The sequence below is a fragment of the Nocardioides sp. 503 genome (assembly GCF_004522095.1).
Taxonomy (GTDB): domain Bacteria; phylum Actinomycetota; class Actinomycetes; order Propionibacteriales; family Nocardioidaceae; genus Nocardioides.
In genome coordinates, this window is sequence record NZ_SPUI01000003.1 from 1,072,976 (window position 1) to 1,130,646 (window position 57,671).

The 57,671-nt window shown below is 73.8% G+C and carries 45 protein-coding genes (2 of these 45 running past the window's edge); 20 read left to right on the forward strand and 25 right to left on the reverse strand.

What is annotated here, in order from left to right; genetic code table 11:
* The 4 genes in view from E4622_RS12295 to E4622_RS12310 are tightly spaced (at most 40 nt apart) and all read right to left on the reverse strand, a layout consistent with a single transcriptional unit that may run on beyond the window.
* A protein-coding gene (locus E4622_RS12295; protein ID WP_134740455.1) for a CaiB/BaiF CoA-transferase family protein crosses the window boundary here: on the reverse strand, positions 1-193 show its start. The gene continues 965 nt to the left of window position 1, outside the view; 193 of the gene's 1,158 nt are visible here — the first part of the coding sequence; the start codon lies at positions 191-193; the stop codon falls past the left edge of the window.
* A 40-nt stretch (positions 194-233) separates the two neighbouring features.
* The gene (locus tag E4622_RS12300) at positions 234-974 is read right to left on the reverse strand and encodes an amino acid ABC transporter ATP-binding protein (RefSeq protein ID WP_134740456.1); all 741 of its coding nucleotides are present in this window, start codon (positions 972-974) and stop codon (positions 234-236) included.
* A gap of 26 nt (positions 975-1,000) precedes the next feature.
* Positions 1,001-1,849: an amino acid ABC transporter permease gene (locus tag E4622_RS12305; protein WP_209021891.1), complete on the reverse strand. Its 849-nt coding sequence runs from the start codon at positions 1,847-1,849 to the stop codon at positions 1,001-1,003.
* Positions 1,846-2,700, reverse strand: a complete 855-nt coding sequence (locus E4622_RS12310) for an ABC transporter substrate-binding protein (RefSeq protein ID WP_134740458.1) — start codon at positions 2,698-2,700, stop codon at positions 1,846-1,848. Before E4622_RS12310 ends, E4622_RS12305 begins: the two co-directional genes overlap by 4 nt.
* A gap of 119 nt (positions 2,701-2,819) precedes the next feature.
* On the opposite strand from E4622_RS12310, the gene E4622_RS12315 reads away from it, so the two are divergent.
* Together E4622_RS12315 and E4622_RS12320 are read left to right on the forward strand one after the other, a co-directional pair.
* Positions 2,820-3,350 (forward strand): PadR family transcriptional regulator, encoded by a 531-nt coding sequence (locus E4622_RS12315; protein WP_134740459.1) that lies wholly within the window; start codon positions 2,820-2,822, stop codon positions 3,348-3,350.
* The gene (locus E4622_RS12320) at positions 3,347-5,365 is read left to right on the forward strand and encodes an NADPH-dependent 2,4-dienoyl-CoA reductase (RefSeq protein ID WP_134740460.1); all 2,019 of its coding nucleotides are present in this window, start codon (positions 3,347-3,349) and stop codon (positions 5,363-5,365) included. Before E4622_RS12315 ends, E4622_RS12320 begins: the two co-directional genes overlap by 4 nt.
* 13 nt (positions 5,366-5,378) lie before the next feature.
* Here the strand turns inward: E4622_RS12320 and E4622_RS12325 are convergent, their stop codons facing one another.
* The gene (locus E4622_RS12325) at positions 5,379-11,000 is read right to left on the reverse strand and encodes a lamin tail domain-containing protein (RefSeq protein WP_209021892.1); all 5,622 of its coding nucleotides are present in this window, start codon (positions 10,998-11,000) and stop codon (positions 5,379-5,381) included.
* Between the two features lie 140 nt (positions 11,001-11,140).
* Between E4622_RS12325 and E4622_RS12330 the strand changes: the two genes are divergently transcribed.
* Positions 11,141-12,301, forward strand: coding sequence for an aminotransferase class I/II-fold pyridoxal phosphate-dependent enzyme (locus tag E4622_RS12330; protein ID WP_134740461.1), 1,161 nt, complete (start codon positions 11,141-11,143; stop codon positions 12,299-12,301).
* Between the two features lie 10 nt (positions 12,302-12,311).
* Entirely contained in the window at positions 12,312-13,625 is a 1,314-nt protein-coding gene (locus E4622_RS12335; protein ID WP_134740462.1) for a UDP-glucose/GDP-mannose dehydrogenase family protein, read from the forward strand.
* A 32-nt stretch (positions 13,626-13,657) separates the two neighbouring features.
* On the opposite strand, the gene E4622_RS12340 is transcribed toward E4622_RS12335, so the two are convergent.
* Complete coding sequence (locus E4622_RS12340) at positions 13,658-15,007, reverse strand: GH1 family beta-glucosidase (RefSeq protein ID WP_134740463.1); 1,350 nt, start codon at positions 15,005-15,007, stop codon at positions 13,658-13,660.
* A 15-nt stretch (positions 15,008-15,022) separates the two neighbouring features.
* Here E4622_RS12340 and E4622_RS12345 point away from each other — a divergent pair, with 15 nt between their 5' ends.
* A complete protein-coding gene (locus E4622_RS12345) occupies positions 15,023-15,721 on the forward strand; it encodes a pirin family protein (protein WP_167736059.1) in 699 nt (232 codons plus the stop codon).
* Positions 15,718-16,050: a hypothetical protein gene (locus E4622_RS12350; protein ID WP_134740465.1), complete on the forward strand. Its 333-nt coding sequence runs from the start codon at positions 15,718-15,720 to the stop codon at positions 16,048-16,050. The genes E4622_RS12345 and E4622_RS12350 overlap by 4 nt, the downstream gene beginning before the upstream one ends.
* Before the next feature lie 185 nt (positions 16,051-16,235).
* Here the strand turns inward: E4622_RS12350 and E4622_RS12355 are convergent, their stop codons facing one another.
* The 7 genes from E4622_RS12355 to E4622_RS12385 all read right to left on the reverse strand — a co-directional run bounded on the left by E4622_RS12355 (position 16,236) and on the right by E4622_RS12385 (position 26,385).
* Complete coding sequence (locus E4622_RS12355; protein WP_134740466.1) at positions 16,236-18,125, reverse strand: glycosyl hydrolase family 18 protein; 1,890 nt, start codon at positions 18,123-18,125, stop codon at positions 16,236-16,238.
* 16 nt (positions 18,126-18,141) lie between these two features.
* Positions 18,142-19,896 (reverse strand): hypothetical protein, encoded by a 1,755-nt coding sequence (locus E4622_RS12360; protein ID WP_134740467.1) that lies wholly within the window; start codon positions 19,894-19,896, stop codon positions 18,142-18,144.
* Positions 19,893-20,618, reverse strand: coding sequence for a hypothetical protein (locus E4622_RS12365; RefSeq protein ID WP_134740468.1), 726 nt, complete (start codon positions 20,616-20,618; stop codon positions 19,893-19,895). The genes E4622_RS12360 and E4622_RS12365 overlap by 4 nt, the downstream gene beginning before the upstream one ends.
* 210 nt (positions 20,619-20,828) lie before the next feature.
* Positions 20,829-21,509 (reverse strand): response regulator transcription factor, encoded by a 681-nt coding sequence (locus E4622_RS12370; protein WP_134740469.1) that lies wholly within the window; start codon positions 21,507-21,509, stop codon positions 20,829-20,831.
* A complete protein-coding gene (locus E4622_RS12375; RefSeq protein ID WP_134740470.1) occupies positions 21,506-23,659 on the reverse strand; it encodes an ATP-binding protein in 2,154 nt (717 codons plus the stop codon). The genes E4622_RS12370 and E4622_RS12375 overlap by 4 nt, the downstream gene beginning before the upstream one ends.
* A 178-nt stretch (positions 23,660-23,837) precedes the next feature.
* Positions 23,838-24,752 (reverse strand): diacylglycerol kinase family protein, encoded by a 915-nt coding sequence (locus E4622_RS12380; protein WP_134740471.1) that lies wholly within the window; start codon positions 24,750-24,752, stop codon positions 23,838-23,840.
* Between the two features lie 52 nt (positions 24,753-24,804).
* Positions 24,805-26,385 (reverse strand): FAD-binding oxidoreductase, encoded by a 1,581-nt coding sequence (locus E4622_RS12385; protein ID WP_245155996.1) that lies wholly within the window; start codon positions 26,383-26,385, stop codon positions 24,805-24,807.
* Positions 26,386-26,402: 17 nt separating this feature from the next.
* On the opposite strand from E4622_RS12385, the gene E4622_RS12390 reads away from it, so the two are divergent.
* The 4 genes from E4622_RS12390 to E4622_RS12410 are packed head-to-tail and all read left to right on the forward strand — an operon-like array spanning position 26,403 to position 31,302.
* The gene (locus E4622_RS12390) at positions 26,403-26,999 is read left to right on the forward strand and encodes a TetR/AcrR family transcriptional regulator (protein ID WP_134740472.1); all 597 of its coding nucleotides are present in this window, start codon (positions 26,403-26,405) and stop codon (positions 26,997-26,999) included.
* On the forward strand, positions 26,996-29,689 hold the full coding sequence (locus tag E4622_RS23160) for an RNA polymerase subunit sigma-70 (RefSeq protein WP_245155997.1): 2,694 nt from the start codon (positions 26,996-26,998) through the stop codon (positions 29,687-29,689). Before E4622_RS12390 ends, E4622_RS23160 begins: the two co-directional genes overlap by 4 nt.
* Positions 29,689-30,297 (forward strand): maleylpyruvate isomerase family mycothiol-dependent enzyme, encoded by a 609-nt coding sequence (locus E4622_RS12405; RefSeq protein ID WP_134740473.1) that lies wholly within the window; start codon positions 29,689-29,691, stop codon positions 30,295-30,297. Before E4622_RS23160 ends, E4622_RS12405 begins: the two co-directional genes overlap by 1 nt.
* A 9-nt stretch (positions 30,298-30,306) precedes the next feature.
* A complete protein-coding gene (locus E4622_RS12410; RefSeq protein ID WP_134740474.1) occupies positions 30,307-31,302 on the forward strand; it encodes a LuxR family transcriptional regulator in 996 nt (331 codons plus the stop codon).
* Positions 31,303-31,321: 19 nt separating this feature from the next.
* Here E4622_RS12410 and E4622_RS12415 read toward each other — a convergent pair whose 3' ends face one another.
* The 8 genes from E4622_RS12415 to E4622_RS12450 form a co-directional block, all read right to left on the reverse strand.
* The gene (locus tag E4622_RS12415) at positions 31,322-32,977 is read right to left on the reverse strand and encodes a glycosyltransferase 61 family protein (protein WP_134740475.1); all 1,656 of its coding nucleotides are present in this window, start codon (positions 32,975-32,977) and stop codon (positions 31,322-31,324) included.
* 136 nt (positions 32,978-33,113) lie between these two features.
* Complete coding sequence (locus E4622_RS12420) at positions 33,114-34,430, reverse strand: MFS transporter (protein ID WP_134740476.1); 1,317 nt, start codon at positions 34,428-34,430, stop codon at positions 33,114-33,116.
* A 153-nt stretch (positions 34,431-34,583) separates the two neighbouring features.
* Positions 34,584-36,041: an NAD-dependent succinate-semialdehyde dehydrogenase gene (locus tag E4622_RS12425; protein WP_134740477.1), complete on the reverse strand. Its 1,458-nt coding sequence runs from the start codon at positions 36,039-36,041 to the stop codon at positions 34,584-34,586.
* A gap of 237 nt (positions 36,042-36,278) precedes the next feature.
* Positions 36,279-38,192 carry a M4 family metallopeptidase gene (locus E4622_RS12430; RefSeq protein WP_209021893.1) on the reverse strand — a complete coding sequence of 638 codons (1,914 nt, stop codon included), beginning with the start codon at positions 38,190-38,192 and terminating at the stop codon, positions 36,279-36,281.
* 241 nt (positions 38,193-38,433) lie between these two features.
* Positions 38,434-41,154, reverse strand: a complete 2,721-nt coding sequence (locus E4622_RS12435) for a LuxR family transcriptional regulator (RefSeq protein WP_134740478.1) — start codon at positions 41,152-41,154, stop codon at positions 38,434-38,436.
* A gap of 148 nt (positions 41,155-41,302) precedes the next feature.
* Positions 41,303-43,183, reverse strand: a complete 1,881-nt coding sequence (locus E4622_RS12440) for a penicillin-binding transpeptidase domain-containing protein (RefSeq protein ID WP_134740479.1) — start codon at positions 43,181-43,183, stop codon at positions 41,303-41,305.
* A gap of 38 nt (positions 43,184-43,221) precedes the next feature.
* Positions 43,222-44,238: an SGNH/GDSL hydrolase family protein gene (locus E4622_RS12445; RefSeq protein ID WP_280633760.1), complete on the reverse strand. Its 1,017-nt coding sequence runs from the start codon at positions 44,236-44,238 to the stop codon at positions 43,222-43,224.
* 59 nt (positions 44,239-44,297) lie between these two features.
* The gene (locus E4622_RS12450; RefSeq protein WP_134740480.1) at positions 44,298-44,738 is read right to left on the reverse strand and encodes a MerR family transcriptional regulator; all 441 of its coding nucleotides are present in this window, start codon (positions 44,736-44,738) and stop codon (positions 44,298-44,300) included.
* Positions 44,739-44,796: 58 nt separating this feature from the next.
* Here E4622_RS12450 and E4622_RS12455 point away from each other — a divergent pair, with 58 nt between their 5' ends.
* From E4622_RS12455 to E4622_RS12465, 3 genes are all read left to right on the forward strand, one after another.
* Positions 44,797-45,747 (forward strand): NAD(P)/FAD-dependent oxidoreductase, encoded by a 951-nt coding sequence (locus tag E4622_RS12455; RefSeq protein ID WP_134740481.1) that lies wholly within the window; start codon positions 44,797-44,799, stop codon positions 45,745-45,747.
* A 61-nt stretch (positions 45,748-45,808) separates the two neighbouring features.
* On the forward strand, positions 45,809-46,276 hold the full coding sequence (locus tag E4622_RS12460; protein WP_167736060.1) for a DIP1984 family protein: 468 nt from the start codon (positions 45,809-45,811) through the stop codon (positions 46,274-46,276).
* 285 nt (positions 46,277-46,561) lie between these two features.
* The gene (locus tag E4622_RS12465; protein ID WP_209021894.1) at positions 46,562-47,440 is read left to right on the forward strand and encodes an aminoglycoside phosphotransferase family protein; all 879 of its coding nucleotides are present in this window, start codon (positions 46,562-46,564) and stop codon (positions 47,438-47,440) included.
* Between the two features lie 16 nt (positions 47,441-47,456).
* Here the strand turns inward: E4622_RS12465 and E4622_RS12470 are convergent, their stop codons facing one another.
* From E4622_RS12470 to E4622_RS12485, 4 genes are all read right to left on the reverse strand, one after another.
* The gene (locus E4622_RS12470; protein WP_134740482.1) at positions 47,457-49,253 is read right to left on the reverse strand and encodes a DEAD/DEAH box helicase; all 1,797 of its coding nucleotides are present in this window, start codon (positions 49,251-49,253) and stop codon (positions 47,457-47,459) included.
* A 78-nt stretch (positions 49,254-49,331) separates the two neighbouring features.
* A complete protein-coding gene (locus tag E4622_RS12475) occupies positions 49,332-49,910 on the reverse strand; it encodes a hypothetical protein (protein WP_134740483.1) in 579 nt (192 codons plus the stop codon).
* 28 nt (positions 49,911-49,938) lie between these two features.
* On the reverse strand, positions 49,939-51,756 hold the full coding sequence (gene glmS / locus E4622_RS12480) for a glutamine--fructose-6-phosphate transaminase (isomerizing) (protein WP_134740484.1): 1,818 nt from the start codon (positions 51,754-51,756) through the stop codon (positions 49,939-49,941).
* Positions 51,757-51,769: 13 nt separating this feature from the next.
* Complete coding sequence (locus E4622_RS12485) at positions 51,770-52,033, reverse strand: hypothetical protein (RefSeq protein WP_209021895.1); 264 nt, start codon at positions 52,031-52,033, stop codon at positions 51,770-51,772.
* A gap of 268 nt (positions 52,034-52,301) precedes the next feature.
* Here E4622_RS12485 and E4622_RS22795 point away from each other — a divergent pair, with 268 nt between their 5' ends.
* The 7 genes from E4622_RS22795 to E4622_RS12515 form a co-directional block, all read left to right on the forward strand.
* Positions 52,302-52,454 carry a hypothetical protein gene (locus E4622_RS22795; protein ID WP_167736061.1) on the forward strand — a complete coding sequence of 51 codons (153 nt, stop codon included), beginning with the start codon at positions 52,302-52,304 and terminating at the stop codon, positions 52,452-52,454.
* A 176-nt stretch (positions 52,455-52,630) separates the two neighbouring features.
* Positions 52,631-53,203, forward strand: a complete 573-nt coding sequence (locus E4622_RS12490; RefSeq protein ID WP_134740486.1) for a YceI family protein — start codon at positions 52,631-52,633, stop codon at positions 53,201-53,203.
* An 87-nt stretch (positions 53,204-53,290) separates the two neighbouring features.
* The gene (locus E4622_RS12495) at positions 53,291-54,229 is read left to right on the forward strand and encodes a GNAT family N-acetyltransferase (protein ID WP_134740487.1); all 939 of its coding nucleotides are present in this window, start codon (positions 53,291-53,293) and stop codon (positions 54,227-54,229) included.
* Positions 54,230-54,261: 32 nt separating this feature from the next.
* Complete coding sequence (locus E4622_RS12500; RefSeq protein WP_134740488.1) at positions 54,262-55,248, forward strand: LLM class flavin-dependent oxidoreductase; 987 nt, start codon at positions 54,262-54,264, stop codon at positions 55,246-55,248.
* Positions 55,249-55,348: 100 nt separating this feature from the next.
* Entirely contained in the window at positions 55,349-56,320 is a 972-nt protein-coding gene (locus E4622_RS12505; RefSeq protein ID WP_134740489.1) for an ABC transporter ATP-binding protein, read from the forward strand.
* Complete coding sequence (locus E4622_RS12510; protein ID WP_134740490.1) at positions 56,317-57,132, forward strand: ABC transporter permease; 816 nt, start codon at positions 56,317-56,319, stop codon at positions 57,130-57,132. Before E4622_RS12505 ends, E4622_RS12510 begins: the two co-directional genes overlap by 4 nt.
* Before the next feature lie 62 nt (positions 57,133-57,194).
* Positions 57,195-57,671, forward strand: the start of a protein-coding gene (locus E4622_RS12515) for a histidine kinase (RefSeq protein ID WP_134740491.1). The gene runs 696 nt beyond the window's last position; the window shows 477 of its 1,173 coding nt (coding positions 1-477); its start codon is at positions 57,195-57,197; its stop codon lies off the right edge, out of view.

The window sequence follows — 57,671 nt, forward strand, 5'->3', positions numbered from 1 at the left end:
TGGGCCGGCCGCGGTTGAGCAGCATCGTGGCGCCGCCCGCGAGCGCCTGGCCGCCGGGGCGCTCGACGCGGATCACGTCGGCACCGAGGTCGGCGAGGATCATGCAGGCGTGCGGCCCGGGGCCGATGCCCGCGATCTCGACGACCTTGAGCCCGCGCAGCGGGCCGGTGCCCTGTCCCAGTTCGTACGTCATGCCGGCGATCATGACAGAACGACTGTCACAGTGACACGGGTCAGCCCGGCAGCACCCGGGTGAGGAACTGGCGGGTGCGCTCCTCGCGCGGGTCGGTGAAGATCTGCGCCGGCGGGCCCTGCTCGAGGATCCGGCCGTCGCTGAGGAAGCACACGGTCGTGGCGACCTCGCGGGCGAAGCCCATCTCGTGGGTGGCCAGCACCATCGTGGTGCCGCGCTCGGCGAGGTCGCGGACGATCCCGAGCACCTCGCCGACCAGCTCGGGGTCGAGCGCCGCGGTGATCTCGTCGAGCAGCAGCAGCGTCGGCTGCGTGCAGAGCGCGCGGACCAGCGCCACCCGCTGCTGCTGGCCGCCGGAGAGCCGGTCGGGGTGCTTGTCGACGTGGTCGGCCAGCCCGAACGTCGCCAGCAGCTCGCGAGCCCGGTCCTCGGCCGCACCGCGGGCCAGCCCCTGCACGCGGCGCGGCGCCAGCGTGCAGTTGTCGAGCACGCTCAGGTGCGGGAAGAGGTTGTAGGCCTGGAAGACCATGCCCATGCGCTGGCGCACCTCGCGGGGGTCGACGCGCGGGTCGGAGATCTCGCGGCCCTCGAAGCGGATCACGCCGTCGTCGACGTCCTCGAGCAGGTTCAGGCAGCGCAGGAGCGTGGACTTGCCGGAGCCGGACGAGCCGATCAGGCAGACGACGTCGTGCGGGTGCACGTCGAGGGTCACGTCGTCGAGGACGACCCGGTCGCCGTAGGACTTGCGGACCTCGAGGGCCTCCAGGAGCGGGGCGGTCATCGGACTCCCTTCATCGAACGCCTGCCTCATCGAACGCCTGCGCGTTCGCGCTCGAGGGCACGCCGGCCCAGCCAGTCGGTGAGGCGCGCCAGGGGGATGGTGATCGCGATGAAGAAGACCGAGACCACGACGTACGGCGTGTAGTTGAAGGTGTAGCCGGTGGTGTCGCGCGCGGCGAACACCGCGTCGAAGACGCCGACGACCGAGACCAGCGCGGTGTCCTTCTGCAGCGACACGAAGTCGTTGAGCAGCGGCGGGGCGACCCGGCGCACGGCCTGCGGCACGACCACGAAGCGCATCGTCTGGCCGCGGGTCAGGGCCAGCGCCTCGGCGCTCATCACCTGCGAGGGGTGGATCGACTCGATCCCGGAGCGGAAGACCTCCGCGACGTAGGCGCCGTAGGACAGCACCAGCGCGACCCCGGCCCAGACGTAGCGGTCGCTGGTGACCCCCTGCAGCTCCAGCGCCGGGACGCCGAAGCCGAGCATCAGGATCAGCAGCACCGTCGGGACGCCGCGGAAGATGTCGACGTAGACGACCGCCAGCAGCCGGAACGGCGCGAGCAGCGGGCTGCGGGCAGTGCGCGCGAGCGCGACGGCGAGGCCCACCGCGAGGATCGCGACCTCGCAGATCAGGAACAGCTTGACGTTGAGCCAGAAGCCGTCGCGGATGTCGGGCAGGGCGTCCTTGGCGTAGCCCCAGTCGAAGAACGTCTCGCGGAAGCGGTCCCAGCCGGGAGCGCTGACCAGGACGGTCACCAGCGCGGCGAGCACCAGTGCGATCGCCCCGGAGGCGACCAGCAGCGAGCGGGTGCGCTGCTGACGTCGTACGCGGCGACGCTCCAGCTCGCGGTCGCTCGGCTGCCGGTCGGTCACTGGAGCTCGGGGACGTCCACCACGTCGGACAGCCACTTCTGCTCGATCTCGGCCAGGGTGCCGTCGTCGGTCAGGGTGGCCAGGGCGTCGTCGACGCAGGGCACCAGCTCGCTGCCCTTCTCGAACAGCATCCCGAACTCCTCCTGGTCACCGGTCTCGGGCTGGAACTGGCCCACGACCTTGCTCCCGGGGATCTCGGCGGCGCTGATGTAGAACGCCGTGGGCAGGTCGGCGAGGATCGCGTCGGTCTGGCCGTTGAGGAGCGCGTTCTTGGCGGCGACGGTGTCCTCGAAGACGGCCGGCTCGTCCTTCGGCTTCACGACGTCGCGGATCGCCTTCAGCGACGTGGTGGCCGTCTGCGCGCCGAGGTTGAAGTCGGCGAGCTCCGCCACGGTGGTGACCTCGGAGACCGGGCTGCCCTCGAGCGCCACGACGGCCTGCGAGGCGGAGTAGTAGCCGTCGGAGAAGTCCACGACCTGCTTGCGCTCGTCGGTGATCGAGATCTGGTTGATGTCGAAGTCGAAGTTCTTCTCACCCGGCGCGAAGGAGGTGTTGAACGGCACGGTCACCCAGGTGACCTCCTCGGCGGTGAAGCCGAGCTCCTTCGCCACCGCGTAGGCCACCGCCGACTCGAAGCCCTCACCGCTGGTGGGGTCCTCGTCCACGAACCACGGGGAGAACGCCGGCGAGTCGGTGCCGATCGTGAGCGTGCCCTCCTGGGTCAGCGGCAGGTCGCCCTTGTCGCAGGACGCGGCGCTCGCGTCGCTGTCCTCCTTCTCGTCGGCCGGCGCGCACGCGATGGCGGCGACGAGCACGGGCAGGACGGCGAGGGCGGTACGACGCAGGCGCATGGGGAAATCGTAGGGCCGGGCGACGCCGCGTCCGACCGGGTCGCCTGCGCTGGACTGGACCGCGTGACCCGCACCACGCACGCTTGCAACTCGTTGCATAGGGCTGGCAGGCTGCCGCCATGGCCCTCGAGCACGCCCTCCTCGTCGCGCTGCGCGAGCAGCCGGCGAGCGGGCTCGACCTCGCCCGGCGCTTCGCCCGCTCGATCGGCTTCTTCTGGAGCGCCACCCACCAGCAGATCTACCGGGTGCTCGCGCGGATGGAGGCCGACGGCTGGCTGGCGGCCACCGAGGTCGCCCAGACCGGGAGGCCCGACAAGAAGGTGTACGACGTGACGCCGGCCGGCGCGGAGGTGCTCGCCGCGTGGCTGGCCGAGCCGACGCCGACCCACGCGCTGCGCAGCGACCTCGCGGTGAAGATGCGCGGCGCCTCGTTCGGCGACCTTGGAGCCGTCTTGGACGTGGTCCGCGCCAACCTGGCCGACCACCACGTCCGGCTGGAGCACTACCGCGCGCTGAGGCAGCGCGACTACCCCCGGCCGGAGACGCTCACCGGCCTCGACCTCGACCACTACCTCGTGCTGCGCGGCGGGATCCTCACCGAGGAGACCTGGGTGACGTGGCTGACCGAGTACCTGGAGGCCCACGCATGACCGCCCCGTCGCCCTACCCGCACCTGCTCTCGCCGATCACGCTCGGCTCGCTCGAGCTGCGCAACCGGGTGGTCATGGGCTCCATGCACACCGGGCTCGAGGACTCCCGGCGCGACCTGCCCGACCTGGCGGCGTACCTCGCCGAGCGGGCCCGCGGAGGCGTCGGCCTGATCGTCACCGGCGGCTACGCCCCTAACAAGCGGGGCTGGCTCAAGCCCCTCGCCGCCGAGATGACCACCCGGCTGCAGGCGATGCGGCACCGCGAGGTGACCGCCGCCGTGCACGAGGAGGGCGGGGCGATCGCGATGCAGGTGCTGCACGCGGGTCGCTACGGCTACCACCCCTTCAGCGTCTCGGCGTCGGCCACGAAGTCGCCGATCACGCCGTTCCGCCCGAGCGCGCTGTCGACGCGGGGCGTCGACCGGACCGCGACGGACTTCGCGCGGTCGGTGGCGCTCGCGGTCAAGGCCGGCTACGACGCCGTCGAGATCATGGGCTCCGAGGGCTACCTCATCAACCAGTTCCTCGCGGCGCGCACCAACGACCGCACGGACGCCTGGGGCGGCTCGGCCGCCAAGCGGATGCGCTTCCCCGTCGAGGTCGTTCGCCGCTCGCGCGAGCTCGTCGGCGCCGACCTGCCGATCGTCTACCGGATCTCGCTGCTGGACCTGGTCGAGGGCGGCCAGAGCTGGGAGGAGGTCGTCGAGCTCGCCGGGCTGCTCGAGGAGGCGGGGGTGACGGTGCTCAACACCGGCATCGGCTGGCACGAGGCACGGGTCCCGACGATCATCACGCAGGTGCCGCGCGGCGCCTGGCGCTCCGCGACGGCCCGGCTCAAGGCGGCGGTGTCCGTGCCGGTGTGCGCCTCCAACCGCATCAACACCCCCGAGCTCGCGGAGTCGATCCTGGCCGCCGGCGAGGCCGACCTGGTGTCGCTGGCCCGGCCACTGCTGGCCGACCCCGAGTTCGTCGCGAAGGCCGCCGCCGGTCGCGCCGACGAGATCAACACCTGCATCGCCTGCAACCAGGCGTGCCTGGACCACGTCTTCGAGAACCGCAAGGCCTCCTGCCTGGTCAACCCGCGCGCCGGCCGCGAGCTGACGCTGACCCTCGGCCCGACCCGCCGGGCGGCCTCGGTCGCCGTCGTGGGGGCGGGGCCCGCGGGTCTGGCGACCGCGGTGTCGGCGGCCGAGCGCGGCTTCGCGGTCACGCTGTTCGAGCGGTCGGCCGAGCTGGGCGGGCAGTTCCGGCTGGCGATGGCCGTGCCCGGCAAGGAGGACTTCGCCGACACGCTGCGCTACTACACCCGGCGCCTGGAGGTGCTGGGCGTCGACGTGCGACTCGGCACCGCCGCCGGCGCGGCCGACCTGGCGGCGTACGACGAGGTCGTGGTGGCGACCGGGGTGCTGCCGCGGGTGCCGTCGTTCCCCGGGGTCGACCACCCGAAGGTGGTGTCCTACGCCGACGTGCTCTCCGGCGCGGTCGTGCCCGGGCGCCGCGTGGCGGTCGTCGGCGCGGGCGGCATCGGCGTCGACGTGAGCGTGTGGCTGACCCACGACCGGTCCGAGGACCTCGACGACTGGATGTCGCACTGGGGCGTCGGCGACCCGAGCCTGCACCCCGGCGGCCTCACCGAGCGCAAGCCGCGCACGGCGCTGCGCGAGGTGACGCTGATCCAGCGCAAGACGACGCCGATCGGCATCGGCCTGGGCAGGACCTCCGGCTGGGCGCACCGCGCCGTGCTCAAGCAGTCCGGCGTCACGCAGGTGTCCGGGGCGACCTACGACCGCGTCGACGACGCCGGCCTGCACCTGGTGGTCGACGGCGTCTCCTCGGTGCTCGACGTCGACCACGTGGTGCTGTGCGCCGGCCAGGAGTCCGTGCGCGACCTGTACGACGAGCTCGTCGCGACGCGCGCGGACTCCGTGCACCTCGTCGGCGGCGCCGACGTCGCCGCCGAGCTCGACGCCAAGCGCGCGATCGAGCAGGGGACGCGCGTGGCGGCGGCGCTCTGAGGCCGGTCGCCCGCTACCGCCGGACCGCCCGGGTGGCCGTGCTCCGCTGGGTGAGCGGGGCGTAGCCGGGCCTGGTGCCGGTGACGCGCACGGTGACCCGCTTGCCCCGGTAAGCCCGCGTCAGTCGGAACGACGTGCCGTCGGCCCCGCGCACGGCCCGCCCGGCGACGTACCACTGGACGCGCAGGCGCACCGGTCGCGGACCCCAGGCGCCGGGCCGGACCGTCAGCCGGCGGCCGACCTTCGCGACGCCGGTGACCACCGGTCGCCGCCCGGTCAGGCGTCCCGCCGCGACGGTCGCGGCCGCGGAGGTCGCGCTGCTCGGCGGCGCGTAGGGACGCGTGCCCGTGACCGTCACCGAGAGCTTGCGGCCGACCAGGGCCGGGGGCACCACGAACGTGCGACCGGTGGCGCCGCGGACGGGCTGCCCGCCGGAGAGCCACTGGTAGGCCAGCGACGTCCCGCTCGGCCAGGTCCCGGGGTCCGCGGTCAGCGTCGCGCCGACGCGCACCACGCCGCGCACCGACGGGGTGCCGGCCTCGGGAGCACCGGGCGCGGCGACCGTGACGTTGCGGACCTCGGAGACGTCGACCCCGCCGTAGGGGTTGGTCGTCTCGACGTACCAGCCGTGCTCGCCCGGCGCGACGTCCCAGTCGACGGTCTGCGTCGAGCCCGACGGCACGCCCCGCAGCACCGCGATGTCGCGGCTGGTGAGGATGTCGGCCCGGAAGCCGTCGGTGCCGAGCGTCTTGGTGGTCGGGTCGATGCCGACGGCGGCGTAGGGGATCTCGAACTCCTGGTGCTGCGGGTCGAGCGAGGGCTCGTCGGAGTCGAAGTCGTCCAGCGAGGGCGAGTACGTGCGGACGATCATCCGCTCGCCCTGGTTGTCGAAGTGCAGCAGCCGCAGGTAGCCCAGGCCGCCCTCGGGCAGGCCCTGGTAGTCGAAGAGCATCGAGTAGACCGTGCGGTCCGCGACGCCGTCGCCGTCGTCGTCGAAGTCGTCGGTGCGGGTGTAGGCGTCGTGGTAGTGCCCCGAGGAGACCGCGAAGACGTTGGGGTTCGGCGCCACGACCTCGTCCATGATCCGCTGCGGGATCGGTCCGAGACCGCCGGTGGTCAGCATGAACTCGTGGAGGTTCACCCACACCTTGCGCTCGGGGTAGCGCGCGATCACCTTGTTCATCCAGGCGATCTCCTCGTCACCCGCGCCCCAGCCCATCGACAGCATCAGGAAGTCCACGCCGTCGGCGCTCACCAGGTCGTAGTGACCGCGGTTGTTCTCGTAGGACTCGCCGTACCAGGGGTTGGCGGCGTAGCGGTCCTCGCCGAACCACTGCCCGAAGGCGCCGTAGTCCTCGTCGTGGTGGCCCACGTCGTGGTTGCCGGCCAGCACGCCGTAGGGCAGACCGGCCGCGTCGAGCTTGTCGTAGGCCGCGTCCGCCTTCTCCCACTGCCGCTGCTGCGAGGACACGTTGACGATGTCGCCGGTGTGGATGACGTACTGCAGGTTGAGCTCGTCGCGCTGGTCGAGGAAGAACTGGTTGATCGCGACCTGGTGCTTGTAGAAGTCGTCGGTCTCGTTGTAGTACTGCGTGTCCGACTCCCAGCCGATGGTGAAGTCGTAGTCCGAGCGGGGCGTGACGCCCTTCGCGGAGTACGGCGCCGGCGTGCTGGCCCGCGTCGAGCGGACCTCCCCGGCGAAGCCCTCCGAGTGCTGCACCAGGACCGTGATCCTGCCCTCGGCCGTGTGGCCCGCGGTCGGCACCGTCGTCTCGAGCGTGAACGGCTCGCTGTCCTCGGTCACCCGCCGAGCGACCTCCTCCCAGCCTCCGCCGACCGCCTTGACGTAGAGCAGCACCTTGGCGCCGGCGTTGGCCGAGCCGGTCCAGCGCAGCCGCGCGGTGGCGTCGGCCCCCGCGTCGGCCGGCACGGCCACGGTGAACAGCTGGTAGGGCAGCTCGGTGTCGGAGGACACCTCGTGCTCGATGCCGTCGGTCGTGGCGACCTGCGCCAGCGCGTCCTCGGAGAGGACCGCCTTGTCGCCGCGGTCGGTGCCCTCGGCGTGCCCGGTCGTGCCGTCGTAGGCGCTGACCTCGGCGTCGGTGGGCACGAACGTGTCGCCCTCGCGGAAGGCCATGGTCAGCGCGTCACCCTCGGGCGACTGCGCCGTGGCGGACAGCTCGACGCTGCCGGCCGTGACGGTCTCACCGTCGCCGGGGCCGCCCAGCTCGGCGTCGGGCCGCTCGTCGGCCGTCGTGAACGTCACCGAGCGGGTCGTCTCGTTGCCGACCCGGTCCTCGGCGGTGAAGACCGCGACGTGCTCGCCCGGGGTGAGGCGCAGCGAGCCCGTGGCGTGCGGGAGGTCGATCGGCTCGCCGTCGAGGGTCGCGGTGACCCCGCCCTCGCCGAGACCGGCACCCGCGTCGGTCGCCGCGGCGTCGATGGTGAACGGACCGCGGAAGCGGGCACCGTCGGTGACCGTGGGCGTGACCACCGGGGAGGTGTTGTCGACGTTGACGGTGCGAGTGATGCCCTGCGCGCCGGCGGCGGTCACGGTGTGCGGCCCGTCGGCGACGGCCGTGGTGTCCCACTCGTGGGCCAGCGAGTCGAAGGCGTCGTCGGGGATCGTGAACGTCGCGGTGAAGTAGACCTGCGTGGCGTCGGCGAAGCCGATGCGGGTCGCGGGGTCGGGGCAGGCACGGACCGTGGGCTCCTGGCCCTCGCCGGCGCCGCCGCAGGTGGTCGGGCGCAGCACGCGGCCGTCCGGCAGCGCGAGGCGGAGGTTGAGCGCGGCGAAGTCGTCGTTGTTCTCGTTCGGGTCGGGCTGCGGGAACGCCTTGGTGCCGGCGTAGATGCCGAGGGTGAGCGGCTGGCCCTTCACCACCTTCTCGACCGGCACCGTGGCGGTGACCGTCTCGACCCGCTCGTAGAAGCCCTCGTCGAAGACGGTCAGCACGTCCTCGCCCATGCGGACGCCGTTGCGGAAGAACGCGTCGGTGTTGGTGGCCTCGAACGCGAAGATCGGGGCGCCCTCGAGCGCCGGGACCGGCGCCGGGACCTGCTGGCCGTCGACGGCGAGACGCAGGGCGGCCGGGTCGTCGGCGGTCGTCGCCGCGAGGCGCGTCGTGCCGGCGACGTACTGGCCGTCGGTGACGTTGAGCCGCACGGGCGCGGGCTCGGCGTCGGCCAGCTCGATGCGCTTGGGGCCGAGGGTGGAGGTGTGGGTGCCGTCGGAGGTGGTGACGGTGTACTCCACCCAGCGCTTGCCGTAGAGGTCGACGGCGGGCACGGAGTAGGCGTAGCGGTCGGGGGCGCCGAACCGCACGAAGCGGGTCACCGGCTCGTCGACGTCGGTGTCGATGGTGAGCGCGACCGTGCGGACCTGCTGGGCGTCGGTCACGCCGAACTCCAGCGCGAGGTCCTCGGTGTCGGGGGTCTCGGTGCCGCCGGTGAGGTCGGTGATCACCGGGGCGACGGCGTCGTCCGGGGTCGCGACGAGACCGGCCGGGACCTGCTCCGGCGCCGCGTAGCCCGGCGTGGCCGTGCCGATGCCGATGCGGGTCTGGAGGGTGCCGGACTCCCAGCGGTACTGCAGCGGCTGGTCGGCCACGGTCTCGGCGTCGGTCAGGTAGTGCGCCCGGCTGACGTCGTACCCGCTGTTGGTCATCACCTGGATGCCGCGCAGGCCGGCGTTGGCCATGCCCGCCGAGGTCATCTCGACGAGGTCCTGGCCCGCGACCAGGCGGGCACCGAAGTGGGCGTTAAAGTCGGCCGCGGTGAGCGCGGCGTTCTGCGGGTTCTTGACCCACAGGACCAGGGTGCGTCCGGGCTGGATCACCGGGTCGGCGGGCACGGCGGGCCACAGCGCGCTGTTGGTCGTGACGCCGCTGGCGTCGATGTAGAGGTAGTTGATGGTGAAGTCGCGGAAGCTCACGGGCTCGTCGGAGCCGTTGTAGACCTCGACGAACTCGTAGCCGTCGGCGCCGCCCACGTTGGCGGTGTCGGGCGCGACCTCGGTGACCTGCAGCAGCGGCGCCTTCAGCGCCGGGTCGGTCGCCGGGGCCGGACCCTGGACCGGCACGCGGGGGCCGGTCGGCTCCTCGGTCGGCGTCTCCGTGGGCTGCTCGGTCGGCGTCTCCGTGGGCTGCTCGGTGGGGGTGCCGACCTGGGCCGGGTCGACGGCACCGGGGGTGGGGGCCTGCTGCTGCCCGTGGACGCTGAGCTGGGTGCTGCCGGCCGTGGCGGGACGGCCGTAGGTCACCGTCTTGTCGGAGGCGATGTCCGCGGCGGTCCAGGTGATGCGGGAGATCTCGGTGCCGCCCCGGGTGAGGTACATCGACGTGCCGGAGTTGCTCAGGCCGTCCTGCCCGGTGAGGTGGCCCAGGGCGTAGTCGCCGGTCACGCCGAGCCCGGTGTAGAAGTCGCGGAACTGCTGGTCGGTGAGGCGCGCGTCGGGCCCGCCGGTGGCGGTGGCGTCGCGGTACTTGCTGTTCTTGGCCCACAGCACCACGGTGCCGTGCGCGGGGACCACGGTCCCGGGGTCGTAGGCGAGGGTCTTCGGCGTCGAGCCGCTGAGGTAGACGACCTGGACGCCGGCGGCGGTCAGGTCGATCGCGGTCCCGGTCGTGTTGTGGAGCTCGACGAACTCCCACGCGTCGGCCGACGTGCCGTCGGCGGCCGGCATGTTGCCGGAGTTGACGTTGACCTCGGTGATCATCAGCGACGGCGCTGCGGCGGGGCCGGCGGGCGGGCTCGTCGTCGGGTCGGTCGGCAGGTCGGTGGGGCTGGGGTTGTCGGTCGGGGACGGCGGGTCCGTGGGCGAGGGCGGGTCGGTCGGCGTCGGGGTGTCCGTGGGCGTGGGGGTGGGCGTCGGGGTCGGCGTCGGCTCCTCGGTCGGGACCGTGGCGCCGGGCGTCAGCTGCTGCGGGGCGGCGGTGCCCGGCGTCGGCACGGCCTTGCGGGCGTAGACGGTCGCGTCGGTGGTGCCGGCCGCCGGGGCGGCGTACTCGGCGGAGGTGCCGGCGCCCTGGTCGGTGGCCGGGAGGTACGAGGATCGGCTGACGAGGGTGCCCGCGCGCTGGATGCTGACGGGCAGCGCGGCGGCGCCGGAGTTGGCCATGCCGTTCTGGCCGGTGAGGTGGATGACCGGCGCGTCGGAGGCGATGCCGTAGTGGGCCCAGAAGTCGGTGTCGGAGAAGAGCAGGGAGTTGGGGCTGCCCGCGCTGTAGCCGTCGGCGCTGCCGACCTGGTAGCGCAGCCACAGCGCGACCGTGCCGTGCGCCGGCACGACGGTCGGGGCCACGGAGTCGGCGGCCACCGTGAGGGCGGCCGCGCGGTAGTGCAGCGTGTAGCCGGCGGTGGCCAGGTCGATGGCGGCGTCGGTGGTGTTGGTGACCTCGAGGTACTCGAAGTTGTCCTGGGTGCTCGGGTGCCCGGCCACCTGGTGGCTGCCGTTGTCGACGACGACCTCGGAGACGAACAAAGGCGGCAGCTCCCCTGCTGCGGCGGCGGCGTTCGCCGGGCCGGTCTGCGGCTGCGAGGCCAGCACCGGGCCGGCGGTGGCCAGCACCCCCAAGGAGAGGGCGACGGCCAGGATGCGGCCGGTGGTGCGCGACCGCGGGGTGTTCGGGAGCATCGGGTTCCACCTTCTGTTCGTGACTGGCGGGCGGAGAGTCTCAGGGCCGGGGTGCCCGGGGTCGAACGTCGTGTGGCCGCGAGGTGGACGGGAGTCGAGCGGTTCGCGGTGGTCGCGACGCGGCGGCTACCGTCGGCCGGGTGATCCGCGACCTGACCGACGAGGAAGCCCGCCGCGCCCTGGTGCTCAAGTGGGGGGAGGTCGAGGCCGACGTCCTGCCCGCCTGGGTGGCGGAGATGGACTACGCGCTGGCGCCGCCGATCGCCGAGGCCCTGCAGCGGGCGGTCGCCGACGGCGTCACCGGCTACCCGTCGACCGGCACCGGCGGCGAGCTCGGCGAGGCGTACGCCGGGTGGGCGCGGCGGCAGTTCGGCGCGGAGGTCGACCCCGAGCTGGTGTCCCCGACCGTGGACGTGACGGCCGGGATGCGCCTGGCGCTGGACGCGCTGTCCGATCCGGGCCCGGTGGTGGTGCCGGTGCCGGCGTACTCCCCGCAGCTCGACCTCGCCCAGGTGACCGGGCGCGAGCGGGTGGACCTCCCGCTCGACCCCGACGCGGCGCGCGCCGAGCTCGACCTCGACCGGCTGGACCGGCTGTTCGCCGACGGCGCGCGCACGCTGCTGCTCACGCAGCCGCACAACCCCTGGGGCCGGGTGTTCACGCGCGCCGAGCTCGAGGGCGTGCGCGACGTGGTGGTGCGCCACGGCGCCCGGGTGATCTCCGACGAGATCCACGCGGGGCTGGTGCTCGAGGGCGCCGAGCACGTCCCCTACCTCTCGGTCGAGGGCACCGCCGACCACGCCGTCGCGCTGGTGGCGGCGTCGAAGGCCTTCAACGTCGCCGGCCTGCGCTGCGCGCAGGTCGTCGCCGCCGACCGGGCGACGTTCGACCGGCTCACCGGCGTGCCCATGGTGCGCAACGACTCCTGGTCACCGCTCGGCGTGGTCGCGGCGGTCGCCGCCTACACCCACGGCGACCCGTGGCTCGACTCGCTGCGCGCCCGGCTGTCGGCGCAGCGCGACCTGCTCGTGCGGCTCCTGGCCCAGCACCTGCCCGAGGCGCGGATGCGCCCGCTCGAGGCGACCTACCTGGCCTGGCTCGACCTGCGTGCCTACGGTCACGAGGACCCCGCCCACGTCGCGCTCGAGCGCGGCCGCGTGCGGCTGGCTGCGGGTCGCGACTACCAGCCGGGGCTGGGTGGGCACGTGCGGCTCAACATCGCCACCTCGCCCGCCAGGTTGACGGAGATCGTTCGCCGCCTGGCCATCTCGATGGAGGCGGGAGACACCTCGCGCTCCTAGCGTCGGCGCCGTGGAGACCACGGTCATCGGCTGCGGGTACCTCGGCGCCACGCACGCCGCCTGCCTCGCAGAGCTCGGCTACGACGTCCTCGGTGTCGAGGTCGACGCCCACAAGCGGGCCCTGCTCGCCTCGGGCCAGGTGCCTTTCTACGAGCCCGGCCTGCAGGACCTCCTCGCCACGCACGTGGCCAGCGGCCGGCTGCGCTTCACCGACTCCTTCGAGGAGGCCGCGGCCTTCGCCGACCTGCACTTCGTGTGCGTGGGCACGCCGCAGCTCCCCGACAGCATGGGCGCCGACACCTCGCAGGTCGAGGCGGCGGTCCGCGCGCTCGCGCCGCACCTGACCCGTCCGTCGTACGTCGTCGGGAAGTCGACCGTGCCCGTCGGCACGGCCGCGCGGATGGCCGCGCTGGTCGCCGAGCTGTCGCCCGTGGGCGGCGAGGCGGAGCTGGCGTGGAACCCGGAGTTCCTGCGCGAGGGCTTCGCCGTCGAGGACACGCTCGCGCCGGACCGGATCGTGCTCGGGGTCGCCACGGAGAAGGCCGAGAAGGTGCTGCGCGAGGTCTACGCGCCGCTGCTCGACGCCGGCACGCCGTTGGTCGTGACCGATTACGCCACCGCCGAGCTGGTCAAGGTCGCGGCCAACGCCTTCCTCGCCACCAAGATCTCCTTCATCAACGCCGTCGCGGAGGTCTGCGAGGCTGCGGGCGCCGACGTGGTGGACCTCGCCGACGCGATCGGGCACGACGCGCGCATCGGCCGCCGCTTCCTCAACGCCGGCATCGGCTTCGGCGGCGGCTGCCTGCCTAAGGACATCCGCGCGTTCGTTCACCGCGCCGGCGAGCTCGGCGTCGACGACGCGCTGACGTTCCTCCGCCAGGTCGACGACGTCAACCAGCGCCAGCGGCAGCGGGTCGCGCGGATCGCCACCGCGATGCTCGGGGGCAGCGTGACCCGGGCCCGGATCTGCGTGTGGGGGGCGGCGTTCAAGCCCGACAGCGACGACGTCCGCGACTCCCCCGCGCTCTCGATCGCCGGGAGGCTGCACGTGCGCGGCGCGAAGGTCACGGTCTACGACCCGCAGGCCACCGAGACCGCGCGGGCGAGGTTCCCGACGCTGGACTACGCCTCCTCCGCCGTGGACGCCGCGCGCGACGCGGACCTGGTCCTGCACCTCACCGAGTGGCCGGAGTTCCGGGCCGTCGACATCGCCGAGGTCTCCACCGTCGTACGGCGACAGCTGCTGCTGGACGGCCGCAACCTGCTCGACCTCCCGGCCTGGCGCGCCGCGGGCTGGACCGCCCGCGGGCTCGGGCGGGGCTGAGCGGGGCCCGTCGCGCGTCGCGCTGAAGCGGGTCAGCCCTGGCCCGCCGGCTGGGCGGCGATCATGGCGGCGTACCACTCGTAGGAGCGCTTGGGGGTGCGCTGCTGGGTCTCGTAGTCGACGTGGACGAGGCCGAAGCGCTGGGTGTAGCCCTCGGACCACTCGAAGTTGTCGAGCAGGGACCAGGCGTAGTAGCCGCGCACGTCGACCCCGCGCTCGACCGCCGCCTGGACGGCCTTGAGGTGGGCGTCGAGGTAGTCGATGCGGGGCTGGTCGTCGACGACGCCGTCGGCGTCGGGCTCCATGTTGTAGGCGCAGCCGGACTCGGTGATCATGATCGGCGGCAGCGCGGCGCGGAAGCGCGCGCGGAACATGATGAGCCACTCGCGCAGGGCCTCGGGCACGACCGGCCAGCCGAAGTCGGTCATCGGGTGACCGAGCAGCTCGCGGAACTCGAAGGGCATCTCCGCGTCCTCGGGCGCGGCGCCGATGCGCATCGGGTTGTAGTAGTTGACGCCGTAGAAGTCGAGGGGCTGGCGGATCGTCGCCATGTCGCCGGACTGGATCACGTCCTCGAGCAGCGGCTGGAGGTCGACGGGGTAGCGCCCGAGCAGCATCGGCTCGAGGTAGAGGCCGTTCCACATGGCGTCGAACAGCTTGGTCGCGCCCACGTCGGCGGGCTCGTCGCTGGCGGGCCACATGGGCGCGTGGTTGTTGGCGCAGCCGACGCTGGTCGCGCCCGCCGCCCGCAGCGCGATCGCCGCGCGACCGTGGCCGAGCAGCAGGTGGTGGGCGACCGGCAGGCTGTCGAACATCAGCGTGCGCGCGGGCGCGTGCATGCCGACGCCGTAGGCCATCATCGTGACGACGTTGGGCTCGTTGACCGGGATCCAGTGCTCGACGCGGTCGGCGTAGCGCTCACCGACGATGGCGGCGTACTCGGCGAAGCGGTCGATCGTCGTGCGGTTGAGCCAGCCGCCGTCGTCCTCGAGCGCCTGCGGCAGGTCCCAGTGGAAGAGCGTGGCCATGGGCTGCTGGCCGTGGGCCAGGAGGGTGTCGATGAGCCGGTCGTAGAAGTCCAGGCCCTTCTCGTTGGGCTTGCCCGAGCCGGTGGGCTGGATGCGCGGCCAGGCGATCGAGAAGCGGTAGCCGCCGGTGCCGAGGCCCTGCATCAGGGCGACGTCCTCCTCGTAGCGGTGGTAGTGGTCGCAGGCCACGTCGCCGGTGGAGCCGTCCTTGATGTGCCCGGGCTCGTGGGTCCAGGTGTCCCACACGCTGGGGCCGCGACCGTCCTCGGTCGCCGCACCCTCGATCTGGTACGACGCGGTGCTGGTCCCGAAGCGGAAACCGGGCGGGAGCTGAGGGTAGGGCTGGTCGGGCACGGCACAATCTTGCCCGTGACCGCCAACATCCGCAGGGCTTCCGCACGCTTCACCGACCGGGCCGCCGGGAGGGCCACCCACCACGCCTTCTCGTTCGGGCAGCACTACGACCCCGAGCACGCCTCCTTCGGTCCGATGGTGTGCCACGACGACCACCTGCTGGGCTCGGGCCAGGGCTTCGAGCAGCACCGCCACGCCGACCTCGAGATCGTCAGCTGGGTGGTCTCGGGCGCGCTCACCCACGGCGACGAGACCGGTGGCTCGGAGACGGTCGTCGACGCCGGGAGCGTCGCGGTGCTCTCCGCCGGCTCCGGGGTGGCGCACGCCGAGCACGCCTCGGCCGACGGGCCGGCCCGGTTCGTCCAGGTGTGGCTGACCCCCGACTCGCCCGGCACGGCACCGTCGTACGACGTGGTGCCGGTGGCCCTGCCCCGCAACGAGCTCGTGCCGGTGGCCGCCGGCGACGGCTCGGCGCCCGCGCGGGTCGGCGTCGCCGGGGCGACGTTCGCGGTGGCCCGCCTCGACGAGGGCACGACGCTGGCGCTGCCGGAGGCCCCGCTGGTGCACGTCTTCGTCGCCACGGGCGCGCTGGTGCGCTCCTCGCTGGCCGAGCCGCTGTCCTCGGGGGACGCGTTGATGCTCACCGACGAGACCGGGCGCTCGGTCACCGCCGCCGTGCCCACCGAGCTGCTCGTGTGGACGTTCGCGGGGTGAGCGAGGAGACGCCGGCGTCCGGGTGGTTCGCCCACGCGCCGTTGGGTGTGGAGGACGGGCTCGACGACGAGGGTCCTCCGGTCGGGGTCATCCGGCTGGGGGGCGACTACGGCGGCGCCGCCCTGTGGGACGAGCGCGGCGGCATCGGCGAGGAGCCCGACTACCTGGGTCGCCACCTGGGGCTGTCCCCGGAGCTGGTGGCCGACACCGCCGAGTGGGGCCAGGACTGGGACGGCGGCCGCGGCCCCGCGCACGACGAGCGTGGGCGGGTGCTGCTGGCGCGGCTTCGGGATGAGTGCCCGGGCCGGGAGTTCGTGCTGCGGCTCTGAGTGACATGCGGATGCGTCAGGAGCCGCCGGTCTCACTCCTCCCGAGGCAGGTCGCGGTGCCTGATCAGCGCGGTGCGGATGCGGGTCTCGGCGGTCCCCAGGAGGCAGGCCGAGGCTCATCGGTCCGCCAGACGGACAGGCCCAGAACGTCAGGGATTCAGCATCTGCTGGTAAGCCAGCCCCCGCTACCCCAGGAACTCCGCTTTCACGGCGTCGAGCAGCGGGTTGGCGTGGAGGTCGTCGGCCCAGCCGTAGTTGACGGTCCACAGGATGGTGCCGCCGACGCCGTGCTCCTCGACCCAGTCGGCCTTGGCCGCGATCGACTGCCCGTCCTCGTAGGAGAGGAAGCCGGCGGGGTTGGCGGCGGGGTCGCTCGCCGGGACGTACCCGCTCTCGGGCGTCCCGTCGCCGTAGGTGCGGTACGTCGACTGGGCCTCGGCGTCCCACATCCGGGTGCCGTGGTCGAAGTAGCCCTTCTCGCGCAGCGTCGCCCAGCCGAGGGCGGTGTCGCTCACCTCGTAGATGTCGTTGCGCTCGTCGTACTGGCGGGGCCCGGTGATCGTGGGGCCGTAGTAGATGCCGTAGAAGCCGATCCCGATACCGATCCGCGCTGCCGGCACCCCGGCGGCGACGTACGCCGCGACGCTGCTGGCGATGTCGACCGGCGTCGAGGGTGACTGGCCGGTCAGCGCGCCGGAGAACCACGACTCCCAGCCCGTCCCGTGCCCCCACCAGGTGGTGCCGACGCCGTAGGCCATCAGGTTGTACTGGTCGACCCGCTGGGCGATGTCGGCCTGCCACGCCGGGGCCCTGCCGCCGGTGTGCACCAGGTCGTTGGTGTTGAGCGCGTAGCCCGGGAAGGTGACCAAGGCCGGCTCCTGGGCGTAGCGCGCCCGGGTGGCGGTCTCGGTGCGGATGTCGGCGATCAGCTCCCGCAGCCGGCGCCGGGCCTCCGCGGCCGGCAGCGGCGCCCGGCCCTCGGCCTCTCCGCAGCCGGCCTCGCCGTGCAGGCAGTTCTCCCAGTCGACGTCGACGCCGTCGTAGTCGTGCACGACGAGGTGGTCGACCACGGCGTCGACGAAGCGCGCGCGTCGGTCGTCCGCTGCGGACAGCATGAAGCCGCGCCCGTCGGCGCCGTCGCCGCCGAGCATCAAGAGCGCCTGGCCGCCCGCGGCGTGGGCCCGGTCGACCAGGTAGTCCTCGACGCTGCGCACGCCGTCGGGCGCCAGCCCCGGGTCGTGAGCGGTGCCGGCCCCGAGGACGACCCGCCCGGGCTCGCCGTCCAGGGAGCCGCCGCCCGGCGCCACCCGACCGAAGACCAGGTGGGTCATGGCGGACATGTCGACGAGGTCGGGTGCGTAGCTCTCCCAGAACCACCCCGCGTAGTAGCCGGTCACCCACGGCGTGTCCCCCACCGGCGCGTCGACCGCCCGGGTCTCCTGCGGCGCCGTCGCCACCGCCGGGGCGCCGCGCCAGGGCTGGGCCACCACCCGGTAGCGGGTGGTGGCGTCGACGGTCACGACGTACGACGTGCGGCCGGCACGGTCCTGCCGCAGCGTCGCGAGCGTCGTCCAGGCGCCGCCGCGCGAGGCCTGGACCGCGACCGGTCGGCCGGGGCGCGCCGGGAGGAAGCGCGCCCCGACCGCCACCCGGGTCCCGGTGCGCACGGTCGGCGGGAGGGGGGACGCCCCGCGCTGGCGCACGGGCCGGAGCGTCGTGACCCGCGACGTGAACGCGCGCAGGTGCCGCGCGCCCACGCGAGTCGGCGGCGCCACGACGCGGTACCGGGTGGTCCTGGCAGGCGCCCGCAGACGCCAGGTGTAGCCGCCCCTGGCGGTGCTCCGCGCCCGGTCCTGGGGCTCCCAGCGTCCGCCGTCTCGAGACTGTAGGACGACCGGACGGCGCACCCGGCCCGGGACGCGACCGGCCACGGTGACCCGCTCCTGCGCGACGACCGGGGTGGTGCCGCGCTCGGCCCGCGCGGGCGGAGACGAGGCGCCGGCCGGAACGGCGAGCGCGGACAGGACGGCGAGGCACGCGACGAGCGCGGCGGGGAAGGGGCGGGGCTGGTACATGAGACGGCTCCTCGGCTCAGCGGATCCGGGTGGACACGGCGACGGCGCGCGAGGCGAGCCCGGGCGCTCCGGCGTACCGCACGCGGTAGGTGACCTTGCCGCGGGGCTGTCGGGTCAGCACGGCGCGCAGCGCACCGCCGCGCAGCACGCCGCGCAGCACTGTCCGGCCGCCGCGGGTGACCACGATGCTGCCACCGGGCGTGACGCCCGGCAGGCGAACGGCCACGACGACCCGGGCCTTCCCGGGGGCACCCGGGGTGAGCCGTGCGGTGACGACGGGCAGGCCGATGGCGACCGGGGCGGAGGCAGCACTGGTCACGACCGCGTCCTCGTGGCCGGGCAGCGAGCCGCGCACGCGCACCGAGATCCGGCGCCCGGAGTCCGCCGGCAGCAGCCGGTACGTCGCCGCGCGGGCGCCGGGGATCGCCGCGCCGTCGCGCAGCCACTGGTAGGACAGCGTCGCCGGGTCGCCGGGGCCGCGCTGCTCGGGCGGCTCCTGGATCCGCGGCACGGTCGCCCGGAGCAGCTCGCCGACCCGCGCGGTCCCGCGGAGGCCCGCCGAGCCGACCACCTGGAGCGGTCGCCCCCGGACGACGTCCGAGGGGTCGGTGAGGATCGTGAGGGTCTCGTAGCCCGGTGCGCTCACCTGGATCCGGGCGCGCAGGCGATGGCCGAGGTCGGCCTGCGTGGGCGAGTACTCACGGCTCGTGGCGCCCTCCACGACCGCGCCGTCGCGCAGCCAGGCGTAGGCGACGGTGACGGCGTCGGGCCCGGTCACGGTCAACCACGTCGTCGTCAGGGTGCGCCCCAGCAGGGCCAGCCCCTCCAGCGCGGGCTGGGTGGTGGGCGTGATCCTGCCCAGCGGCACCGTGACGTGCGAGGACGTCAGCGGTCGCGGCGCGACCCCCTCACGGACGGGGGAGACCCGCACGCGCAGGTGGCTGCCGGCGTCGGCGGCGGTGACGGCGTGGGTGCGGCCGGTGCCGACGACGGTGTTGACCCCGTCGGTCTCGCGCAGCCACTCGTAGGTGTGGCCGGTGGGGGCCGGGCTGACCTGGGGGTCGACGGCGGTCAGGGTCTGCCCGATCGCCGGCGTGCCCGCGACCTGCGGGCTGCGCAGGATCGTGAACTCGTCGTCGACGACGGTGTAGGTCGCCGACCGGGTGACCTCGTTGCCCACCCGGTCCCACGCCCTCACGCTGATCGTCTGCGGACCCAGCACACTGGTGTCCACCGGCGTGCCCGGGGCGAACGTGCCGACGCAGCCGCCGAGGCCGGACTGCTGCTCGGCGCAGTCGAAGGCGAGGGTGGCCGAGGTGCCCTGGACGATCTCCCCGCCGGGCACGGTCCTGCCCCGGAAGGTGACGACGGGTGGCGTGCGGTCGATGCCGATGCTCACCTGGCCGAACGTCGAGTTGTCGTTGCCGTCGACCGCCTCCACGTCGAGCGTGGTCGGCCCGCTGTTCGTGACGCTCACGGTCCCACCCTCGGTGCGCGAGACCATGCCCGTGCCCGTCTGAGCGCCCGAGAGCGCCCAGGAGACGCTGCGCACGCCCGCGGCGTTGAGGTGGTCATCGGTGGCGCGCACGCCGACGGCCACCGGACCGGCGTACCAACCGTCGACCGCGCCCGGCGGCCTGGTGATCGTGAGGACGGGTGGCGTCAGGTCCTCGGGTGGCTCCCCGCCGCCGCCGGCAGCCAGGGCGGGCGACGGGGTGACGACGGAGGCGGCGGCTACGGCGACGAGCGCCCCGAGCAGTGCGGCCCTCACGCCGCGTCCTCGGCCACGATGGGGCTGCGGCCGACGGCGAGCCAGATCCCGACCACGATCAGGCCCAGGGAGGCCGCGAACGGCAGACCCGGCACCCCACTGGCCGCCACCGCCCCGAAGAGCAGCAGCGCGAAGCCGCCGGCGAACGCCCCCAGGCCTCGCGAGACGAGCCGCTCCCGGAACGCCATCCAGGCCAGGCCGCCCAGGGCCACGACGACCGGGACCCAGGCGATGTAGGGGCTGAAATCGTTCATGACGTAGTAGGTGTAGAGCCCGGCGTCGTCGTAGGTGCCCTCCTCCAGGGCGCCGTGGGCGTAGTTGCCCAGCGCGCCCTTCCATCCGTAGGCGAGGCTGAGCGAGGATGCCGCCGCGACGAGGCCGAAAGTCACCACGGGGGCGCCCAGCGACCACACGAAGCGCTGCGCCACCCGGCGGTGCCACACGGCGGCGAGGACCAGCAGCAGGGCGACCGTGACGTAGCCGGTGGTGCCGCCGATGCGGTGCAGCTCGTGGTCGAGCCCGGCCATGTCCGCGGCCGAGACGGTGTAGTCCATGTCGGAGGTGTCCCCGGCACGGGCGTCGGTCACGACCGTGGAGACGAAGCCGAGGGCGCCTGCGGCGGTGGCCCACAGGGGCCAGGCGCGGAAGCCGCGGGAGGCGGGGGCGGGAGGGGGTACGGGGCGGGTACGGGCGGTCGGAGCCGGGCTGGTCGGTGCGGACATGTCGGTGGCCTTCTCGTGCGGGCACGGCCGGGATGCCGTGCCCCCGCAGCCTCCGACGCCCGACGGCACGGGCGGCAGGGACGCGCGTCCTCGGTTGCCCGGGTCGCCGGGGGCGGGTCGTGTGTCGCCGCCGGCGCTCGACAGCCGTCTCGGGCACACGACCCGCCAGCCGGGAGCCGCCAGCCCGGGGCCGCCCGCAGGGGCGCTTCCTCAGCCAGGGTCGCCGCTGCGCTCGACGCCGACGCCGGCGTCGCGGGCCTTGGCGACCAGGGCGGCCCGGTCGCTGACGTCGAGCTTGGTGAAGATGGCGTAGACGTAGTTGCGCACGGTCTTGCTGGTGAGCACGAGCATCCGCGCGATGGTGGCGTTGTCGTGGCCGCGCGCGACCAGCTCCAGGACGTCGCGCTCCCGGTCGGTGAGCTCGGCGAAGACGCCGCCCCGGGCGCTGCGGGCGTTGGTGAGGTAGTCGACCGCGCGCGTCGCGACCTGTGGCCCGAGCATCATGGCGCCGCCGGCGACCGCGCGGATCGCGCGCTCCACCTCGTCCGGGGCGGCGCCCTTGAGCAGGTAGCCCCGTGCGCCGGCCCGGATGGCCCCGAAGAGCGCCTCGTCGTCACCGAACATGGTCACCACCAGCACGCCGGTCGAGGGGCGCGCCCGCAGGATCGCGCGGGTGGCCTCGACACCGGAGCCGCCACCCAGGTCGAGGTCCATGAGGACGACGTCCGGCCGCTGCTCCGCGGTGACCGAGACCGCCTGCTCCTCCGAGGCGGCCTGCCCGACGACGTCGATCCCGGCGATCTCCTCGAGCAGCGCGGTCATCCCGATGCGGAACACCGGGTGGTCGTCGACGACCACGACCCGGATCGGGCTCGCGGGGACCTCGGTCATGGCAGCTCCATCCTCACCCGGGTGCCCGGGCCGTCCGCGCGGGGTCCGACGACCAGGGAGCCGCCGAGCTCGGCGGCGCGCTCGCGCATCGACGTGAGTCCCACACCGGCACCACGGCCGCCGTCGACCCCCCGCCCGTCGTCGAGGACCAGGAGCTCCACGGGCCCATCGGCGGGCGCCCGGACGTCGATGACGACGGTGGTGGCGTGGGCGTGGCGGTAGGCGTTCATCAGTGCCTCGGCGGCCACGTGGTAGACCGCGATCTGGCGCCGCGTGGCGAGCTCGCCGTCGATCGCGACACCGACCTCGACGAGGAGACCGGAGGAGCGGAAGCGCTCCGCCAGCACCCCGAGCGCGCGCGGTAGGTCGCCGTCGTCGAGCTGCGCCGGCAGGAGCGCCCGGGCCAGCAGGCGGACGTCGTCGGTGCGGCGCTCGATCTCCGCCTCGAGCTCGGCCAGCAGGGCCGCCGTGCCGGCCGGGTCGTGGGTGAGCCGCCGCTGAGCCGCGGCCAGGCCGAGGCCCACGCCGGCCAGGGCCGGCCCCATGCCGTCGTGCAGGTCGCGCCGCAGGAGTCGACGCTCCTCGTGGCGGACCTCCAGGAGACGGCCGCTGGTCTGCGCCAGCTGGTCGTTGACGTGGGCCAGCTCGAGCGCGACCGCGAGGACGCTGCCCATCTGCTCGACCAGCCGGTGGGTGCGGGGGTCGATGCGCTGGCCGCGAGGCGGGGCGACGGTGAGCAGACCGACGTACCGGCCCTCCACGACGAGGGGCAGCCGCAGCTCGGCGCGCTCGACCTGTCCCGCCAGGGCGCGGACCGCGCCGTCTGCCGAGCGCACCTCGACACCGCCCAGGCGCAGGCCCTCGCGCAGCGCCTCGACCAGACCCTGGAGGCTGGTGCCCGAGCGGCCGTCGCCGAGGTCGCGTCCGAGCGAGTCCAGGAGATGCCCCGGATCGATGCCGTCGCCGTAGACCAGACGGTCCACGCGGGCCTGCAGCCAGTGCCGCAGGGGCTGGCCGAGCGCGACGACCAGACCGACCGCGACGAAGCCGGCCAGCCCCTCCGAGCGCGGGACGACCTGGCCCACCAGCCAGGCGAGGGCCGCGTAGCCGGAGAGCACCGCGACGGTCAGCAGTGCCCACACCGTGACGCGGCTCAGCACCAGGTCCACGCCCCACAGGTGCTGGCGCAGGACCACCACGAGCAGCGCGACCGGCAGGAACGCCTGGGCGAGGATCAGGCTGACGCCGGAGAGCTCGAAGACCCAGTCCTCGAGGCGTACGAAGAGGACCGGGACGAACGCCGCGGTGAGGAACCCCTGGCCCACCGCAAGCCAGCCGTAGCCGGTCCGGTCGGTGCCGCGCCGCCGCCACCACACGCGGGCCAGGTGGACCACGCCGACGGCGGAGAGCGCGAGGCAGACCCGGTCCGGCCACAGGCCCAGCACCTCGACGCCGCGCCTCCAGGGCGCCCAGGACACGAAGAAGGGGTTGCCCGGGCTGCCGCGGTACTCCGAGGTGAGGGCCACCGCCGTGGCGCCCGCCGCACCGGCCGCGCCGAGGGCGGCGGCGGCGCGCATCCAGGCGCGGGTGACGGCGGTCTCCCCGCGTCGTACCAGCCACGGCAGGACGCCGAGGGAGGCGTAGGTGCCGGGCATCCACGACGCATAGCCGAACAGCATCAGGCCCATGCGGTCCACGCTCGGCGGCTGCGGGTCGACCACCAGCAGCTGGGTCACCAGCCCGGAGAGCCCGCACCCGATCGCGACCAGGAGGATGATCCACACCACCGGGTGGCGCGTGCGCGGGAGCATCAGCAGCGTGGCGGCGCCGTAGACCACGGCCGACAGCACGTCCATCAGCCACTGCGAGACCCCCACCGGCTCGTTGCCGTGCACGGCGTAGAGCACCAGCGCCGCACCGGCCAGCGCCCACGACGTGCCGCACACGGCGACGGCGATCACGCCCCACGCCGTCAGCACGCCGCCCGGCGCGACCACCCCGCGCAGCCCGGTCGGCGGCGGGGTGTCGGGGCGGTCGTCCGGATCGGCGTCGACGCGGTCACCCGTCGTGGCCTCGGGGGCGTGGGCGGCCGGATGTGCGGCCGGGCGCGGGGAGCGCGCGGCCGGACGCACGGGTCGCACGCTGGACACGCCTCGGATTATGGCCGCTCGCACGGCCCGGCGGGCACGGACTGAGAACCTCGGCCGCCTGGGCCGTACCGGTCCCCGCGGGGGGCGCGGCCGGGAGGTTCTGGGCATTTCCCCGCGCTTCTGGGCCGAAGTTCTGGCCCAGAAGCGCAGGTTTTTCAGCAACTGCTGAAAACCCTGCTCAGCAGACCACCGCCAGCGCGGCAGGCAGCACCTCGACGACGGCCGGCGGACCGGAGAGGCCGGGGAGTGCGCCGAGGGGCTCGCCGTCGCCGCCGACGGGCACGGGGCCCCGGCGACCGTCGGCCGCGATCTCGACGCGGCGGCCGGTCAGCACCGTCACCTCGGGGAGCGCGACGTGGCGGCCGTCGTAGACCTTGGGCAGGGAGCGCATGAGCTCGAGCCTCCCGGCGGCCTCGATGACCACCACGTCGAGCACGCCGTCGTCGACGACGGCCGCGGGGGCGATGTGCATGCCCTTGCCGTAGTAGCCGGAGTTGGCGACGACCACGCAGGCCGCGGAGTACTCCCGGGTCTCGCCGTCGACGCTCACCCGGCAGCGCGCCGGCTGGTACGTCGCCAGCGCGCGCAACGCGGCGTAGGGGTACTGCAGCGCCGAGGGCAGCCGGTGCGACCGGTCGACGATCTCGGCGGCGCGGGCGTCCACGCCGGAGTAGACCGAGCCCGCGACGCGGCGTGCGGCGGCGCCCGGCATCGAGAACGACAGCAGGTCGACGCGCCGCACCGTGCCCTCGAGCAGGAGCCGGGCCTGGGCGGCCGGGTCGTCGGGCACCCCGAGCATGCGCGCGAAGTCGTTGCCGCGGCCGGCCGGCAGCAGGCCGAGCGTGCCGCCGCGCAGCGAGACCGCACCCGCGAGGGAGGAGAGCATGCCGTCGCCGCCGACGGACACGACGACGTCGCCGCGCTCGATCGCGGCGTCGACCAGCGCGCCCATGGCCTTGGGGCCTGGCGAGTAGGTGACGTCGACGGTCGCGCCCGCGGTGCGCAGCTGCTGGGCGACCGGGACGACGGCCTCGGGAGCGGCGCCGCCGCCCGAGGCGGGGTTGACCAGGAACGAGAAGGACCGGGCGCTCATCTCGGGGTCCCTGCGGAAGGCGGAGCACAGCGAGCATCTTCACGGGGTGTTCTCACGGAATGAGCACCCCCGGGTTGAGCACGCCGGTCGGGTCGAGGTCGGCCTTGACCGCCCGCAGCACCGAGGCGCCGAGCTCGCCGATCTCGCGCGTCAGCCACGGCCGGTGGTCGGTGCCGACGGCGTGGTGGTGGGTGATCGTCGCGCCGGCCGAGACCATCGCGTCGCTGGCCGCGACCTTCGCGGCGTGCCACTGCGCGAGCGGGTCGTCGCCCTGCTTGGTCGCGACCGTGAAGTAGAGCGAGCAGCCGGTCTCGTAGACGTGCGAGACGTGGCACAGCACCAGCGAGCCCTCCCCCAGCGTCGTCTCGAGGGCGCGCTTGACGTCGGAGTAGAGGCGGTCGCGGTTGGACCAGAACGTCGCGGTCTCCAGCGTCTCCACCAGCACGCCGACGTCGAGCAGCGAGTCGCGGAGGTACGGCGCACCGAAGCGGCCGTGCGCCCAGGCGCGACCCGGCTCCTCGCCCAGGCCCGTGCCGCCGAGGCCCTCCAGCACGGCGGTCACCGCGGCCCGCTTGGCGGCGTTGGCCGAAGGCTCGCCCTCGTAGCCGGTGATCATCAGGCAGCCGCCCGCGGACCCACCGCCGATCTCGTCGGGCCGGGCCAGGTTGATCGCGGTCTCGGCCTCGTCGGAGAGCCGGACGACGGTGGGCAGCAGCCCGCTCTGGGCGAGCGCGCGCATGGCGTCGGCGCCGGCCTCGAACGACGGCCAGTGCCAGCCCTCGTGGACCTTCTCGGCGGGCAGGCGCCGCACCCGCACCGTGACCGACGTGATGACGCCGAACGCGCCCTCCGAGCCCAGGACCAGCTGGCGCAGGTCAGGCCCGGCGGCGTTGGCGGGGGCGCTGCCCAGGACCAGCTCGCCGCGCGGCGTGGCGACCCGGAGCCCCACGACCAGCGCGTCGAAGCGGCCGTAGCCGGCGCTGGACTGGCCGCTGGAGCGGGTGGCGGCGAAGCCGCCGATCGTGGCGTACTCGAACGACTGCGGGTAGTGCCCGAGCGTCAGGCCCTCCTCCGCGAGCAGCGACTCGGCCTCGGGCCCGCGCAGCCCGGGCTCGAGCACGGCGGTCATCGAGACGTGGTCGACGGCCAGCAGCCGCTTCATCCGCACCAGGTCGAGGGAGAGCAGGCCAGCGAAGCCCTCGCGCCGCGCCACGAGGCCGCCGGTGACCGAGGTGCCGCCGCCGAAGGGCACCACCGCGAGGTGGTGCTCGACCGCGAAGGCCAGCACGGCCGCGACCTGCTCGTGACCGTCGGGCCGGACGACGGCGTCGGGGGCGTCGGCGAGGTCGCCGCTGCGGGCGCGCAGCAGGTCGGGCGTCGACTTGCCGCGGGTGCGCAGCCGCCGGGTCGCGTCGTCGGTGAGCACGTGCTCGGCCCCGACCACGGCGCGGAGCCCGTCGAGCAGCTCCGGCGGGAGGCCCGGGGACGGCAGCGCGAACGACGCCGCGGCCGGGTGGTCCTCGATCCCGAACGCCATCTCGATCAGCCCCCGCGCGGCCTCCGGGAGCTCGGTGGCGGCCGCGGGGTCGCCCCAGCGCTGGGGATGCATCTCGGACTGCACGAATGGGGTCACGTGTTACAGTGTGACATGTGACGTCACTTCGTAACAACCCCTCCGACGACGCGAGGGACGCCTACCTGGACGCCGCGCGCGCGTGCATCCTGGACGTCGGCTGGCGGCGTACGACGCTCACCGAGGTCGCCCGCCGGGCCGGCGTCTCGCGGATGACGATCTACCGCAGCTGGTCGGACATGCAGACCCTGCTCGGCGACCTGATGACCCGCGAGTGGACCGGGGTGGTGCAGGCCGCGCTCGCGGACCAGGACCCCGCGCGGTCCGCGGTCGACCGGCTGGTCGCCGGGATCGTCGGCACGGTGCGGGTGCTGCGCGACAACGAGCTGTTCGTGCGGATCATCGAGCTCGACCCCGAGCTGGTCCTGCCCTACGTCCTCCACCGGCGCGGCCGCTCCCAGGACCTGATCCTGGCGCTCACCGACGAGGCGATCCGCGCGGCCCAGGCGTCCGGGGAGGTGCGCGCCGGCAGCTCCGTGGCGATCGCCCGCGGCCTGCTCCTGGCCGCCCACGGCTTCGTGCTGTCCGCGCACACCATGGTCGACGACGAGGTGACCGAGCCCGAGCTCGACGCCGAGCTGGCCGCCCTGCTGACCCGGAGCCTGGCGCCGTGAGCGGGCCGCAGGCCACCCGGATCACCCCCGGGCTGGCCGGCGCCCCCGCCGACGTCGACCTGGTCGTCATCGGCCTCGGCATCACCGGCGTCGGCGTCGCCCTCGACGCCGTGACGCGCGGCCTGACGGTGCTGGCCGTCGACGCCCACGACCTGGCCTTCGGGACCTCCCGGTGGTCCTCCAAGATGGTCCACGGCGGCCTGCGCTACCTCGCCCAGGGCCAGGTCGGCGTCGCCCGGGAGAGCGCCGTCGAGCGCGGCATCCTGATGGAGGTCACCGCTCCCCACCTCACGCACGCGATGCCGATGGTGGTGCCGCTGAGCTCGTCGGTCTCGCGCGTGCAGGAGCGCCTCACCCACGCAGGCCTGCTCGCCGGCGACGGCCTGCGCCGCAGCGCGGGCACGAGCGAGGAGACCCTGCCGCGACCCCGCCGGCTCACGGCCACCGAGCTGATGGCGATGGCGCCGCCGCTGCGCTCCGCCGGGCTGCGCGGCGGGCTGCTCTCCTGGGACGGTCGGCTGGAGGACGACGCCCGCCTGGTCACGACGATCGCCCGCACCGCCGCGTCGTACGGCGCCCACGTGCGCACCCGCGCCCGGGTGCTGTCGGCAACCGGCACCTCCGTCGAGCTGCGCGACGAGCTGACCGGCGCCGCCCACGCGGTGACGGCCCGCGCCGTGGTCAACGCGACCGGGGTGTGGGCCGGCGAGCTGGTCGACGAGGTCCGGCTGCGGCCCAGCCGCGGCACCCACCTGGTGCTGCGCCAGGACACCCTGCCGGGCCTCGCGGTCTCGGTCTTCGCGCCGATCCCCGGCTCGACCAGCCGCTTCGTGCTGGTGCTCCCCCAGCCCGACGGCACCGTCTACGTCGGGCTGACCGACGAGGCCGCGGACGGGCCGGTCCCCGACGTGCCGCAGCCGACGGAGCCGGAGATCGGCTTCCTGCTCGACGTGGTCTCGGCGGCGTTCGAGCGCCAGCTGCGCCGCAACGACGTCGTCGGCGCGTTCGCCGGGCTGCGCCCGCTCCTGGACACCGCCTCCGACGACCCCGACAGCCCGGACGGCCCCGGGTCGACCGCCGACCTGTCGCGTCGCCACGCCGTGCTGACCAGCCGTACGGGCGTCGTGACGGTGGTCGGCGGCAAGCTCACGACGTACCGGCAGATGGCGCAGGACGCCGTCGACGCCGCCGTGGCCACCGCCTCCGGACTGCGGGCCGGGCCGTGCCGCACCCGCGACCTGCCCGTCCTGGGTGCCGCGCCGCGACCGGTGCTGGCCGCGCTCGAGCAGCCGCCGCGGCTGGTGCGCCGCTACGGCACCGAGGCGGAGCTGGTGCTGGAGAGCGGCCGTCGCGTCAGCGGCCTCACGGACGCCGAGCTGCTCGCCCCCGTCGCCGCGACGGTGCCGGTCACGCTGGCCGAGCTGGTCTTCGGGGTGACCCACGAGGGCGCCGCCGACGTCGACGACCTCCTGGACCGCCGCACCCGCGTGGGCCTGGTCCCCGCAGACCGCCCCCTCGCCGTGCCCGCCGCCGAGCGGGCGCTCGCCCTCGCCCGGCGCGCGGTGCCCCAGGAGTGGTCCGCGAGGACCGATGAGTCCGGGCGTCGACGCAGGTCTCCAGAGGAGGCAGACTGGACGACGCGAGGAGCAGCACCCATGACGACCACGATGACATCGGGGACCGAGACCGTGACGACCGACCGAGCGAGCGCGAGCACCACCACTGCGGGCACGGGCACGGGCGAGCTGGCGGACTTCGACGGGCTGACCGAGCGCTACCAGCGCGAGCTGCTGGCCCACTGCTACCGGATGAGCGGCTCGGTGCACGAGGCCGAGGACCTCGTGCAGGAGACGTTCCTGCGGGCGTGGAAGGCCTCCGCCGACTTCCAGGGCCGCTCCTCGGTCCGCACCTGGCTCTACCGGATCGCCACGAACGTGTGCCTGACCAACCTCGAGGGGCGACCGCGCCGGCCGCTGCCCGCCGGGCTCGGCACCCCCGACCAGATGGCCGGCGACGCCCTCGAGCAGGACCACGAGATCGCCTGGCTGGAGCCGGTGCCCGACGCCGCCGTCGTGGTCGCCGAGCGCGACTCGATCCGCCTGGCGTTCGTCGCCGCGCTGCAGCACCTGCCGGCGCGCCAGCGCGCGGTGCTGATCCTGCGCGACGTGCTGCGCTGGTCGGCCGCCGAGGTGGCCGTCGCCCTCGACACCACGACCGCGGCCGTCAACTCCGCCCTCCAGCGCGCGCACGCGCAGATGAAGGAGCGCGGGCTCACCGAGGACAGCGTCGAGCCGGCGCTGACCTCCGCCCAGCAGCAGCTGCTCGAGAAGTACGTCGCAGCGTTCTGGCGCAAGGACGTCGACACCATCGTGGAGCTGCTGACGGCCGAGGCGGTGTGGGAGATGCCGCCGTTCACCGGCTGGTACGTCGGCGCCGACAACATCGGACGGCTCATCGGCACGCAGTGCCCCGGTGGCACCCACGACATGCCGATGCTGCCCACCTCCGCCAACGGCCAGCCCGCCTTCGGCCTCTACATGCGGGCCGCGGACGGCAGCGGGTTCGTGCCGTTCCACCTGCAGGTGCTCGAGCTCGAGGGCGACCGCGTCAAGCACGTCGGCGCCTTCTTCGACGTCGACTTCACGCGGTTCGGGCTGCCGGCCCGTCTGCCCGCCGACCACACGCCCTGATGACCTCGCTCGACGGTGCCGTCGAGCTGCTCGACCGGTCGCTGTCCTACACCCGCGTGGCCCTCGCCGCGGTCGCCGACGCCGACCTGGGGCGGCCGACCCCGTGCGCCGGCTGGGACCTGGCGCGACTGCTCGCGCACATGGAGGACTCCCTGGACGCCTTCGACGAGGGGGCCGCAGGAGAGGTCCGGCTCAGCGGCAGCGTCCGCGCGCGGGTGCGCGTGCGGTCGCTGCAGGAGAAGGCCTGCGCGCTGCTCGGCACCTGGAGCACGGAGCCGCCGACCCGCACCCGGATCGGCCCGCACCTGGTCGACACCTCCGTGCTCGTCCTGGCCGCAGCCCTCGAGATCACCGTGCACGGCTGGGACGTCGCCGCCTCGCTCGGGCTGTCGCACCCCATCCCCGACGAGCTGGCCGGGCGGCTGCTGCCGGCCGCCTCGGCGATGGTCGGCCCGGACGACCGCGGCAGCCGGTTCGGGCCGGTGCTCGCCGCCCGTAGCACGAGCGGCGACGCCGCGCGGCTGCTTGGCTTCCTCGGGCGTCAGCTGACTGGTCCACCTGGTGGAGTTATGGGCAATCCCGACACCGGACCGCGGGTGGCTTCCTAGCCTGGGCGCATGTCCCCGTCCGAGGCGTCGCCTCCCGTCACCGACCTCGCCACCGCCCTCGACGCGGCGTCCGCCCTGGTCAGGGCCGGTGCGATCGGCGCGGCGCTGCGTGACCTGGACGCCCTGGCGACCGCCTCCGGGACCCTCGACGCAGCCGGGCGGGCCCGGCTCCTGGCGCTGCGCTCGGAGTGCCGGCTGGCCCGCGGCGACCTCGCGGAGGCGATGCGCCTGGTCGACGAGCTCACGCCGCACGTCGAGACGACCGGCCTCGCCGGTGCCTTCGCTCACCACGCCAAGGGTGAGCTCGCCGCGGCGCTCGGGGACGCCGAGAACGCCGCCGAGCACCTGCTCGCCGCCGGGCGGGCCGCCGCCGCCGGCCCCGAGGACCCCGAGCGGCTCCCCTGGCGCGCGGGCGCCGCGCTCGCGCTGGTGCTCACCGGCCGACACCACGAGGCGGCCGACCTCGCCGTCGAGCAGCACCGCATCGCCGTGGCCCACGGGTCCTCCTTCGCGATCGCCCAGGCCCTGCGCACCCTCGCCGCCGCCGACCCCGGCGGCCACCGCGTGGAGACCCTGCGCCAGGCCCGCGCGGCCCTGACGGGCGTCACCGCGGGCCGGCTCGCCGCCCAGGTCGACGCCGACCTCGCCGGCCTGCTGCTCCTGCGCCACGACCCCGCAGCCCTGCCCGAGGCGGTGCTGCTGCTGCGCGGGGCGGAGCTCTACGCGGGGCTCGAGGAGCTCTGGCCGCTGCAGAGCCGGATCCGGCGGCTGCTCGACCGCTGCGGGGAGTCGCCGCACCGGGTGCGCTCGGAGGCGCTGGCGGTCCTGACCCCCGCCGAGCTGCGCGTCGCCGGCCTCGTCGCCGCTGGTCTCACGAACCGCCAGGCGGCCGAGCGGCTCGAGGTCTCGGTCAAGGCCGTCGAGTGGCACCTCTCGCGCACCTACCGCAAGCTCGGCATCACCTCGCGCGCCGGCCTCGAGCCGGCGTTCGCCGTGCCGGCCTGACCCGAGGTCGTCGCCGGGCTCACGCGTCGAGGATCCGGCGCAGGAACTCGCCCTCACGCGCGTCGTCGAAGGTGAACGTGGCGTGCAGCTTCTTCTTGATGAGCGTCCCGTCGGGTCGATGCCGGTGCGCGCGGCACCAGGCGACGTTCAGCTGGTGCCCGCGCATGGCCGCGAACAGCCCCTCGTTCTGCGCGAAGTACGTCTCGGCGGACACCAGCGTCACCCGCTTGGGCTCGCGCACGAACGCCATCGAGAACATCGCGCTGCCGGCGAACCCCGCCAGCTCGGTCGCCGAGCGGAACATCTGCACCTGCTCGCCCAGCGGGTAGTCCTCGGGATAGACGATCTCGAACCCTCGCCGGGCGAAGAACTCCTCGACCTCGGCCGGGTTGGTCGCCGAGCGCTTCTCGTGACGGCGGCTGCAGAAGATCCGGTCTGCGTACTCCCGGGACGGCGCGTCGGCCGCGAGGTCGTCCCCGACGCGGTCGTAGACCTCGCGGGCCGCCTCGTGGACGTAGCCGGGCTGCGAGAACGCCGGCGTCACGGCGAGCAGGCGCTCGGGCCGGACCGGTCCGTCCAGCAGCACCAGGTCCTCACGCCGGACGCCGGCCGCCTCGTACAGCCGGTACTCCCACTCGGCGATCGTGGTGTGGGCACCGTTGACCAGCACCAGCGCCCGGAGGTCGGGGTGCGCCGCCTTGGCCTCCTCCCACGCCCAGAGACGCGAGAGCTGCTCGGTCATCGCGTGCCCGAAGTGACCGCGGAACTCCGAGTCGAGGTAGAACCACGTGCCGTCGAGGTCCGCGGGATCCGGTCCCTTCGTCTGGGCGAAGCGCGGCGCCGCCGGCACCGTGAACCGGTTGTTGAGCCGGGCCCGGAAGTTGTGCCGGTAGGTGTCGGGCAGCACGACGTTGTCGGTGCACAGCACCTGCCCCACCCGGCACTCCGCACGGTCGTACTCGCGCACCCGCAGCGGAGGCGCCCGGAAGGTCGTCTTGTAGACCATCGCGCTCTCGGACTCCGAGACCACGACCGGGGCCGGGTTCACGACCACCGAGCCGGGACGGCTCGTGAGCACCCGGCCGACGCGCCCGTCGGTCGCCTCGAGGTAGGCGTCGACCTCCTCCTCGCGCAGCTTCGCCAGGTAGGGCCGCCCGCGCGGGTTGGCGCTCAGCACCAGGTGGTCACCGCGCACGGTCACGGACTCGACCGCGCGGGCGAGGTGCAGGTCGTCGGGGTCGAGCACGTCGTCGGGCAGCAGGCTCGACCGGACGGCGGTGAGCGCGGTCTCCGCGGCCCGGGCACCCTCGGCCCGGGCGTCCATGACGACGAGGAGCCCGCCGCGGCGGAGGTGGAAGAGGATCTGCCGCGACCTCGCCCCCCGCTCGTCCGCCAGGTCGAAGATCGCGTCGAAGGACCCGGCGGCCGCCAGGGCCACGTGCAGGTCGGAGTCCCCGACGGCCGGGTCGAGCACGGTGAGGCGGGCCTGCGGCCACACCTCGAGCAGCGCCCGCGCGATCGGGGGGTCGGCCACATCGGCGACGACGGCCACGGCCGGAGCGGGCCGCTCCCCGAGCCGGAGCAGCAACGGGCACAGCGCGACCGCGAGATCCGCATCCTCGAGCTCCTCCAGCCGGTCGGCGGCGGTCGGCTCCGGACGGGCCAGGCGGGCCATGGCCCCCCTCACACCCGAGCGCACGACATCAGCAGTCACGGATCTCACACCACGTCTACGCCGCGCGACCCTGAGGGGGTTGTCGAGCGCGGCGGACGACGTGCTCCCGACCGTGGGACGGACGTGGCCGGACCGGTCAGTCGCGCAGCGGGTGCGCGATCTCGTCCTGGGGCAGCCGCGCCCAGACCGTTGCGACGACGGCGGCCACGCCCGGCACCACCGCGGCGATGAAGAACGTCGTGCGCAGGCCGATGGCCTCCGAGACCGGTCCGGCCAGCGCCATCGACACCGGCATCAGGCTGATCGACACGAAGAAGTCCAGCGACGCCACCCGCCCCAGCAGGTGGGGCGGGACCCGGCGCTGCAGGAGCGTGCCCCAGATGACCATCGGGGCCGAGAACATCGCACCGAGCACCAGCGCGGCGACGACGACCTGCCACACATCGGTCGCCACGCCCATCACGGCGAGGGGTAGGCAGCCGACGCCCCACATGAGGTTCATGACGGTGAGGTAGCGGCGCGGCATCCGGAAGGACGCCATCGCCAGCGACCCGACCGCACCGCCGATGCCGAAGGCGCCGAGCACCAGCGCGTGGTCGCCCGCTCCGCCGCCCAGCCGGTCCTTGACCAGGAACGGCACCAGCACCTCCAGCGGCCCCATCAGCACCAGGATCATGATCGAGGCGAACAGCAGCGTCGCGAGCAGCCACGGCGTGCGCACCATGTAGTGAAAACCCTCGCGCATGTCGGCGAGGGCGCCGGCCACCGCCGGCCGGTCGTCGTCGTCGGCCTCCGGGTCGCGGCGTACGGCGGTCTTGGGCACGGCGGTCAGCGCCAGCAGCCCGAGCCCGGACGCGGCGGCCGCGACCCCGACCGCGGCGCTGGAGCTGAGCACGCCGACGACGACGCCCGCGACGCCCGGCCCCACGGCCTGTCCGATCGTGGGGCGGACCATGCCCTCGAAGCCGTTGACCGCCATCAGGTCCGACTCGGGCACCAGCGCGGGCAGCCACGCGGAGTAGGCGGGGTAGTAGAACGCCATGCCCATGCCGACCAGGAACGTCACGGCGGCGAGGTGCCAGAGCTCGGTGAGGTCGGCGTAGGACAGCGCGGCCACGGTGGCCATGCCGCACAGCTCGAGCGTGGCGACCCCGATCAGGATCGTCTTCTGCGGCACGCGGTCGGCGACGACACCGGCCAGCAGCGCCGGGAGCAGCACGCCCACGGCGCCCGCGGTGGTGACCGCCGACAGCTGGCCCGGGCCGCCGCCGATGCGGATGACCTCCCAGACCAGCCCGACGGTCCACACGCCGCTGGCGAAGGTGGTGAGGACGAGGGCGACGGCCAGCCGACGGTAGGCCGGGTGGCGGAACGGCGTGAGGGCGCGGGGCAGCTGCCGCCCGGGCGGCGGGTCGGCGACCCCGTCGGGGTCGACCTCGAGCTGGTCGGTCATGGCGTCCTCCGCGTCCCATCGTGACGGGAAGGACCGACAGGCGCGAGCCGACTCATCGGTGGCGCGGCGAGGCCGAGGTCGTGCTGCCCGATCGCGTGCATGACCCCAGTGGACAAGCTCAAGCCCGCTTGAGGTCAAGCGGCGCGCGCCTCCTCAGTCGGCGGGGAGGGCGACGTACGTCGTCTCGAGGTACTCCTCGATGCCCTCGAAGCCGCCCTCGCGGCCGAAGCCGCTGGCCTTCATGCCGCCGAAGGGTGCCGCGGGATTGGACACCAGGCCGGTGTTGACGCCGACCATGCCGAAGTCCAGCGACTCCGCCAGGCGGATGGTGCGAGCCAGGTCGCGGGTGTAGACGTAGGAGGCGAGGCCGTACTCGGTGGCGTTGGCGCGCTCGATCGCCTCGGCCTCGGTCTCGAACGTCGTGATCGGTGCGACCGGGCCGAAGATCTCCTGGGTGTTGATGGCGGAGCCCGGCGGGACGTCGACGAGGACGGTCGGGGAGTAGAAGAAGCCGGGGCCGTCGGGGGCGGAGCCACCCGTGACGACGCGGGCGCCGTCGTCGATGGCGTCCGCGACCAGCCGGGTGACGCCGTCGAGCGCCTTCTCGTCGATGAGCGGGCCGACGTCGACCCCCTCGTCCTGGCCGCGGCCCAGCCTCAGGCCGCCCATGCGCTGGCCGAGCCGCTCCCCGAACTCGGTCGCCACGCTGGCGTGCACCAGGAAGCGGTTGGCCGAGGTGCAGGCCTCGCCCATGTTACGCATCTTGGCGACCATCGCACCCTCGACGGCGGCGTCGAGGTCGGCGTCCTCGAAGACCAGGAACGGCGCGTTGCCGCCGAGCTCCATGCTCAGGCGCTGGAGCTGGTCGGCCGACTGCGCGACGAGCGTGCGGCCGACGGCGGTGGAGCCGGTGAAGCTGACCTTGCGGAGCCGGTCGTCGCTCTGCAGCGCGGTGCTGAGCTCGCCCGTGGACGAGGTCGTGACGACGTTCAGGACGCCGGCGGGGAGGCCGACCTCCTCCAGGATCGCGGCGAGCGCCAGCATCGTCAGCGGCGTCTGCGAGGCCGGCTTGACGACCATCGTGCAGCCGGCCGCGATGGCGGGCCCGATCTTGCGGGTGCCCATCGCGAGCGGGAAGTTCCAGGGGGTGATGAACAGGCACGGGCCGACCGGCTTGCGCACGGTCAGGAGCCGGCTGCCGCCCGCGGGCGCCTGCATCCAGCGGCCGTGGATGCGCACGGCCTCCTCGGAGTACCACCGGAAGAACTCCGAGCCGTAGGCCACCTCGCCCTTGGCCTCGGCGACCGGCTTGCCCATCTCGAGGCTCATCAGGTGCGCGACGTCGTCGGCGCGCGCGGTGAGCAGCTCGAAGGCGCGGCGCAGGATCTCGCCACGCTCGCGCGGCGGCGTACGCGCCCAGTCGGCCTGGGCCGCCACGGCGGCGTCCAGGGCCTCGACGGCCTCCTCGGTGGAGGCGTCGGCCACGTCGGTCAGCACCGAGCCGTCAGCCGGGTCGATCACCTCGATCCGGGCGCCGCTCGCGGCCTCCCGCCAGGTGCCGCCGATGAACAGGTTGCGCTGCTGGGCGCCCAGCAGGTCGAGTCCGGTCATGAAATCACTCTGTCACCTGGGGACAACCGGGGAAACGGATACGGGGTCACGGTCGGGGGCGTAGCATCGAGGAGTCGACTTTCGAGGGAGCACCGAGAAGGCGACGTTGGGCCCCTTGCCGACCCCATGCGGCAAGGGGCTCTCCCCTTTCCGGGGCACGTGCGACCCCCCGGCGGACGCCGACGCGGGGCCCGGCCGACGGCCGGGCCCCGCGTGGGGTGTGCGTTGCGGACGGGCCTACGGCACGTCGTACCTCAGGGTGTAGGAGCCCGAGCCGGAGTAGGCGTAGACCTCCACCCGGTAGGTGCCGGCACCGGCGGTGTAGGCGATCGACTCCGACGAGGACGAGCTCTCGCTGGCCGCGACGTCGGACCAGGTGCCGCTGCTGCTGCGCTTCTGCAGGAACAGGTCGAAGTCGGTGCCCGACGGACCGGTCAGGCAGGCGTTGATGACGCCTGCCGCAGCCGTGAAGCCCGACGTCGACGGCTTGTAGGACGAGGCGCGCGAGGCGACGGTGCCCGTGGCGGTGACCTCGGAACAGGTGCCGCCACCGGGAGGCGTCGAGCCGCCGCAGGTGGGCTCACCCGACTGCGCGGGGACCGAGACGGCGTCCCAGGCGGCCTTGACCTTGGCGAACGTCGTGCAGTCGGTCGAGCCGTAGAGGTTCTTGGTGGCGGTCAGCGTCGCCACCCGGGCCTTGCCGTGGGTCCACGACGAGGTCTTGAGCAGCAGGCCGTTGTAGAAGATCTTGCCGGCCGTCTGGATGCCGACGCCCGTCACCGTCGAGCCGTTGCAGGTCGGCGACGCCGGGGAGGCGTTGGAGCCCTGCGAGAGCAGGTAGAACCAGTGGTTGAGGGGACCCGCCGCCGCGTGCACCTCGGTGTTGGGGATGCTCGAGGAGTAGCAGTTGGGGTCGCCGACCGCGCTGGGGTTGTACATGTTGCGGATCGGGCCCTGACCGACCAGGTCGGCCTCCTCACCGACCAGGAAGTCGGCCGGGTCGTTGGGGTTGGCGGCGTAGGCCTCGGTGAGCGCCCCGAAGATGTCGCCGGCCGCCTCGTTGAGGCCGCCGGTCTCGTTGCCGCCGGTGGAGCCGCCCGGGGTGGTCTGGAAGACCCCGTGCCCGTTCTCGTGGGCGACGATGTCGATCGCGGTCAGCTGGCGCGCGTTGTCCTGGCTGTGGCCGAAGCTGAGGTAGCTGCCGTTGTAGAACGCGTTGACGTCGTTGAGGCCGACCCGGGCGGGGTAGTTGGTGCCGTCGCCCTTGATGCCGTTGCGACCCAGCCACGCCGAGAGCATGTCGGTCTCCTTGCCGGCGGCGTACAGGACGTCGACGCAGGCGGTCTCCAGGTTGGTGCCCGAGCCGTTGCCCCACACGTTGTCCGTGCCGGTGTAGACGGCGCCGTTCTGGCCGCCGCACTTGAGGCCGGGGTGACCGCCGTCGGTCATGGAGTACGACGAGCCCGAGCCGGACGTGCCGATGGTGACCGCGCCGTTGTAGTAGCCGGTGCCGCTGCCGTGCCGGACCAGGTCCCACGCGAGCAGCACCTTGCCGGTGCGCGCGTCGGTCCACACGGTCTGGATGGACGGGCTGCCGGCCTTGCGCCCGGTCACCTTCGTGACCCAGGCGAGCCGGGGCGTGCCCTCGGCGTAGACGGTCAGGCGGGGCTTGGTGACGCGCGCCGCCCGGGTGACCTGGCGGCGGGCGGTGGCCCTGGCCTGGGCGCGGGTGACCGTCGGGCGCACCGAGGCGAGGGAGATCCGGCGCTCCTGGCCGCTCGTGGAGCCGGTGACCTTGCCGGAGCCGTCGACGGCGAGGACGAAGTCGCCGCCGTAGACCGGGAGGCCGCGGTAGGTGCGCGTGTAGGCGACGTAGTGGCTGCCGCGCGAACCGGGGGTCGTCGCGACCCGCGTGAACGAGTCGCGGGCACCGGCGCGGAAGGCCGTGCGGTGCTCGCGCACGTAGTCGGACGCGGCCTCGATGGCCCGGGTGCGCCCCTCGCCCTGGGCCACGGCGCCTTGGGCGCGGGCGTCCTGGGTCTGGGCGGCGGGCAGGTCCGACGTGGAGTACGACGGCGCCTGCATGCTCAGCGCGAGCGCGCCGGACAGCGCGCTCGCCAGCGCTGCACCGAGCAGCGTGGTGGTTCTCATGGCTCTCCCTGGGGGGTGGTGGGGTGGGGTCCTGCGGTGGCCGACCGTGGGTGACGGTGCGGCCTGGACCCGAACCTAGGAACGCCACCCCCCGGGGGTAAGGGGGGAAACCCTTGTCGACCGGGTGGCGGCTGCTTCTCGGCTCGCGGGGTCTCGAGACGGGACTTCGTCCCTCCTCGACCGCCGGCGGTCCCGGGGGTTGAGCAAGGCGCCCTGGCGCCTGTCTCGAAACCCCTCCTGGCTACTCGGGGGGCTGGGGCACGAGGAGGGTGGCGAGCTGGGTGCGGGAGCGGAGGTCGAGCTTGCGGTAGATGCGGGTGAGGGTCGCCTCGACGGTCTTGACGCTGACGTAGGTGCGCTCGGCGATCTCGCGGTTGCTGGCGCCCTGGGCGACCTCGCGCGCGACGCGGCGCTCGCCGTCGGTGAGGCGGTCGAGGAGCGGGTCGACGCCGGGGCCGGAGCGCTGGGGCAGGAGCTCGGCCTGCACCTGGCGGACCCAGGAGCGGGCGTGGAGGGAGGTGAACAGGTCGTGCGCCTCCTGGAGCGCCGCCCGGGCCGCGGCGACGCGGCGGCGGCGGCGCTCGAGGTGGGCGCGGGTCACGAGGGTGCGGCCCAGGTCGATGCGCATGCCGACGTCGGCGGCCACCTTGGCGGAGCGGTCCAGGACCAGCTCGGCGCCGACCAGGTCACCCCGCGCGATGAGCAGCTCGGCCTCGGCGCGGTCGAGCTGGGCGGCGACGCCGTCGGTGCCGCTGCGGCCGTCGAGGACGCCACGCGCCTGCGCCAGCAGCGACTCGGCCTCGTCGAGCTGGCCGAGCAGGACGAGGGCGCCGACCAGCTCGGCCTGCCAGCGGTTGACGGTCGGGTCGGCGATCGCGTGCTCGCGCTCCAGCTCGCGGATCCGGGTGAGCGCGTCGCGGGCGCCGCTGGCGTCCCCGCTGCGCAGGAGCCCCTGCCCGAGCAGGATCAGGTGGCGCTGCAGGTAGCGGATGTCGCCGCGCTCCCCCGCGGCCTCCGCGCCCCGCTGGGCCAGCGTGACGGCCCGGGCCAGGTCGCCCCCCACGAGCTCGGCCTGGGCGGTGATGAACCAGCCGGTGTGGGCGCTCAGCCCGAACTCCTCCCCCACCGTGGTCGCCCGCTCGGCGTACTCCCTCGCCTCCCGGCACCGCCCGGTGCGCGCGGCGACCTCGACCAGGCACCGCAGGACGTGGACGTGGTCCATGCCGGCGCCCCGCTCGACGTGGGCCAGCATCGCCAGGAAGCCGGTCCAGGCATCGTCGAGGCGGTCGTCGTAGAGAGCGAACCGGGCTGCCATGTAGGCCGGCGATGTGTGCAGGAAGCCGGTGGGCACCGGGACATCGAGCGCGACCGCGCGTGCGAGGTGGTCGGCGTGGTCGAGGCCGAGCCAGCGGCGCGCGACGGCGAGCGCGGTCAGGCCCACGGCCAGGTCGTCGACGTCGCCCGAGGCCTCGAGGAGCCCCACGGCGCGCTCGGCCGACCTGGCGGCGGCGGCCGGACGCGACTCCATCAGCGCCATCCGCGACCGCTGGAGCAGGACCATCGCGACCAGTCGGTCGTCCTCGCCCGCGTCGGCGAGCGCGGCCGTGAGCACCTCGTCGAGGAACGCCGGGCCGCTGCCGGCGAGCTCGGGTACGGCGAGGCGCACCCGCACCGCCTGGGCGGGGGTGGCATGCGTCTCGAGGAAGTCCGTGAGCCCGCGGTGGAGGAGCTCGACGTGGTTGCCGGGGGCGGCGGTCTCGACCGCCGTGGCCAGCCACTCGACCCGCTCCAGCGCCAGCTCGCAGGGCGCGCGGTCGGCCGCGAGCAGGTAGAGCTCGGCCGCGAGCTCGCGTCCACCGGACTCCAGCGCCTCACGGGCCGCGAGGCCGAGCTCGTGGGCCAGGTCGGCGTCGGGTCGCGGGTCGGCGAGCGCGACGTGACGCAGCCGCTCCGCCGGGGTCGCGGCGACGTCGGCCAGGCGACGGTGCAGCGCGGCGCGGTCGGTGGCGGCCATCGCGTCGGTCACGATCGTGCGCAGCATCGTGGGCGTGAACCGCACGGCGCCCTCCGGTCCCGTGACCAGGCCCGCCTGCGCCGCGCGGCGCAGCTCGTCGTCGGCGCTCAGTCGCCCGGCCCGTTCGAGCTGGCGGGCGGTGGGGCGGTGCAGCAGGGCGGCGTGGCACAGGGTCTCGCGCACGCCGGCGGGCTGGGCCAGGACGCGGTCGCGCAGCACCCGCTCGAGGCTGGTCGGGAGCGGGGTCGGGCGCCCGAGGAGGGACGGCGTGGCGCCGATCGCCCCGGTCAGCGCCAGCGCGAGCGACGGCACGCCGCCGGACTCGACGTAGACGGTGTGGGCGACGTCGGCGGGCAGACCGTGGGCGCACAGCAGGTCGACCATGTCGTCGGCCGCGAGCGGCGGCACCTCCACCGGGTGCAGGTCGCTGACGTCGACGTCCGCGTCGGCGTCGCCGGGCCCGACGGTCGCGACCACCGCGACCCGTCCGCGCAACCGGCGCCGGGCGTAGCCGACGATGCGCGAGGACTCACCGTCGAGCCACTGCACGTCGTCGAGGAGCAGCAGGATCGGCTGCTCGGTGCCCCAGGCGTCGAGCACCGAGTGGAAGGCGGCCGCGAGGTCGGAGCGCAGGTCGTCGGTGGCCTCGATGCCGACGAGCCCCGCCTCGACCACCGCACGCGTGGTGTCGGGCAGCCCTGCGACGTACGTCGCCGGCACCTGGGCCAGCAGGTCGCGCAGGGCGGCGAACGGCAGCCCGTGCTCGTCGGCGGCGCCGCCGGCCCGCAGCGAGACCGCCCCGCGACCGGCGCGGTGGTGCTCCTCCAGGTGGTCGAGCAGCGCGCTCTTGCCGACCCCCACCGGGCCGTGGAGCGCGACGGACTCGCCCCGCCCGAGAAGGACCTGGACCTCCGAGAGCAGGGTGCGACGGCCGACGACCCGAGACATCCCTGTCAGGGTAGGGCTGGCAGTGCCGCAGGGACAGCCCTCCGGCGCCCCGAGACGCCAGCTCCCCGCGGGGTAGTCCCTGACGCTCGTGTCGTCTGGGGGCCTCTTCGATGACACCAACGTCAGGGACTACCCCGGCGGGCGCGACTCAGCGGGCCTTGCGCAGGAAGGCCTCCAGGATCGGGCCGGCGGTGCGGGAGCCGGAGGCCCCGACCTCGACGAAGACCGCCACCGCGAGGTCGCCCTGGGCCGCGATCATCCATGCGTGGGTCTGGACCCGGCCGTCGCGCTCGAACTCGGCGGTGCCGGTCTTGGCGATCACCTCGGGCCCGGGGACGTCCAGGAGCCCGGCGCCGCTGCCGTCGGTGACGACCCCGCGCATCATCGCCTTGAGCTCGCGCGCCTCGCTCGGGCTCAGCGCCTTGACGTCGGGCGGCGTCACCTCGACCGAGGGCAGCAGCCGGGGGACGACCACGGCGCCGCGCTGCACCGAGGCGACCACCGCCGCCATGGCCATCGGCGAGGCCAGGATCCGCCCCTGCCCGATCAAGTTGGCGGCCTTCTCGGTGCGTGAGGCGGCCGGCTCCACCTGGCCGAAGTAGGCCGGGAAGCCGAGGTCGTGGTCGATGCCCAGGCCGAGCGCGGAGGCGGCCTCGAAGAGGTCGAGCTCGCCGAGCCGGGGCGCCTGGGAGATGAAGGCGGTGTTGCAGGAGTTGGCCAGGGCGGTACGCAGCGGGATCCGGCCGATCGCCGAGGCGGGGTAGTCGGAGTAGTTCTTGAAGCGCTTGCCGTCGACGGTGATCGTCGTGGTGCACGGCACGGGGGTGTCGGGGGTGACGCCGGCGCGCAGCAGCGCCAGGGCGCTGGCGGCCTTGAACGTCGACCCGGGGGCGAACTGCCCGAACGTGGCGATGTTCTGGCCACCGGTGCCGGGACCGTTGGCGGCGACGAGGAGGTCGCCGTTGCTCGGGCGGAGGGCGACGATGGCGCTGGACGGCCCGACGTCGCGCAGCAGCAGCTCCGCCTCGATCTGCAGGTCGAGGTCCATCGTGAGCTTCAGCGGCTTGCCCGGGGCCCCGTCCACGCGGAACAGCTCGCGCTCCTTGCCGTCGGAGCCGACCGCGTTGACGACGGCACCCGGGGTGCCCTGCAGCTGCTCGTCGTAGCGGGACTGCAGGCCGGAGAGCCCGGCCTGGTCGCCCGGCTGGTAGCGCTCGGGCTCCTCGGCCACCATCTCGGCGGTGACCTCCCCGACGGTGCCGAGGATCGGCGCCGCGAACTCGCGTGACGGCGCCAGGGGTACGTCGTCGCCGAGGGCGCGGGCGCCGGGGATCTGCTCGTAGCCGTCGCCGACGCGCTCCGGCACCTCGTCGGCGCGGTAGACGATGGCCTCGACGAACGCGAGCTCGCCCGCACCCGTGACCTGCTTGACGAAGGGGGCGACGTCGATGCCGACCAGCCGGGCGAGCCGGCGCGCCGAGGCACCGGCCTGGGCCTTCGGCACCTGGCCGCGGTCGATGCCCAGGCGGACGACGTCGCGGGGGGTGACGATCTTGAGCCCGCGCGCGCCGAGGATGTCGCCGCGAGGGGCGCGGACCGGCGTGAGGTCGAGGGTCGTCGACTCCCCCAGCGTGGGCTCGACCAGCTCGCGCGTCCACACGACCTGCCACTCGTCGTCGACGCGGGTCAGCGTCGCCTCGCTGTCGTAGGTCCAGGGCTGGTCCGGGCTGACCGGCCAGGACCACGAGAGCGTGGCGGTCGCGGTGTCGCCCTCGGTGGCGACGTCACCGGCCTCGACGGCGGGCTCGACGTCGCCCATGCCCTCGACGACCTCGCCCAGCTCGGCCTTGACCTCCGCCGACGTCACCTGGGTGAACGTGACGTCGGCGAGGTCACCGCTGACCAGCCCGGCGGCCAGCGCCTCCGCGGCCGCGTCGGGGGCCGGGCCCTCGTCGGCCGGGTCGCCCGAGGAGTCGCACGCGGCGAGGAGCAGGACGAGCGCGGTAAGGCCCGCGAGGCGAGAACGCATGCGTCCCTTCTAGCATCCGTCGCCCTCGGGCCTCGCGATCAGTGGCGGGCGAGCCACCGCTCGAGGTCGATGCCCGCGCGCCGGGCTGCCACGCGTGCGGCACGCGTGGTCAGGTCGGGCACGCGGAACGTCTCCGGCTCGATGCGCGCGTCGACCGCGGCGTAGCGGCGCTGGGAGGCCAGGATCTCCGCGGCCGGCACCCGCGCCCCGTACGACGTGGTGGTGCCGCGCGCGGCAGCGCCGGTCAGCAGCGGGCTGACCAGCGGCGCATAGCCGGAGGAGTGGCCGAGGCGGTTGGGGTGGTAGCTCTCGCTGATCGGGTTGGACAGCCCGTTGAGCCACTCGGGGCTGTCGCAGACGGCGTGGCCGGTGAAGCGGCTGGTGGGGTTGGCGAAGGTGAAGCCGCGCGCGGACGCGGCGGCGGCCAGCTTGCTGTTGAGCAGGTCGGCGGTCTGGTTGAGCCGCGTCTCCTCCGCGGGGGAGAACCACGTGAGGGCGTTGCAGTCCTCGCCCTGGAAGATCCGGGGGTAGCCCACGACGACCACCTTGGCGCTGGTGGCGCGTGAGCGGATCGCGGAGTACAGCGTGCTCAGGCGGCCGGGCAGGGTGGTGCGGATGAAGGCCTGCGCGGTGTCGATGGCGCCGTCGCAGTCGCCGGCCCACCAGGGCGTGGCGCACTCGGTGAGCACGCCGGTGAAGTCGGCGTCGTTGCCGCCGACCGAGAGCGTGACGTAGCGCGTGGTCCCCGACAGCGCGCTGAGCTGGGCGCTGGTTACGTCGGCGATCTTGGCGCCGGAGCAGGCGCGCAGGTTCAGCGCGTAGCCGCGGGCAGCAGCGAGCAGGCTCGGGTAGGCGTACGTCGAGCGCTGGCAGGAGGTGCCGTCGGCGAGGTAGGAGCGGGTGCCCGTGCCGGAGGAGTAGGAGTCGCCGAGGGCGACGTAGGACGGACCGGCCGCCTGGGCGGGCGGGGCCACGAGGAGCGTGGCCGTGGTGCCCAGCGTGGTGGCCAGCGCTGCCAGGGCGAGCAGGGCGGGACGAGCGAGACGTGTGAGCACGTGAGACCTCCGAGACGCGGGCCGCCACGGCGGTGTGGCGCGCGTCACACACCATGCCACTACCAGTGGGGCGTCGACCAGAGCGCGCCGCCGTCGGCCGCTCCGGTCACGAGGTCCTCGACGTGGTCGCGGAAGCGCGGGCAGGTCGCGATGTCGTGCGCCCGGCAGCGCAGCGCGTGCTCGGTCATCTCCCGCGAGCGCTGCATCTCGAGCATGCGCCGGTCGAGGTCGGCGACGTGCTGCTCCAGCACCCGGTGCCGGTCGCCGGACTCCGCGTCCAGCAGCACCAGGATCTGCTCCAGGCTCATCCCCGCGGCCTTGCTGCGCAGGATCACCGCGACGCGGTAGACGTCGTCGCGACCGTAGCGGCGTCGCCCGCCGCCGTCGCGGACCGGCGCGAGGAGGCCGACGTCCTCCCAGTGGCGCAGGACGTGGGTGGCCACCCCGAAACGGGCCGCGAGCTCGCCGACCGACAGGTCGACCTGGGCGCTTGACTTCATGTCAACATGAAGACACATCCTCGTGACTGACACAAGTTCTCGACGTCAGGAGACGCAGATGCAGATCGACCAGTACGACGTGATCGTGGTCGGCGGCGGACCCGCCGGCCTCCAGGCGGCCCTCACCCTGGGCCGCATGCACCACCAGGTGCTGCTCCTCGACTCGGGGAGCTACCGCAACGACCCGACGGGTCACCTGCACAACTTCGTGACCCGTGACGGGACGCCGCCCTCGGAGTTCCGTGCGCTCGCCCACCGCGACCTCGACGAGTACGCCACGGTCGAGCGGCGCTCGACCACCGTGGCCTCGGTCGAGCCGGCCGGCGACAACGCCGCCGGCGACGGCTTCACCGTGACGCTCGCCGACGGCTCGCAGGCACTCGGGCGCCGGGTGGTGCTGGCGACCGGGCTGCGCGACACGCTCCCCGAGCTCCCGGGCCTGGAGGAGCTCTGGGGCGACGTGGTCGCGCACTGCCCCTTCTGCCACGGCCACGAGTTCGCCGGCGGGCACGTGGCGCTGCTGGGGGCCGGCCCGCACGTCTCGCGCCTCGCGCTCATGGTGTCGCGGATCGCCGACCGGGTCACCGTGCTGACCGACGGCGGCGACCTGGACGCGCCGACGCTGAGCCTGCTGTCGGGTGCGGGGGTCGCCGTGCGGGACGACCGCGTCAGCGGCCTCGCGCCCAGCGAGACCGGGGCGACCGTCTCCTTCGCCGCGGGGCCGGACGAGGAGGCCGCCGGGGTGTTCGTGTCGACGACGCTCACCCAGTCGGCGCCGTTCGCCGAGCAGCTGGGACTGGCGATGCTGCCCTCCGGCGGCATCGAGGTCGACGTCATGGGCCGCACCAGCCTGCCCGGCGTCTACGCCGCCGGCGACCTGGCCCACGTGGCCGAGCTGCCGATGGCGTTCGCCTCCGTCCTCACCGCCGCCTCCGCCGGCCTGGTCGCCGGCGCCGCCTGCGTCGCCGACCTGCTCGCGATCGACCACCCGGTGCCGGTGCCGGCGTAGCGCAGGGCAGCAGGGACACCCGGTCCGGCGCACGGAGCAGCGTCGTGCCACGATCCTGCCCATGATGGTGGCCGAGGCCCTGATCGAGCGGGCTGACCTGCAGAAGCGCGTGGAGCAGCTGCGTCAGCGCATCGAGACGAACGCCCGCTACCAGGAGGGCGAGGAGCCCTCCGAGGACGCGGCGGCCCTGCTGCGCGAGTGCGGTGACGTCCTCGTGCAGCTGCGTCGTCTGGTGACGGCGATCAACCTGACCAACGCCACCACGACGGTGGCCGACGGCCGCACCCTCACCGAGCTCCTCGCCGAGCGTGAGGCACTCCGAGCACACCACTCGCTGCTGGTCGCGGCGGCGGCGGCCGCGTCGGGCAGTGGGCACGGATACCGCCAGATGCGCAGCGAGCTCCGTCAGATCGCGGCGCTGCCGGTCGCCGAGGTACGGCGCCAGGCCGACCAGGTCGCGCAGGAGCTCCGGGCGCTCGACGTCCTGGTCCAGCGGACCAACTGGGAGGCCGTCCTGGTGGAGGTCTGAGCTCAGACGTGGTGAGTCGGTAGGCGCACCGGAGCGAGCACGAGCCGTGCCGGGCGGCCAATCCCGGCTCCGCGGCGCGGTGGGCAGCGCCTGGCCGACTGGCCTTCACGCACAGCCCAGCACCGTTCACCGGTGACACCGCACGCAGGACGACTCATCACCGTGTGCTGGCCGGTCGCCGAGGGCGGGTACGGGGACCTCACCGTCTGAGCTCGTGACCGCCCCTCGGAGCGGCACCGTCGAGTACGTCGCCCGCCGCCGAGGCGCCATGGCAGGATCGCGCGGGTGGTGGGTCTGGCGCGGGCGACGGGGTGGGCCGAGCGCGTGTGGGGGCGGCCGGTCACCACGGCCACGCCCCTGCGCGGCGGGTGGACCTCCACGATGCTGCGGCTCACCGCCGCCGACGGCGAGCAGGCGGTCCTGCGGCTCCTGACGCGCCAGCCCTGGCGCCACCACGGGTCCGCGCTGCTGGGGCGTGAGTCCGAGGTCCACACCCTCCTCGCCCGTACGTCGGTCCCGTCACCGCGCAGCCTCGGGGTGGATCCGACCGGCGAGCTGGCCGGCCACCCGGCCCACCTGATGACGCACCTCCCCGGCGCGCTCGAGCTGCGCGCCTGCACCGACGAGCTGCTGGCGAGCCTCGCAGGGACCCTGCACGACATCCACGCGGTCGACCCCGGGCCGGACCGGCCCCGCGAGTACGAGTCCTGGGCGTCGCCCGCCAAGCGCGTGGTGCCGCCCTGGGCGGCGCGGCCGGGCCGGTGGCGCGAGGCGTTCGCGCGGCTGGACGCCGGTCCGCCGGCGTACCAGGGGCGCTTCCTGCACCGCGACTTCCACCTCGGCAACGTGCTGTGGCGAGACGGGTGCGTGAGCGGTGTCGTCGACTGGGTGGAGACGTCCTGGGGGCCGGCCGCGCTGGACGTGGCGCACGCCGCGACCTACCTCGCCCTGCTGCACGGCGGCGACGCCGCGGAGCGCTTCACGACCGCCTACGGCCAGGACGACCACGAGCCCTACTGGGCGCTGCTCGACGTGGTCGGCTACCTGCCCGACCCCACCAAGGTGGCGACGCCGTGGCGCGAGCTGGGGATCGACGTCGGCGACGACCTGGCCCGGCGGCGCCTCGAGGACCGGCTGGAGCGGGTGCTGTCGCGCGCGGGGTGACCGCACGCGACAGCGTTCAGCTCTTCTTGTGGCGCGGCTTCTTGAAGGGGCGGTCGCCGCCGTCGGCGCCGTCACCCTCGGGCGGGCGGGTGCGGTTCATCCGCGGGCCCTTGTCCTCGGTGAGCTCGATCAGCTTGCCGCTGATGCGGGTGTTCTCGAGCTTCTTCCAGACCTCGGCGGGCAGCTCGGCCGGGAGCTCGACGAGCGAGAAGTCCGGGCGGATCTGGATGTGCCCGAAGTCGCCGCGGCTCAGGCCGCCCTCGTTGGCGATGGCACCGACGATCTGACGCGGCTCGATCTTGTGCCGACGGCCGACGTTGATCCGGTACTGCGCCATCGGCTGGTCGGAGCCGCCGCGCGGGCGGCGCTCCGGCCCCGCACCCTGGCCGCCGCGCTCGGGGCGGTCCTTGCGAGGTGCCCGCTCGGCGCGGTCGGCGCGCTCCTTGGCCTGCGCACGACGCTCGACCTCGGGGTCGAGCAGCAGCGGGGTCTCGCCCTGCATCGCGATCGCGAGCGCCGCGGCCACGTCGACCTCGGGCACGTCGTTGGCCCGGATGTAGTGGCTCACCACGTCGCGGAAGAAGCCGATGGAGGGCGAGCTCAGCGCCTGGGTGATCTGGTCGTCGAAGCGCGCCAGACGCGTGACGTTGACGTCCTCGGCGGTCGGCAGCGCCATCTTGGTCAGCGGCTGACGGGTGGCCTTCTCGATGTGCTTGAGGAGGTACTGCTCGCGCGGGGTCACGAACGAGATCGCGTCGCCCTTGCGCCCGGCCCGGCCGGTGCGGCCGATGCGGTGCACGTAGGACTCGGTGTCGGTCGGGATGTCGTAGTTGATGACGTGGCTGACCCGCTCGACGTCGAGCCCTCGGGCCGCGACGTCGGTCGCGACCAGGATGTCGAGCTTGCCGGACTTGAGCTGGTTGACCGTGCGCTCGCGCTGCACCTGCGCGACGTCGCCGTTGATGGCCATCGCGGAGAAGCCGCGGGCCCGCAGCTTCTCGGCCAGGGTCTCGGTCTCGTTCTTGGTGCGGACGAAGACGATCATCCCCTCGAAGTTCTCGACCTCGAGGATGCGCGTGAGGGCGTCGACCTTCTGCGGGTAGCTGCAGATGAGGTAGCGCTGCGTGGTGTTGACCGAGGTCGTGGTCTTGTTCTTGACGGTGATCTCGACCGGGTCGTTGAGGTACTTCTTCGACAGGCGTCGGATCTGCGCGGGCATCGTCGCCGAGAACAGCGCGACCTGCTTGGTGTCCGGGGTGTCGGCGAGGATCGTCTCGACGTCGTCGGCGAAGCCCATGTTGAGCATCTCGTCGGCCTCGTCGAGCACCAGGAAGCGCAGCTCCGAGAGGTCGAGCGTGCCCTTCGCGAGGTGGTCCATGATCCGGCCGGGGGTGCCGACGACGATGTGCACGCCGCGACGCAGGGCGCTGAGCTGCACGCCGTAGGCCTGGCCGCCGTAGACGGGCAGCACGTGGACGCCGCGCGTGTGGGCGGCGTACTTCTCGAACGCCTCGCAGACCTGGAGCGCCAGCTCGCGGGTCGGCGCGAGCACGAGGGCCTGCGGCTTCTTCTGCTTGACGTCGAGCTGGTCGAGGATCGGCAGCGCGAACGCCGCGGTCTTGCCGGTACCGGTCTGCGCGAGGCCGACCATGTCGTTGCCGGCCAGGAGCGGCGGGATGGTGGCGGCCTGGATGGCGGACGGGCTCTCGTAGCCGACGTCCTTCAGGGCCTTGAGCACTGCGTCACCGAGCCCGAGGTCCGCGAAGGTGGGAGTCGCTCCCTCGATCGTGTCGGTCTCTGATGGTGTGGTCACCCGTCAACGGTAGTGGCTGCGCGCCCCAGCGTCAGATTCGCCAGCGCGGTGGCTTGTATCACGCGGTTCGCAGCGCCCTCACCCGGCGTACGCCGTGGCGACCCGGGTGGCGATCCGTCGCAGCTCGTCGGCGGTGCGGAGGACGTCGCCGATGCCGTTGTTCCTCGCGTCGACGACGAGCAGGCCCTCCTCGACCTCGGCGATGATGCGCGTGTGCGGTGAGCCCACGTAGTCGCCGGTGAGCATGACGGCGCGCACGCCGCCGGCGAGACGGACCTCCCGCTGGGCGAGGCTCGGGTCGCTCTCGAGCTCGACCAGCTCGGCCAGGGTGTCGCTGCCGTCCTCGAAGCGCCACGTCAGCTCGAGGCTGTCGTCCGGGTCGATCCGGGAGAAGCAGTGCACCTCGAAGCCCTCCTGCGGACCGATGACCGTCTGCGAGGAGCCGGCCCACTGCGAGAGCTGCTCGTCGTCGACGGTGTCGCACGGCGGGCCGGTCTCGTCCTCCTCGCCGGCCCCTTCGCCCTCGGTCGCCGACCCGGACGCCGTGGCCTCCGGGCGGTGTGGCCGGCCGGCCTCGCGGTCCGCAGGCTCGTCATCGCTGCAGCCGGCGAGCGTGAGGACGAGGAGTGCGGTCGCGCCGGCGAGGAGGCGGGTCATGACTCGTCCCTACCCAGCAGCGGACACCTCACTCCACGGTGACGCTCTTGGCGAGGTTGCGCGGCTTGTCGATGTCGTGGCCGAGGACCTGCGCGGCGTGGAAGGCCAGCAGCTGCAGCGGGATCGTCAGCAGGATCGGGTCCAGCTCGCGCGCGCTGCGGGGTACGTCGATGCGCTGGACGTCCAGCCCGCGCAGGTCGACGTCGGGGTGGGTGACCACCACGAGCGGCCCACGACGCGCGGCGATCTCGTGCAGGGCGCCGACGTTGCGCTCGGTGAGCTCGTCGTCCGGTACGACTGCGACCGTCGGGACCTCCGGCGAGATCAGGGCGAGCGGCCCGTGCTTGAGCTCGGAGGTCTGGTAGGCCTCGGCGTGGCGGTAGCTGATCTCCTTGAACTTCTGCGCGCCCTCGCGCGCCACCGGGAAGCCGCGCACGCGGCCCACGAAGAACAGCGACTCCGCCTGCGCCAGCCCGGTGGCGATCTCGGCCAGCCGGTCCTCGCCGTCGAGGACCTCCTGCAGCTGCGCGGGGATCGCAGTGAGCGCGTCGATGAGGCGCTTGCCCTCCGAGATCGAGAGGTCGCGGACCCGGCCGAGCTGGAGGGCCAGCAGGGCGAAGCCCAGGAACATGTTGGTCAGGGCCTTGGTGCTGGCCACGGCCACCTCGGGCCCGGCGTGCAGGTAGATCCCCCCGTCGCACTCACGTGCGATCGCCGAGCCGACGACGTTGACCAGGCCGATGACGCGCCCGCCCTTGCGCCGGATCTCCTGCACGGCCAGCAGCGTGTCGATGGTCTCGCCGGACTGGCTGACCGCGACGTAGAGGGTGTCGTGCTCGATGATCGGGTTGCGGTAGCGGAACTCGCTCGCGGCCTCGGCGTCGGCCGGGATCCGCGCCAGCTCCTCGACCAGCGAGGCGCCCATCTGCCCGACGTAGTAGGCGGAGCCGCAGCCGAGGATCTTGACCCGTCGGATCTCGCGGGTCTCCCGGGCGTCCATGTTGAGGCCCCCGAGGTGGGCGGTGCCGAAGCGCTCGTCGAGCCGCCCGCGCAGCACCCGCTCCGCGGCGGCGGGCTGCTCGAGCATCTCCTTGCGCATGAACGACTCGTGCTCGCCGGCGTCGTAGGAGGCCGGGTCGACGTCGACCTGGGTCGCCGTGCGCTGGACCCGCGTCAGGTCCTGGCGGTACGTCGTGAAGCCGGTGGCGGTCACCGTGGCCATCTCGCCGTCGTCGAGGTGCGCGACGGTGGTGGTGTAGCGGACGAGCGCGCCGAGGTCGGAGGCGACGTGCATCTCCTTGTCCCCCACGCCGATGATCAGCGGGCTGCCGTTGCGGGCCACGACGATGCGGTCGGGGAAGTCGGCGTGCAGCACCGCCACGCCGTAGGTGCCCTCGATCGCGGCCAGCGCCTCGGCCACCCGCTCCTCCAGGGTCTCGGCCGTGGAGCGGGCGACGAGGTGGGCGAGCACCTCGGTGTCGGTGTCGCTGACCAGCTCCACGCCCTCGTCGGTGAGCTGCTCGCGCAGCGCCGCGGCGTTGTCGATGATCCCGTTGTGGACGACGGCGACGTCGCCCTTCGCGTCGACGTGCGGGTGGGCGTTGACGTCGTTGGCGGGACCGTGGGTGGCCCAGCGGGTGTGGCCGATGCCGATCTTGCCGCCGAAGCGCTTGGGGAGGTCGGCGCTGAGGTCACGCACGCGCCCGGCCTTCTTGGCCACGCGCAGCCCCGAGCCGAGCACGGCCACGCCGGCCGAGTCGTAGCCGCGGTGCTCGAGGCGGGTGAGCCCCTCGAGCAGCAGCGGGGCTGCCTGCTGGGTGCCGATGTAGCCGACGATGCCGCACATGGTGATGTCCTCTTCAGGTGTAGATGAGGCGGCGGATCTGCCGCTCGGTGAGGCGAGGGGCGGCGACCACGCGGTCGGCCAGCTCGCTCGCGATGCGCGCGAAGATCTCGGGGTTCCTCGCGCCGTACGTCTTGAGCTCGGTGTGGCGCCGGCGGACGTAGTCCTCGACGGGCTCCGCGGCGAACGCGAGCACGTCCTCGATCACCCGGGCCGCCTCCGCCGGCGACAGCCCGGTGCTCGCCGCGACGCGCTCCACGAGCTCTCGGTCCGGTGCCACAGACAGCACTGTGTCGGGCGGACGTGCTCCTTGCAAGTTTCTGCCCGTTTCCGGGCAGGAACGCTCAACTTCTGACCAGTTCGGCGCCGGGCGGTCTGTGGATCGGTGTTGGTCCCCCTCGGGCTGCCCCGAGGAGTGGAGCGAGTAGTCCCGTCAGCACTCCTCAGGAGGGTTCAGGTGGGGCGTCACTGCCGATCTCAGGCGGGGACTGTCCCTCTAAGTGGGGACGTGCTACCTTGGTGAACACCAGATGAACAGGAGGTGTCCCATGTACGAATCCCAGATGTCCGACCAGCAGCTCGTGATGCGCTGGATCCCCGTCGTCGACCCGTCCGGTCGCACCCGCATGGAGTCCTGCTGGATCTCTGCCGCGCAGGCCGCCCCGGTGGCGGCTGCCGTCCAGATCCACCACGCGGCCTGACCCGCCGACCCGCCTCGCGCGGGTACTCGACACTCGCACCGCCTCCCGCACCCGCGGGGGGCGGTGCGCTGCGTGCGGGCCCGGCGAACTTCTCGAGCCCATCGGGAATGAAAGCGGACCCTGGTCCGTTTGCATCATCGTTGACACTTCAACCACCCGACACCGAGGAGATCCCCATGAGCAGCGACTTCGACCCGAGCACCACCGTCATCGACGACATCGCCGGCGACTACACCATCGACGCGAGCCACTCGCGCCTCGGCTTCGTCGCGCGCCACGCGATGGTGACCAAGGTCCGCGGCCACTTCGGCGACTTCGGCGGCACCGCCCACATCGACACCGCCAACCCGTCCGCCTCGACGGTCACGCTGACCATCAAGACCGCCAGCGTCTCCACCGGCAGCCCCGACCGCGACGGCCACCTCGTCTCCGCCGACTTCTTCGACGCCGAGAACAACCCCGAGATCACCTTCGCCTCGACGAACGTCTCCCGCGACGGCTCCGACTGGACCATCGCCGGCGACCTGACGATCAAGGGCACCACCAAGCCCGTCACGATCGAGTTCGAGGAGACCGGCTCGGCCCGCGACCCCTTCGGCAACCTCCGCGTCGGCTTCGAGGGCTCCACGACCCTCAACCGCAAGGACTTCGACCTCACCTGGAACGCCGCCCTCGAGACCGGTGGCGTCCTCGTCTCCGACAAGATCAAGCTCGAGCTCGACATCTCAGCCATCCAGAACGCCGGCTGACCCTGGACTGACTTACGTCAGTCCACACGACGCTGACCCGCCCGAAACTCTCGGGCGGGTCAGCGTTCATTTTGCTTGAATGCGGCCATGCACGCGCGACCCGAGCTCAGCGGCCTGCCGGAGGGCTACACCTCCCGCCCCCTCCGCCTCGACGACGCCGCCGCGGTGACCGCGGTCATGGCCGCCCAGGAGCTGCACGACGTCGGCGAGGTCGTCATCGAGGAGGCCGACATCGTGGCCGACTGGCAGCGCCCGTCCTACGACGTCACGCGGACCTCCGTCGGCGTCCTGCAGGACGACCTGCTCGTCGCCTACGCCGAGATCACCGGCGGCGACCGAGGCGACGCGGCGGTCCACCCCGACCACCGCGGCCGTGGGATCGGCACCGCCCTGGCCCGCTGGATGCAGGACCTCGCCCGCGCCCAGGGCACTGCCGTCGTGGGCATGCCGGTGCCGCAGGGCTCACCGGCCGACCGGCTGCTCGAGGCGCTCGGCTACCACGTCCGCTGGACCAGCTGGGTGCTCGAGCTGCCCGACGGCGCGACGGTCCCGGAGCGTCCGCTGCCCGAGGGCTATGCGCTGCGCGAGGCGACCGAGGCCGACCACGAGCACGTCTGGACGGTCCAGGAGGACGCGTTCCTCGAGTGGTCCGAGCGGGACCGGGAGCCGTTCGAGGACTGGCGCGCCGGCGTACCGCTGCGGCCGGGCTTCGAGCCGTGGAACCTGCGCGTGGTCACCGACCCCGACGGTGACGTCGTGGGGATCGCGCTCATCCACCTCAACGGCGAGGACGCGGCCCGCGAGGGGTACGTCGACCGGCTGGCCACCCGGCGCGACCAGCGCGGTCGCGGCCTGGCGCAGGCGCTGCTGGTCGACGCCTTCGCCGCGGCGCGCGAGCGCGGCGCCGTGCGCTCGACGCTGTCCACGGACTCGCGCACCGGCGCGCTCGGCCTCTACGAGAAGGTCGGCATGCAGGTCACCTCGGTGTGGGTGAACCGCGCGATCGCCGTCGTGCCATCCACGTAGAACCTGTTCTACTTTTCTGTCAGGGTGGCGGCATGGCCCACTTCGTCACCCGCTACGACTTCCGCGCCCCCGGCGCCGACCCCGCCCAGCGGCAGGAGATCTTCGCGCGCGCGATCGAGCAGGCGGCTTACCTCGACGAGCACGGCGAGGACGCGATCATGCTCTCGGAGCACCACGCGTCGGCCGACGGCTACCTCCCGAGCCCGATCCCGGTCGCGGCGGCCGTGGCCGCGGTGACCAGCAGGGTGCCGATCACGGTCTCGGCGCTGCTGGCCAACCTCTACGACCCGGTGCGCCTCGCCGAGGACATCGCAGTGCTCGACCACCTCTCGCGCGGGCGGGTCAGCTACACGATCGGCCTGGGCTACCGGCCCGAGGAGTACGAGCACCTCGGCCGTCCCTGGGCGACCCGCGGCGCCGACATCGAGGCCGCGATCCTGGTGCTCCAGCAGGCCTGGAGCGGCGAGCCCTTCGAGCACGAGGGCCGGACGGTGCGGGTCACCCCGGCGCCGTACTCGCAGCCGCACCCGGTCCTCTTCTACGGCGGCGGCTCGCTGGCCGCGGCCCGCCGCGCGGCCCGGCTCGGCCTGCACTTCGCTCCGCAGCACGGCGACCCGGTGCTGCACGCGGCCTACGAGGAGGCGTGCCGCGCCCACGGTCGCGAGCCCGGCCTCATCCTGCGCTCGCCGCGGGGCCCGGCCAACGTCTTCTGCGCGGACGACCCCGACGAGTTCTGGGCGACGTACGGCCACCACCTGCTGGCCGACGCGACCAGCTACGCCGCCTGGCGCGGCACCGACCAGCGCTCCTACGTGCAGGACGACTCCGCCACCGTCGAGGAGATGCGCGCCGCCGGGGTCTACGTCGTGCTCACCGCCGACGAGCTCGTCGAGCGGTGCCGCAGCAAGGAGATCCGGCTGGTGACCAGCCACCCCGCGTGCGGCGGCCTGCCCGCCGAGCCGTCCTGGGAGAGCGTGCGGCTGATCAGCGAGGTGGTGCGTCCCGCGCTCGCCGGCTGAGGGCCCCATGACGGATGTCATGGCGAGGCGGTGCACGAGGGCCACAGACCGATGACGTGGCGCACTGCCGCGGGCGACCCCGTCGCGGCACCGTGGAGACATGGACACGACGACCTCCTCGCGACCGGACCGACGACCCGACGCCCGATCCCGACCCGCCGCCGGCGAGCCCGCGATCCGGGTGCGCGACCTGCGCCGCAGCTACGGCTCGGGCAAGCAGGCCTTCGAGGCGGTGCGCGGCGTCGACCTCGACGTCGAGGCCGGCACGGTCAGCGCCCTGCTGGGCACGAACGGCGCCGGCAAGACCTCCACGATGGAGCTGGTCGAGGGTCTGGGCCGGCCCAGCGCGGGCGAGCTCCGGGTGCTGGGCCTGGACCCCGTGGCCGACCGGGCCGCGCTGCGTCCCCGGCTCGGGATCCTGCTCCAGCGCAGCGGGTTCTCCGGTGACCTGAGCGTGCGGGAGACGCTGCAGATGTGGCACAGCACGCTCAGCCGGCCGCGGCCCGTGGACGAGATGCTGGCGGCGCTGCGGCTCGACGGCCGGGCCGACACCCGCGTCGTGGGGCTCTCCGGCGGGGAGCAGCGCCGGCTCGACCTCGCCTGCACGCTCATGGGCGACCCCGAGGTCGTGCTGCTGGACGAGCCGACCACGGGCCTGGACCCCGAGAGCCGCCGCGACGTGTGGTCGCTGATCCGCGCGCTGCGTGACGGCGGGACGACCGTGCTGCTGACGACCCACTACCTCGACGAGGCCGAGGCGCTCGCCGACGAGCTCGCGATCATGCACGAGGGCCGGATCGTGCGTCGCGGGACGGTGGCGCAGATCGTGGAGGGGCATCCCTCCGTCGTCCGCTTCACCACCCCTGACCGGCCGCTGCCCGACCTGCGCGGCACGGCCACCACCGAGCGCGGCACCACCGTCGTCGAGACCGACGACCTCCAGCGCACCCTGACCGCGCTGCTCACGTGGGCCGACCGTGACGGCGTACGCCTCACCGACCTCTCCGCCCGCACCGCCAGCCTCGAGTCGGTCTTCCTCGAGGTGGCCGACCAGGAAGGAAGCACCCGATGAGCACCTCCACGACCTCCTCGCCCACGTCCGCATCCACGACCGGCACGAGCGGGTACGCCGTCTCACGACGCCGGGTCACGGGCCTGGCCCGCGCCAACGTGCTGCTGATGACGCGCAACCGCCTGACCCTGCTCTACGGGCTCGTCCTGCCGCTGCTGCCGCTGCTGCTCCTGCTCTCCGGGGAGCGGGGCGACACCGAGATCGGAGCCAGCTCGGTGACCACCGCGCTGCTGACGGCGCTGCTGTTCCCCGTCTACTACAACATCCTCTCCCTGGTGGTCTCGCGGCGCGACGAGCTCGTGCTCAAGCGGCTGCGCACCGGCGAGACCCGGGACGCCGAGCTGGTGGTCGCGCTGTCGCTCCCGGGCGTCGTCACGGCGGTCGTCCTCTCGGTCCTGACCCTGCTGGTCGGGCTCGCCGCCGGCCTCCCGGCGCCGGCCAACGTGCCGCTCTACCTCGTCGGGATGCTCGTCTCGTCGGTGATGTTCGTGGCGTTCGCATTCTGGACCGCGGCCTGGACGAAGACGGCCGAGGCGGCGCAGATGACCAGCCTGCCGATCATCGCGCTGGCCGTCGTCGGGACGATGTCGGCGGCGTTCCCCCAGCGCTTCGCGGAGGTCGTGGAGCGCACCCCCACCGGCGCGCTCCGGCAGCTGGTCGACCTGTCGTGGTTCGGGGAGGACGGCTCGCGCAGCGTCGGCTTCGTCGACAGCTGGGTCGCGGCCGGCGAGCCGGTCCTCGTCCTGGCCGCCTGGACCGCGGCGGCCGTGTGGCTCGCCGCCCGCGCGCTGCGGTGGGAGCCCCGCACCTGATCTCCGTAGGCTGACCGGCACCTACACCGGCACCGACGCGACGAGCAGCGGGAGGGAGCACCATGACAGGCACACGGCAGGACCGCGGGTGGCCGTGGCGCCGCTGGTCGGCCCTGAGCGAGATCGAGCGCGTCGACGTCTACACCCGCCAGTCGCTGTACGTGCTGCTCTGGTCCTCGCTCGGCTTCGCCCTCGTCGGGGCGCTGCCCGAGTCCGACGAGGTGACGCCCCGGCTGGTCGCCGTGCTCGTGGCGGCGGTGGTCGTCGGGGTCCTGGGCACCCGCGCGCTGACCGCGGTGGCCGACCTCTACCCCGCGACCGGCCCGATCCCCTGGCGGCGGGTGGCGCCGCTGCTCGCCGCCTGTGCCGCCGCCCTGGCGGTCGTGCTCAGCTGGGCGGGTGACCTCCGCATTGCCGCGGGAGCCGGGGTCTGGGTCGTGCTCGCCTGGTCGCTCGGCGGACTGCGCGGTCGGGTCCCGAGCGCGCTCCTGCTCGTGGTCCTCACGGTGCTGCCCGCACTCGTCAGCACCGAGTGGTGG

What these genes read in the sequence shown, in the direction of transcription:
- E4622_RS12460 (WP_167736060.1), top strand. Translation starts at nt 45,809, where the DNA reads ATGATGGTGGCCGAGGCCCTGATCGAGCGGGCTGACCTGCAGAAGCGC.
- E4622_RS12490 (WP_134740486.1), top strand. Translation starts at nt 52,631, where the DNA reads ATGAGCAGCGACTTCGACCCGAGCACCACCGTCATCGACGACATCGCC.
- E4622_RS12405 (WP_134740473.1), top strand. Translation starts at nt 29,689, where the DNA reads ATGACCTCGCTCGACGGTGCCGTCGAGCTGCTCGACCGGTCGCTGTCC.
- E4622_RS12370 (WP_134740469.1), bottom strand. Translation starts at nt 21,509, where the DNA reads ATGACCGAGGTCCCCGCGAGCCCGATCCGGGTCGTGGTCGTCGACGAC.
- E4622_RS12365 (WP_134740468.1), bottom strand. Translation starts at nt 20,618, where the DNA reads ATGTCCGCACCGACCAGCCCGGCTCCGACCGCCCGTACCCGCCCCGTA.
- E4622_RS12495 (WP_134740487.1), top strand. Translation starts at nt 53,291, where the DNA reads ATGCACGCGCGACCCGAGCTCAGCGGCCTGCCGGAGGGCTACACCTCC.
- E4622_RS12455 (WP_134740481.1), top strand. Translation starts at nt 44,797, where the DNA reads ATGCAGATCGACCAGTACGACGTGATCGTGGTCGGCGGCGGACCCGCC.
- E4622_RS12430 (WP_209021893.1), bottom strand. Translation starts at nt 38,192, where the DNA reads ATGAGAACCACCACGCTGCTCGGTGCAGCGCTGGCGAGCGCGCTGTCC.
- E4622_RS12425 (WP_134740477.1), bottom strand. Translation starts at nt 36,041, where the DNA reads ATGACCGGACTCGACCTGCTGGGCGCCCAGCAGCGCAACCTGTTCATC.
- E4622_RS12415 (WP_134740475.1), bottom strand. Translation starts at nt 32,977, where the DNA reads ATGGCCCGCCTGGCCCGTCCGGAGCCGACCGCCGCCGACCGGCTGGAG.
- E4622_RS12380 (WP_134740471.1), bottom strand. Translation starts at nt 24,752, where the DNA reads ATGAGCGCCCGGTCCTTCTCGTTCCTGGTCAACCCCGCCTCGGGCGGC.
- E4622_RS12325 (WP_209021892.1), bottom strand. Translation starts at nt 11,000, where the DNA reads ATGCTCCCGAACACCCCGCGGTCGCGCACCACCGGCCGCATCCTGGCC.
- E4622_RS12410 (WP_134740474.1), top strand. Translation starts at nt 30,307, where the DNA reads ATGTCCCCGTCCGAGGCGTCGCCTCCCGTCACCGACCTCGCCACCGCC.
- E4622_RS22795 (WP_167736061.1), top strand. Translation starts at nt 52,302, where the DNA reads ATGTACGAATCCCAGATGTCCGACCAGCAGCTCGTGATGCGCTGGATC.
- E4622_RS12475 (WP_134740483.1), bottom strand. Translation starts at nt 49,910, where the DNA reads ATGACCCGCCTCCTCGCCGGCGCGACCGCACTCCTCGTCCTCACGCTC.
- E4622_RS12315 (WP_134740459.1), top strand. Translation starts at nt 2,820, where the DNA reads ATGGCCCTCGAGCACGCCCTCCTCGTCGCGCTGCGCGAGCAGCCGGCG.
- E4622_RS12505 (WP_134740489.1), top strand. Translation starts at nt 55,349, where the DNA reads ATGGACACGACGACCTCCTCGCGACCGGACCGACGACCCGACGCCCGA.
- glmS (WP_134740484.1), bottom strand. Translation starts at nt 51,756, where the DNA reads ATGTGCGGCATCGTCGGCTACATCGGCACCCAGCAGGCAGCCCCGCTG.
- E4622_RS12510 (WP_134740490.1), top strand. Translation starts at nt 56,317, where the DNA reads ATGAGCACCTCCACGACCTCCTCGCCCACGTCCGCATCCACGACCGGC.
- E4622_RS12450 (WP_134740480.1), bottom strand. Translation starts at nt 44,738, where the DNA reads ATGAAGTCAAGCGCCCAGGTCGACCTGTCGGTCGGCGAGCTCGCGGCC.
- E4622_RS12320 (WP_134740460.1), top strand. Translation starts at nt 3,347, where the DNA reads ATGACCGCCCCGTCGCCCTACCCGCACCTGCTCTCGCCGATCACGCTC.
- E4622_RS12300 (WP_134740456.1), bottom strand. Translation starts at nt 974, where the DNA reads ATGACCGCCCCGCTCCTGGAGGCCCTCGAGGTCCGCAAGTCCTACGGC.
- E4622_RS12310 (WP_134740458.1), bottom strand. Translation starts at nt 2,700, where the DNA reads ATGCGCCTGCGTCGTACCGCCCTCGCCGTCCTGCCCGTGCTCGTCGCC.
- E4622_RS12420 (WP_134740476.1), bottom strand. Translation starts at nt 34,430, where the DNA reads ATGACCGACCAGCTCGAGGTCGACCCCGACGGGGTCGCCGACCCGCCG.
- E4622_RS12440 (WP_134740479.1), bottom strand. Translation starts at nt 43,183, where the DNA reads ATGCGTTCTCGCCTCGCGGGCCTTACCGCGCTCGTCCTGCTCCTCGCC.
- E4622_RS12435 (WP_134740478.1), bottom strand. Translation starts at nt 41,154, where the DNA reads ATGTCTCGGGTCGTCGGCCGTCGCACCCTGCTCTCGGAGGTCCAGGTC.
- E4622_RS12355 (WP_134740466.1), bottom strand. Translation starts at nt 18,125, where the DNA reads ATGTACCAGCCCCGCCCCTTCCCCGCCGCGCTCGTCGCGTGCCTCGCC.
- E4622_RS12500 (WP_134740488.1), top strand. Translation starts at nt 54,262, where the DNA reads ATGGCCCACTTCGTCACCCGCTACGACTTCCGCGCCCCCGGCGCCGAC.